This window comes from Novosphingopyxis sp. YJ-S2-01 (assembly GCF_016093175.1).
Lineage (GTDB): Bacteria > Pseudomonadota > Alphaproteobacteria > Sphingomonadales > Sphingomonadaceae > Novosphingopyxis > Novosphingopyxis iocasae.
The window spans coordinates 1,673,737-1,729,739 of the sequence record NZ_JAEDAI010000001.1; the positions used below are offsets into that span (position 1 = coordinate 1,673,737).

Below are 56,003 nucleotides of genomic sequence, written 5' to 3' on the forward strand. Positions count from 1 at the left end.
CTCGGCCGTCGAAACATAGGCGCGCACGGTGTGGACGGACCGGCGGCGATCGTCGCGCAGATAGGCGGCATATTCGCGGATGAGCGGATGGGGCATGGCAGCATCCTTACCCCGATCGTGACTGCATCGTAAGCCCTGAGCGAAGGGGCGGCATCGCTCAGGCGGGGGCGGCCTCCACTGCGACCACTTCCGCCAGAATGGCATCCAGCAGCGGGCGGCCCGCTTCGGTCAGCGCCAGATGAGATCCGGCGTGCAAGAGCAGCCCGTGGCCCGCCAGACGATCGACTGCCGCGGCGTCTATCAGCGCATCTTCCGAAAAACCGAAGCGTGATGCCATGACGTCAAGCCGCACGCCTTCCGTCAGCCTCAGCCCCATCAGCAAGGCCTCCACGGCCTGTTCGCCGCGTGAAAGCGCCGTTTCGCTGCGCAGGCCGTGGCCGTTGCGCGCCACCGCGCCGAGGAAGTTTTCCGGCTTGCGATGCCGTTCGGTGGCAAGATTCAGCCGCCGCCCGTGCGCGCCGGGGCCGATGCCGGCATAGTCGTGATAGCGCCAATAGGTGAGGTTGTGGCGGCTTTCCTGTCCGGCGCGTGCGTGGTTGCTGGTTTCATAGGCCGGCAGACCGGCGGCTGCCGTGCGTTCCTGCGTCAGCACATAGAAGTCGGCCGCCGCGTCGTCGTCCATCGGCTCAAAGGCCCCGCGCCGCACATCGGTGGCAAAGCGCGTACCCGGTTCGATGGTGAGCTGGTAGAGCGAGAGGTGACCGGTGCCCAGCGACAGCGCGCGGGCGAGCTGCGCCTCCCAGTCCTCAAGCGTCTGGCCGGGCAGGGCATAGATCAAATCGAAGCTGACGCGCCCGAACTGCGCCTGCGCCATATCCAGCGCGGCGAGCCCTTCCGCAGCCCCGTGCGCGCGGCCCAGAAACCGCAACGCCTCATCCTCGAAGCTTTGCAGGCCGAGCGAGACCCGGTTGACGCCCGCCGCCGCCAGATCGGAAAAGCGGGCCGCTTCGACCGAGCTGGGATTGGCCTCCAGCGTGATTTCGATATCCTCCGCGGCTGTCCAGTGTGTGGTCGCCTGATCGATCAGCCGCGCAACCAGCGTCGGAGGCATCAGTGACGGCGTGCCGCCACCGAAGAAGATCGAGCCGAGTTCGCGTCCCGCCAGCAGCGCGGCTTCGTGCGCCATATCGGCCAGCAGCGCTTCCCCCATGGCGTCATCATCCATGTTCGCGCGGACATGGCTGTTGAAGTCGCAATAAGGGCATTTGCTGACGCAAAAGGGCCAGTGGATGTAGAGGGCGAGAGGGGACGTCACGACGCCCCCATATCCGTTCGCCCGGCGGTTGTCGAAGCCTGACCGGTGGCGGTGCGTTCGCTTGCCGTTCAGCCAGGCTGTGCCCAGATCGGAGTTATGAAAGCTATTCTCTTCCCGCTCGCCCTGCTGCTCGGCGCCTGCTCCCCGCCTGTCGCCAGCATGCCGCAGAGCGAGGCGCCGGCGGTTATAACCGAGCGGATGCCAGGTGGCCCGCCGCCAGCGCGTGGCGAACAGTTGCTGCGTGACGTCATGCTGTCACGCCAAAACGCCGCGCGCCGCGCGGTGGACGCGCCGCCGTTGGTCTGGAATGAGGCGCTGGTCGCTTCGGCGCGAAGCTATGCGCGCGAACTGGCGGTAAGCGGTCGTTTCGAACATGCCCGGCAGAGCGGTGTGCCGCAGGGCGAAAATTTGTGGATCGGGACGCGCGGCGCCTTTTCCTATCGCGAAATGGTTGATGCGTGGATTGCCGAGCGGGCCGATTATGTGCCCGGACCGGTCCCGCAGAACAGCCGCAACGGCAAACCGGTGGGCCATTATACGCAGATGATCTGGCGCAGCACGCGCGCTGTTGGCTGCGCGGTTGCTGCGAACAGGCAGAACGAAGTGCTGGTCTGCCGCTATTCGCCCGCGGGCAATGTGGTGGGACGGCGGCCCGATATGGGGTGATCGACGTCATCGACCGTGAGTACCAAGCCTATAGAAGCATGCTTCTCGATCGAGAGGCGCCCTTCGATAAGCTCATGGCTACGGGTTCGGCGGGAATCTTTCAGAAAACCGCTGCGACCAGCTTGGCAAAGGCATCGGCGCGGTGGTCGATCTCCTGCTTTTCCGCCGGGTCCATTTGACCGAAGGTGCGCGTTTCGCCGTCGATCATGAACACCGGATCATAGCCGAAACCACGGTCTCCGCGCGGGGGCCAGACGAGCGTGCCGGGCACCGAGCCTGCGAAGACCTCCTCATGCCCATCGGGCCAGACCAGCGCGAGCGTGCTGTGGAAGCTGGCCGAACGATCGACGTCCGGGCCTTGTTCTGCAAGTTTACCCTCCACCTTGCCCATCGCCATGTACCAATCGCGGCCCGGCCCTCCCTCGAACCAGCTCTTTTCCGCCCAGTCGGCGGTGTAGACGCCGGGCGCATCGCCCAGCGCCTTCACGCATAGTCCGCTATCGTCCGCCAGCGCCACCGTGCCGGTGGCCGAAACCGCCGCACGCGCTTTAATCAGCGCATTTTCCACAAAGCTCGTGCCGGTCTCGTCCGGCTCTGGCAGGTTCAGCTGCCCGGCGGAAACCGGCGTCATGCCGTAGGGGCCAAGCAGCGCAGTAATCTCGCGCAGCTTGCCGTCATTATGCGTGGCGATGATGAGATCGCCGGGGGCGAGCTTACGATGGGCCAAGGCGGCTCTCCTTTCGGATCGATTATCCTTTGACGGCAGCCTCTTGCGCCTTGAAGATCTGATCGCATCCGAGCTTGGCAAGGCGCAGAAGACGCAGCAGGCCCTCCTCATCATAGGTCGCGCCCTCGGCCGTGGCCTGTACCTCGGCGATGCGGCCGCCCTCGATCAGCACGAAATTGGCGTCGGCATCCGCGTTCGAATCCTCGGCATAATCAAGATCGAGCACCGGCGTGCCCTGATAGATGCCGCAGCTGACCGCGGCGATCTTCGCCTCTATCGGGTCCTGCGCGATCAGGCCGCGCTTCAGCAGGCCGTCGACGGCAAGGCGCATCGCCACCCACGCGCCGGAGATCGACGCGGTGCGGGTGCCGCCATCGGCCTGGATCACATCGCAATCGAGCGTGATCTGATGCTCGCCAAGCTTTTTCATATCTACGACAGAGCGTAAGCTTCGTCCGATAAGGCGCTGAATTTCCTGCGTGCGTCCGGACTGCTTGCCCTTGGCCGCCTCGCGCATGCCGCGGGTATGCGTGGCGCGAGGCAGCATGGAATATTCGCCCGTCACCCAGCCTTCGCCCTTGCCGCGCATCCATGGCGGCAGCCGGTCTTCGACGCTGGCGGTGCACAGCACCCGCGTATCGCCGAAGCTGACGAGGCAGGAGCCTTCGGCATGTTTGGTGAAGCCGGTTTCAAAGCTGAGGGCACGCATTTCATCGGCGGCGCGGGACGAGGGGCGCATGAGAATCTCCTGATTGGGTTGGGGCGGCTTTAGGGAAGGGGCGGCGCTGTTGCTAGAGCTGTGCGTAAAGGGCGACGTTCCGGATTTGGCGTCTCAGCTTTCATCGCCTATCTTGGCCGAATGAACACGCCGCCCATTTCCGAACTGACCGACCGCACGCGCGATATCTTCCGCAGCGTCGTCGAGGCCTATCTGGAGAGTGGGCAGCCGGTGGGATCGCGCACGATCAGCCGCGCCTCCGCGCTGGGCCTGTCGCCCGCCACGATCCGCAATGTGATGCAGGATCTGGAGGAGATCGGCCTGCTTGCCGCGCCGCATACTAGCGCTGGGCGGCTTCCGACCGACCTCGGCCTGCGCCTGTTCGTCGACGGCATGATGCAGGTAGCCGAACCTTCGGACGAGGAGCGCCAGGCGATCGAATCGCAGCTGAGCGGGTCCGGTCCGATCGAACAGGCGCTGGCGTCCGCTACGGCGATGCTGTCCGGCCTTTCGAGCTGCGCGGGGATCGTGCAGGTGCCCAAGCGTGAGCCGCGCCTGAAGCAGTTCGGTTTTGCACGCCTTTCGGACACGCAGCTGATCGCGGTGCTGGTGGGCGAGGACGGCAGCGTGGAAAATCGGCTGGTCGAGCCGCCGCCGGGGGTCACCGACGCCACGCTGGCCGAGGCGTCCAACTATCTCACCAAACATTTGGCGGGCCTCACTCTGTCCGAAGCGCTGGAGCGGCTGGACGGGGATATCCGCAATCACAAGGCCGCGCTGGACCGCGCGAGCGCGGATCTGGTGCGGGAGGGACTCGCCACCTGGAGCCTCGACGGGCGGGACCGGCCGGTGCTGATCGTGCGCGGACAGGCGCGGCTGCTGGACGAAAGCAGCGCCGCCGATCTGGACCGGGTGCGCCAGTTGCTCGACGAGATCGAGAGCGAGGAAGAGATCGCCCGGCTGATCGACAGCGCGCGCGAGGCGGCGGCCACGAAGATCTTCATCGGATCGGAGAACAAGCTGTTCTCGCTCAGCGGCTCTTCCGTCATCGCCGCGCCTTATAAGGATAATGCAGGGCGGATCGTCGGAGTTGTCGGCGTTATTGGCCCCACGCGCTTGAACTACGCGCGTATCGTGCCCATGGTGGATTTCACCGCGCGGGCGCTCTCGCGCCTCGTCGATTGATCCTCGATCGAGCGTTCCCGCGCCACCTCAATTCAACCGAAAGAACCTGGAAACATGGCCGAAGACAAGCAGATGGACGAAGCTGCCGAGAAAGAACTGGAAGGCGTGCCGGAAGAGCTGCGCGAAGAAACCGCCGAAGGCTCGCCCGAGCTACAGGAGCATGACCGGCTGGCCGAGCTGGAAAATCAGCTCGCCGAGGCCAAACAGAACGTGCTGTATGCGCAGGCCGAAACGCAGAATGTGCGTCGCCGCGCCGAAAAGGACGCGGCTGACGCGCGCAATTATGCCGCAACCGGCTTCGCCCGCGACGTGCTGTCGGTGAACGACAATCTGCAACGCGCGCTCGATGCGATCCCCAAGGAAATTCGCGACGAAGAGAAGTGGAAGGGCCTGATCACCGGCATCGAAGCCACTGGACGGGAGCTGGAAAATGTGTTCGGCAAGCACGGCATCACGCGCGTGGCCGCCAAGGGCTTGCCGCTCGACCCCAATGTCCATCAGGCGATGATGGAAATTCCGAGCGACGAGGCGGAGCCGGGCACCGTGGTACAGGAAATCCAGGCCGGCTATATGATCAAGGATCGTCTGCTACGCCCGGCGCTGGTGGGCGTGGCGAAGAAGCCCGACTGAGCCAGGTGCACTTTTCGTTTCCCTCTTAACCGTAGCCCTGAGCTTGTCGAAGGGCGCTTCTCGGCATCGCGCGGTGTGTTGCTGAGAGACGCCCTTCGACAGGCTCAGGGCTTACGGTTTTGGCCAAGGGGGGTTCGATCTAAGGCGGAGGACGATTGCGGAACTCCGCTGCGGTCCGCCCGTTGCCGCCGCGTAACGAACAGGAGCGTATGTCCATGTCAGTTCTTGTCAGCCGCCTCGAAGGCCCCCTCCGCCGCCGCGCATTCATCGGCGGCGGCGTCATGACATCGGCGGCGCTGCTGCTGACCGGCTGCCAGTCCCTGCCGGGTTTCAGCCTGAACGAGGCGGTGCGCCGGCTGCTGACGATCAGTTCGCAAAATGCGTTCGCGCAGCTGCTCCAGCCGGGCGGCTTTTATGACAACGAGCTGGACCGCATCCCGCTGCCGGCCCAGTTCGGGGAGGGCGGCGCGATCCTGGGCGCGGTGCTGCGCAGCCCGGCCTTTCGCGATCGGCTGCAACGCCAGCTCAACATCGCAGCGGCGCAAGGGGCCGAGCGGGCGGCGCCGTTGGTGACGGACGCGATCCGCAATGCAAGCTTCGCCGATGCCACTGCGATCGTGCGCGGCGGCCCACGTGCGGCAACCGATTATCTGCGGGGCAATCTGGGCAATGCGCTGATCACCGCCATGGTGCCGGAGATCGGCGGCGCGTTGCGCCTCGCCCAGAACGATATTGTCGCGCAGGCGATCCGCGCGGTCAGCGGAGTAGACGTGCAGGGTATCGCCACCAGCGTCGGCCGGGCGGCGAACGATGTGATCTGGAACGCCATCGGACGCGAGGAAGCCGATATTCGCGCCAATCCGCGCGCCACGAACGATCCGCTACTGATCGGCGTCTTCGGATTAAACGGCGCGCTGTAGCGCTTCGCCCGCCGCTCCGTCGGGATCAGAAATGATAACCGGCTATCACTAGCGCGGTGTGGCTCATCTTGTCGTCGCCGGGGCGGAAGACCCACTGGTTGAAATAGTTCACATCCACATTGAACCGGTCCGTCACCGGATAGCGCAGCCCGGCCGTGGTCCAGGCCTGATCGAAGCCGCTGGTCTGCCGATCATTGCTGTTGACCTTGTAGAAGATTTCTTCGCTCAGCACAGGCTTTAGCTTGGTATTGCCCAGTTCGGGCCCGACATATTGGACCATCTGGCGCAGACGTACACCGACATCGTTGCTGCCGCTGGAAAACAGTCGCTCTTCCAGCCGGGTGCGAGAGGTTATAGCGCCGCCGGCCTTCAGCGGAAAATCGATCCAGGCGTCCTGATGCGGCCGGTTTTCGGCGATCGTGAAATCACCATCGCTATAATTCCAGAACTGGCCGTACCCGCCGCCCAGGCGCACATGCTCGGCGACATGCGTAAGCAACGTGCCGCGCAGCACATAAGCGCTGAGTCCCTTGGCATCTTCGTTCATGCGCAGACTGGTGTCGACGATAAGCTGGTTCTGCTCACGCAATGGGACGAACACGATACCGTTGAGCCACAGCTCGGCTTGATCTTCGGCGTGAACCGGGGTGGCGAAGGCAAGTGCGAAGGCGCACGGGGCGAGAGCCGAAAGGCGAGGAAGGACTGGCATAATGGTGGGAGCAGCGTTTAGGGGGAAGCTATTGAATTATCCCTAACGCCCGCGAAAGGCCGCGCCCATGAAATTCTTCGTCGACACCGCCGACACGTCCGAAATCGCCGATCTTGCCGAAACCGGTTTGCTGGACGGCGTCACCACCAATCCCTCGCTGATCAAGAAGGCGGGGCGCGATTTCAAGGAGGTGGTGACCGAAATCTGCGGCCTCGTCGACGGCCCGGTCAGCGCCGAAGTCGTCGCCCTGGATCATGACACCATGATGCGCGAGGCCGAGGTGCTGCGCAAAATCGCCGACAATGTCTGCATCAAGGTGCCGCTCACCGTCGATGGGCTGAAGACCTGCAAGAAGCTGACCGAAGACGGCACGATGGTGAACGTTACGCTCTGCTTCTCGGCCAATCAGGCGCTGCTCGCCGCCAAGGCCGGTGCCAGCTTCATCTCGCCGTTCGTGGGCCGCCATGACGACAATGGTTTCGACGGCATGCGCCTGATCGACGATATCCGCCTGATCTACGATAATTACGCGTTCGACACCGAAATCCTGGTCGCCTCCATCCGTCACCCGATCCACCTCCTCGAAAGCGCGAAGATCGGCGCGGACGTTGCCACCATGCCGCCCGCCGTCATCCGCGGCCTGTTCAAGCATGTGCTGACCGACGCCGGGATCGAGGCGTTCCTGAAGGACTGGGAGGCCACCGGCCAGTCGATTGGCTGAGGTCCTGTCCCCGCCCGGATCGCAGGTCCGGGCGGGCCAGCCAATTCCGGCCAATCATAAAACCCGTCCACGTCGCTTGCGGCGGCCTGTCCGCGCCGCTATCGTTCCCGCTCTGTTCGTGGGGAGAAGGCCGTGGATCCGATCATCACCGTTATTGCCGTCATTGCGGCGCTTATGCTGGGCGCCGCGCTCGGCTGGATGTTGGCGAAACGCGGGGGCGATGACGCCAAGGCGGCGGTCGAGCTGCTGCGGATGCAGCTGGAAAGCGTCGCGCGCGAGCGGGACGAAGCCAAGGCTGAGATGGCCGCGGTGCGCGGTGAAATGCAGGGCCTACGCGATCGAGCGGAGAATGACCGTAGCGAGCTGGCTTCGCTGAAATCGGGCCAGGAAGAGCGCAACCGCGCTTATGAAGCGCGTATCGCCGAACTGCGCGAGGTGAAGGAGCTGTCCGAAAAGGCGTTGGCTGCCGCGAATGAGGAGGCCCGCAAGGCGCTGTCTGCGCAGTTCAGCGAGATCGGCGGCAAGCTACTCGGCGAGGCGCAGAAGAACTTTCTGGAACGCGCCGATCAGCGCTTCCACCAACAGGGCGAGCGCAACGAGGAGAAAATTCGCCAGTTGCTCGCGCCGGTGGGCGAGCGCCTCAAAAGCTATGAGGAGCAGGTCGGCAAGATCGAGAAAGAGCGGACCGAGGCCTATGGCACTTTGACCGGCCTGATCGGCGAGATGAAGGAAGGCCAGCAGCGCGTGCAGAGCGAGGCGGCTAAGCTGGTGAACAGCTTGCGCAATGCGCCCAAATCGCGCGGGCGCTGGGGCGAGCAGCAGCTCAAGAACGTGCTTGAGACCTGCGGGCTCGCCGAACATACCGACTTCGTGCTGGAGCACAGCATTTCGACCGACGACGGGCGGCTGCGGCCGGATGCGGTGGTGCGCGTGCCCGGCGGCCGATCGCTCGTGATCGACGCCAAAGTGTCGCTCAATGACTATCAGGATGCCTTCGGCGCAGACGATGAGACGACGCGCGAAGCCTATATGGCGCGCCACTGCACTTCGATGAAGAACCACATCGATGGCCTCAGCCGCAAAGCCTATTGGGACCAGTTCGAAGAGGCCCCGGACTATGTCATCATGTTCGTGCCCGGCGAGCACTTCCTCGCCGCGGCGCTGGAGCACCAGCCGGACCTTTGGGATTACGCGTTCGAAAAGAGGGTTTTGCTGGCCACTCCTACGAACCTGGTTGCGATTGCGCGGACGGTCGCCAGCGTCTGGCGGCAGGAAGGACTTGCGCGCGAAGCGAAGCAGATCGGCCAGCTCGGCAAGGAAATGTACGATCGGCTGGCGACGGCTGCCGAACATCTGAAGCGTGTTGGCTCCGGCCTCAACAGCGCGGTCGGCAATTACAACAAGTTCGTCGGCAGCTTCGAGCGTAACGTTCTCTCCACAGGACGTCGTTTTCGCGAGTTAAATATAGATACTGGGCGCAAGGATATCGATCAGGTCGACGAACTTGAGGCCTTGCCAAGGTATGGCGAAGAGCGCAGTAATGACTAGTTGGACACCACGTGAAGGAGATATTTATAGACTAAAAATCCATGAAAATGACCGCAGGAAGCGGTAGATCGAGGGAATATTTGGCTTCAGTGTTTGCCCCATGACCGGGCAGATGCAGGTAAATATAACAGCAACCCCGAAGGCTGAGCCACGCACGATTGATCTGCCCCCTCTGCTGCGGTTCCATAAGGAACTACAGATGACAGAGTCGTACTACTACGACCTGCATCGAGATCGGCACCAGCGATGGAAATGGCATGCAGCACAACTGCATGGCTCTAATCTGCGGGTGTCGCGGAAATCGTGGGCCACGCGTGATGAAGCCAGGACTGCACTTCAGTGCTATCTCCAACTTCTGACACGCGCAGGTCTGCAATAGTCTCATGCAGGAGGAGGCGGTTTCGGCCGCCTCCAAATGCAGATACTCAGTAGAACGGGCTCAGCACCGCCACACGGCCATCGGGCGCGCTCAGGATCATATTGCCATTGGGGGCATAGCGGATCGCGCCGAGACGGCGGGTGAGCTGGCCTACGGGCTGCGCCTGCGCGGCGTCGAGCAGGTCCAGAAAAGCGCGCTCCTGCCCCATGACGGCGGGATCGCACGCCATGCGCGTGGTACGCGCGGGGCCGAAGCTCACCGCCATGCCGTCCACCACATAATCGGCGTTGATGCGATTACAGCCGACGCTGCCGCTGAACTGCTGCCCATCGAAGCTGATCACGGCATCCCGGCTCTCGACCGGCAGGCCGTTGACGCTGAGTAGCTGCCAGCGCGTTCCGGCCAGATCGCGCTGTCCGGCATGGGGCTGATCCACCGCCATTTCCGGGCGGCCGGCAAAGTCGCCGCCGCATCCGCGCAAGGTGCGCCCGCCTGGAAGGTCCACCATCACCGTGTCGGCATAGCGGCGGTCGCTCATCCCATCGGAACAGCGGCTGTAGGTGACATCCACCGTCATGCCGTCGGCGACATAGCGCATGCCGTTGAAACTCGGCCTTCCAGGCGGCGTAGGCACGCTGATCTGCTCACCATCCGCCCCTTGGTAGCGGATCGACTGCGCATCCATGTCGAGGCTCCAGAACGGTTCTGTGCCCATGGCGCGATACGGAAAGGTGACGCCTTGGGCACGCGCCGGGCCGCTTTGCGCATAGCCGGTATCGTTATAGTCGCCGGGCGGATATGTGCCCGCCGGATTTTGTGGATAACCGCCATATTCCCCGGAATAACGATCGCCATAGGGGTCGAGCGTTTGGCATCCGGCAAGGGCGAGCGCGGCGAGGGGGATCAGGGCAAGGGTTCGGGTCATGTCGCCAAAACGTTCCGCTATCGCAACCGTTCCGGTCTTGCGCCAGATGCGCGGACAGGCCCGCCGTTCAGGCGCGGCGAAGCTGGTTCAGCACCTCATAGGCCATCACCGCCGTCGCCACCGCGGCATTGAGGCTGTCCGCCTTGCCCATCATCGGCATGCGGACCAGGATGTCGCAGGCATCCTCATAAGCTTCCGGCAGGCCGCGCGCCTCATTGCCCGTCAGGATGAAGACGGGCGGGGCGTAAGCGGGGGCCTGATAATCGGTTTCGGTGCGCAGGCTGGTGCCGACGAGCTGGCCCGGCCCGGCGCGCAGCCAGTCGAGAAAATCGCCGCCGTTCGCGCGCGCGATCTTTTGCGTGAACAGCGCGCCCATGCTGGCGCGCACCGCCTCCACCGAAAAAGGATCGGTGCAATCGTCGAGGAGGATCAGCCCGCCCGCGCCCACCGCATCGCCCGTGCGCAGCATGGTGCCGAGATTGCCCGGATCACGCATTTCCTGCGCCACCAGCCAGATCGGCGCGGCGGCGCGGTCGAGATCGTCCAGCGCTGTCGGCAAATCGGCGAAGACGCCGAGCACGGTTTGCGGATTGGACTTGCCGGAGAGCTTTTCAAGAATATCGACCGAGGTCTCGATCACCTCGCCGCCGCGCGCGAACACTTCGCGCTCCAGCGCGGCGATCAGCGGATGCGGATCGGCCTTGTCGGAAAGCACCAGCGTTTCGGGCAGATGCCCGGCCTCGCGCGCTTCGGTAAGGATGCGCAATCCTTCGGCTAGGAAACGCCCCTCGCGCCGCCGATGCTTCTTGTCGCGCAGCGAGCGGATGAACTTGACGCGCGGGTTCGAAAACCCGGTGATGGTCTGACGCTCGGGCAAGGCTATTCGCCGAAGCCGTCCATCACCAGCCCGGCCAGCTTGTCGCACCAGAGCGCGGCGTCCGGCCCTTCGACCTTGATCGTGATCTCGCTGCCCTTGCCGGCACCCAGCATCATCAGGCCCATGATCGATCCGCCCGGCACGCTATGGCCGTCCTTGACTACCTCGGCCGAGACAGCGTCCGGCAGCCGCGCGACCAGTCCGACGAACTTGGCGCTTGCGCGCGCATGAAGCCCCTTGTCGTTGACGATGGTGACGGTGCGGCTGGCGGTTTCGCTCATTTGTCGGAATCCAGCAGTTCGGAGGCGACGGAGATATATTTTCGGCCCGCCTCACGCGCCGCGCCCACCGCCTCGACAATGCCGAGGTTGCGCCGGGCGCTGTCGAGCCGGATCAGCATCGGCAGGTTCACCCCCGCAATCACCTCCACTCGGCCTTTTTCAAGGAGAGAGATGGCAAGGTTGGACGGCGTGCCGCCGAACAGATCGGTCAGGATGATCGCGCCCTGGCCGCTGTCGACATCGGCAACGGCATTGCCGATCTCCCTGCGGCGCACTTCCATATCGTCGTTCGGGCCGATGCAGATCGTGGCGATCTGCTCCTGCCGTCCGACGACATGCTGCATGGCGACGAGAAACTCGGTCGCCAGATTGCCATGCGTCACCAGAACCATGCCGATCATTCGGCGGTGCCCTTTTTTTGCGCTGTGCGACTCATGCCGGGGCCATTCCTCAAATTTTCCAGACTGTCCACCGGGCGCGAGCCGAGATCGCGATGTTCGATATTCGGCGAGTAGCCTTCTTCGCGCAGCATTTCGGCAAAGGTGGCGGCGAAGCAGACCGAGCGGTGCCGCCCGCCGGTGCAGCCGAAACCGATGTTCACATAGGCTTTGGCTTCCGCCTGATAGCGGGGGAGCAGAAACAGTACGAGATCGCGGATCTTGGCAAAAGCGCTGTCGAAATCGCTATCGGCGCGCACATAATCGCACACCGCATCATCCAGCCCGGTGAGCGGGCGGAGATCGTCCACCCAGTGCGGATTGCGCAAGAATCGCAGATCGAAAATCAGATCCGCATTGTGCGGTACGCCGCGCGAGAAGCCGAAGCTGGTCACGGTGATAGTGGTGGCGCGCGCATGGCCGGTGTCGAACCGTTCGCGCACCTGTGCCTTGAGATCGCTGACCGAAAGCTTGGAGGTATCGATCACCATATCCGCCCAGCGGCGCAGCGGGGCCATGATGGAGCGTTCCTGCGCGATGCCGTCGGCGGCAGGCCGGTCTTGCGCCAGCGGATGCGGGCGGCGCGTTTCGGAAAAGCGGCGTTCCAGTTCCCAGCCCTGGCAGTCGAGAAACAGCGTGGAGATGTCATCGCCGCGCTTGGAATGCAGTTTCTTCACCTGCTGGATCAGCTCTTCCGGAGTGAAGCCGCGCGTCCGGCTGTCGAAACCCAAAGCGAGCGGGGCATCGCCGCTCGGCAGCTTCAAAAGCTGGCCGACCAGCCGGATCGGCAGATTGTCGATGGTTTCCCAGCCGAGATCTTCCAGCTGGTTGAGCACGGTCGATTTGCCCGCGCCGGACAGACCGGTGACCAGCAATATCGTCTTGGGGGCGGCAGGATCGCTCATGAATAGCCCCGTTCTTTAGACCCGGCGTCGGCCCCGTCAACCATAGCCCCCTTGGCCATGCGCAGCGCCATCTCCGCCTTGATCGGCGCGCTCGCCTCTAGCGCGGCGAGGCGCATTGAGGGGATGGAGATACCCAACCAGCGGCGATGTTCGGGCCCTGGGAGGCGCTCTGGCACCGCATCGCACTGCACGGCGAGGCGAAGGGGTGCGGCGGCGACATGCGGCACGGCCACGATGTCGAGCCCGCGCACTTCCATGCGGCCTGCGAATTCGGCTGCACCGGACAAGGTGATCGTGTCGCCATGGCGCGCCAGCCGCACCTGATCGTCGGCGATCAGCAGCGCGCCGCGATCGATGAGGCGTAGCGCCAGATCGGATTTGCCACAGCCCGGACGGCCCAGCAGCAGCACGCCTTCTGCGCCGATTGCCACCGCAGTGCCGTGCACCACCTCGCTCGACGAATTGCCCTCCATCATTCGGTCACTCCCGCGCGCGGTAGGCGGATTTCAAAACAGGCCCCTTCGCGATCGTCGATCCGGTCGACTGCGCGGATGCTGCCCTGATGGCCGTCGATGATGGTGCGCGCGATGGCCAGACCGAGGCCGCTATGCTTGCCGAAGCTCTCGCTCGCCGGACGGCGGCTGTGGAAGCGTTCAAACACCGCCTCGCGCTGGTCGGGGGGCACGCCCGGGCCTTCGTCCATCACGCGCACCAGCACCTCGCTTGCCGTTTTACTGACCAGAATTTCCACCTCGCCGCCATCTGGAGAGAAGGAAATGGCGTTGTCGATCAGATTTTCGAACACGCGCTCCAGCCGCACATCCTCCCCCATCACGCAGGCGATATCGTCGACCGGGGGCACGAAGCGCAGATAGACGGTGTCGCCGCCATTGGCCCGCTCCCGGCGGGAGGCGAGCAGCTGTTCGATCATCGCGGCGATGTCGACCCGCTCGAACTTGGCGCGCGAAAGCTGCGAATCCACACGGCTCGCTTCGCTGATGTCGCTGATCAGCCGGTCCAGCCTGCGCACGTCGCTGGAGGCAATGTCGAACAGCTTCGCGCGCAGTTCCTCATCCTCCACCATCTGCAGCGATTCCAGCGCGCTGCGCAGCGAGGCGAGGGGGTTCTTCACCTCATGCGCGACGTCCGCGGCAAAGGCCTCCGTCGCATCGATCCGTTCGCGCAGCGCATTCGACATGTCGGACATCGCGCGCGCCAGCATGCCGATCTCGTCCCGGCGGGAAGGCAGGCGCGGGATCGAAACTTCTCGCGCGAAGCCCAGCCGCACCTTCACCGCGTTGCGGGCCAGAAGGCGCAGCGGCTTTACGATGGTGCGCGCCAGAAATAGGGACAGCCAGACCGAGACGAGTAGCACGACGACTGAAAAGATCGCGATCGTCAGCCGCTCTTCCCGAATGATGCCGCGAATATCGGCGGCGCGGGTGGTGAGAAGCAGCTTGCCGCTGCCGAAGTTGCGCCCGGCGCTTAGTACATAGGCGCCGTCCGGGCCCTGCCGCGCCATACTGTGGATGCCTTCGCCCGCATTCAATTCTGGCCAATTCGCAGCGTTATCGGGCTTAGGATCCACATAATCGGGCGGCGCTTCGGTGCCCACCATCGTGTCGGTAATCCGGTCGATCTCATGCGCAAAGGCGCGGCGGAAGGGAATGGAATTGATTTGTTCGACATCGTAATTGGGCGGGGCGATCGTGAAGGTGTCTGCCGTCTTCGCGCCGCCGGGGCCATAGAGCCGGATGCGCCCGTCCAGCGCCAGTGCGCTGTCGATCAGATATGCCTCGCGCCTGCTCTGCGACAGCAGGGGAAGCGCGTGGGCGATGGCGTTCGCTTCGCGCTGCAGCGCTTCGGTGCGGATCTCGACCAGGCGCGATCGATAGTTGTCGAGAAAAAATAGTCCGCCCGCCAGGAGCACGACCGCGAAGATATTGACGGCGAGGATGCGCGTGGTGAGCGACATCCGCCGGGACCAGCCGAGCGCAAGGCCTTCCGGCTCATTCGGTTGAGAAGCGATAACCCGCTCCGTATAACGTATCGATCGCCTCAAACGTGGAATCGACCTCGCGGAACTTGCGGCGCAGGCGTTTGATGTGGCTGTCGATCGTACGATCGTCGACATAGACGTCGTCCTGATAGGCGGCGTCCATCAGCTGGCTGCGCGTCTTAACGAGGCCCGGCCGCAAAGCCAGCGCCTGCAGGATGAGGAATTCCGTGACGGTCAAGCTGACGGCCTTTCCGTTCCAGCGCACCTCATGCCGCGCCTCGTCCATCGACAGGGGCCCGCGTTCCATTGGCGCGGCGGCCTGTTCGTCCTCGGGCGCTTCGGAGGCGCGCTTCATATAATCGACGCGGCGCAGGATCGCCTTTATCCGGGCAAGGAGAAGGCGCTGGCTGAATGGCTTGGTGATATAATCGTCCGCGCCCATGGCAAGGCCCAGCGCCTCGTCCAGCTCGTCATCCTTGCTGGTAAGGAAGATCACCGGGAATTCGTGCTTTTCACGGATCCGGCGCAGCAGCTCCAGACCGTCCATGCCCGGCATCTTCACGTCGAGCACGGCAAGATCTGGCGGATTATCGGTCAGCGCGGCGAGGGCGGCCTGCGAATCGGAATAGAGCCTGGTGGTGTACCCTTCGGCCTGCATCGCGATGGAGACGGAGGTTAGAATGTTCTTGTCGTCATCGACAAGGGCGATGGTGCCGGCCATGTGTCCGCTGGTCCTTATTGCCTGCCGAAGCTTCGCTTTTGCGCGTTAAAACAGGGCGGCGCGGCCCGCAAGTCCGGCCTTTCCGCTATGTGCCCGGCGACCCCTCCGGCTAACGCGCTGAAGGGTGCGGTGCAGCAATGCATACGAATGCAAAGCCGCGATTGACGCGCTGGATCGGCTGATCTACCGGCATGTCATCTGAGAACATCACCACCGCATTCGTCGACGCCTCTTAATAGAAGGCAAGTCGGGTGCAGGCGGACTTTGCCCGTTTCATCCGTTTTGAAAGAATGCGTGCCCCATGTCCCAGTCCCCCAACCAGCAGCCCAACGTTTCGCTTTCCGAACAGGGCTTTTCCGTCTCCGCTTATTGTCACTGGAACTTGCAGCGCGCGGCGCTGGTCGAAGCGGCAGTCGCTGGCGGGGAAGGGCGCTTGGCGAAGGACGGTCCGCTGGTCGTGGAAACCGGCAAGCACACCGGCCGCTCGGCCAAGGACAAGTTCATCGTCCGCGACGCAGAGACCGAAGATAATATCTGGTGGGATAACAACGCCGCGATGAGCCCGGAGCATTTCGCCGCGCTGAAAGAAGACTTCCTGAGCGCGCTCGGCGAAAAGAAAACGCTCTATTGCCAGGATCTGTTCGGCGGATCGCAGCCCGAGCACCGCGTCGCCGTGCGCGTGATCAACGAGCTGGCCTGGCACAATCTGTTCATCCGCACGATGCTGTGCCGTCCGACCGAGGAGGAGCTGGCGGGCTTCACCCCGGAATATACCGTCATCGATCTGCCCAGCTTCAAGGCCGATCCGGATCGCCACGGCACGCGTAGCGAGACGGTGATCGCGGTGAACTTTACCGAGAAGCTGATCCTGATCGGCGGCACGCGTTATGCGGGCGAAATGAAGAAGAGCGTCTTCGGCCTTCTGAACTATCTGCTGCCGGTAAAGGGCGTGATGCCGATGCATTGCAGCGCCAATATCGGCCCGGACGGCCATAGCGCGGTCTTTTTCGGCCTGTCCGGCACCGGCAAGACCACGCTGTCCGCCGATGCCAGCCGCACTTTGATTGGCGATGATGAGCATGGCTGGTCCGACAGCGCCGTCTTCAACTTCGAAGGCGGCTGTTATGCCAAGATGATCCGCCTGAGCGAGGAAGCGGAGCCGGAAATCTATTCGACCACGCGCCGCTTCGGCACCGTGCTGGAAAATGTCGTGATGGACGACGAAACCCGCACGCTGGATCTCGACGATGCGAGCCTGGCGGAGAACAGCCGCGGCGCCTATCCGATCGATTTTATCCCGAACACCAGCGAGAACAATCTCGGTCCCGTGCCCGCGACGGTGATCATGCTGACGGCCGATGCATTCGGCGTGCTGCCCCCGATCGCGCGGCTGACGCCTGATCAGGCGATGTATCACTTCCTTTCGGGCTACACCGCCAAGGTGGCGGGCACCGAAATCGGCGTGACCGAGCCGGAAGCGACCTTCTCCACCTGCTTCGGCGCACCGTTCATGCCGCGCCACCCCAGCGTCTATGGCAATCTGCTAAAGGAGCGGATCGCCAAGGGCGGGGTGCAATGCTGGTTGCTCAACACCGGCTGGACCGGTGGGAAATACGGCACGGGTAAGCGCATGCCGATCAAGGAGACCCGCGCGCTCCTGAACGCTGCGCTGGACGGTTCGCTCAATGACGCCGAATTCCGCACCGATCCCAATTTCGGTTTCGACGTACCGGTATCGGTGCCGGGCGTGGATGATGCGATCCTCGATCCGCGCGAAACCTGGGACGACAAGGCTGCCTATGACGATCAAGCGGCCAAGCTGGTGAAGCTGTTCATCGACAATTTTGCGCCGTTCGAAAGCCATGTCGATCAAGGTGTGAAGGAAGCGGCACCCACCGCCGCCTGACAAGTTTGGAGAGGACCGCCGCGGACCGGGGCCAACCCCGGCCGCGGCACCGTTCCCTTCTTAACCCAACCTCCGCTACATTCCGCTGCATTGCAGCATGACGCCTTAGCCATTAGCTAGGGCCGCCATGCTCGATATACCGCTCCCCGATTTCTTCGATGGGCTGCCGTTGGTTTGGCGGCATTTGATCGATGTTGCGATTTCCGCGCTGGTGGCGCTCGGCATCCACTTCAGCGTCTTCGCGCTGCTTCGCCGGCTGACGCACAAGTCCGAAAACCGGTCCGACAATATTGTGCTGCGCTATTTGCGCCTGCCCACGCGCTGGCTGTTCGTCGCGATTGCGGTGGGCATCGCGCGGCGCGGCTGGGGGCTCAGCGATCCCACCGTCGATCTGTGGCACATGATCGAAGGGATGGCGCTGCCGCTGCTGATCGGCTGGCTTCTGATCGCCATCTTGCGCGCCTTGCGGGAGGTGTTGGAACTGCATGCCGACATCACGGTCGAGAACAATCTCAACGCGCGCCGCCGCCGTACCCGCACAGGGATATTGGTGCGCATCGGCATTTTCCTCATCATCCTCGTTACCGTGGCGATGATGCTGCTGAGCCTGCCGAGTGTGCGCAGCATCGGCGTCAGCCTGCTTGCGTCGGCGGGCCTCGCAGGTCTTGCGGTCGGCGCGGCCGCGCAACCTGCGCTCAAGAACCTGATCGCAGGCATCCAGATGGCCTTTACCGAGCCGATCCGTATCGAGGATGCCGTGGTCGTCGCGGGCGAGTGGGGTTGGATTGAGGAGATCAGGCTCACCTACATCGTGGTGAAGGTGTGGGACGACCGGCGCCTGATCGTGCCGGTGTCGAAGTTTCTGGAGGAGCCATTCCAGAACTGGACGCGGACCGGTGCCGGGCTGTTCGGCGCGATCTTTCTCTACCTCGATCCGGCGGCGGATATCGACCGGCTGCGCGCCTATTTCGAAAGCTTCATCGAGGATGAGCCGCTCTATGACGGGCGCGGCAATGTGCTGCAGGTGACCGATATGAAGGCGGACGCAATCGAGCTGCGCATCCTGGCCACGGCCAGTTCTTCACCGCGCACTTTCGATCTGCGCTGCGCGATCCGGGAGAAGATGCTCGCCTTCATCCGCGACGAAATGCCCGAGGCGTTCCCCCGGACCCGAGCATTGCTCGGGAGCGACGAAACGCCCCGGGTGTCGATGAGCCCGGCGGAGGGAGGCATGCCGGGCTCATAAAACGTCAGGCCAAGGAAAGGCCGACGTCGACATTGTTGCGCGTCGCGTTCGAATAGGGGCAGATCTGGTGCGCCGCGTCGATGAGCTTCTGTGCGTCCTCGCGCTCCAGCCCGGGTAGCGCCACTTCCAGATCGGCGGTGATGCCGAAGCCGCCTTCCGAGCGCGGGCCGATACCCACCTGCGCGGTCACCGAAACGTCAGCTGGCACCTTCAGCTTCAACTGCTGTCCGGCGACCTTGAGTGCGCCGATGAAGCAGGCGGCGTAACCGGCCGCGAATAGCTGCTCCGGATTGGTGCCGTCGCCGCCCGCGCCGCCCAGTTCCTTGGGGCTCGAAAGGTTCACCGCCAGCTTGCCATCCTGCGATTTCGCCGTGCCGTCACGGCCGCCGGTTGCGGTGGCCTGCGTGCGATATTTGACGTCGATGCTCATCATACGCTCCTTTTTTTATCGCGATAATATTTAGGGTGGCCAGAAACCTCTGTCCAGAACTATTTGTCGCGATAAGGGTTGCGCGCTAACAGAGAGCAAAGGAGGCGCTTCATGCCCGGACCATTACCGCTCGATCAGCAGCTCTGTTTCTCGCTTTATGCCACCTCGATGGCGATCAATCGCATTTACAAGCCGATGCTGGACAAGCTCGGCATCACCTATCCGCAGTTCCTTGTTCTACAGGCGCTGGCGGAGGAGGAGGATGGGCGCTCCATCGGCGCGATCGCAGAGCGGCTGGCGCTGGAGCCGAGCACTATTACCCCGCTGGCCAAGCGCCTGGAAGCCGCAGGACTGGTCAGCCGCACCCGCGATCCCAAAGATGAACGCCAAGTGCGCGTGCGGCTTACCGATCTAGGGCGTGAGCGGTGGGCGGAGACCGGGTGCCTCGCCCCCATGATCTACGAACGAGCGGGCATGTCCACGGACCGTCTCGTTGCGCTGAACGCGGAGGTAAAGGCGCTGCGCGATGCGCTGACTGGCAACGGGACCGCCTGAGGCGACCGGCGGTCTAGCGCTTGTCAGCGGCGGCGGCTTTTCATAGGCCCGCCGCGTCCGCACGCTGTTCGTGCGGTGGAGATGTTCGATGACACCAGCCGCAATCGCATTCCTGTCCGTCAGCATGTCGACCGATGCCTTTGCCGCCGCTGTGGGCCGTGGCGCTTCGCACCGGCCGCCCTTGCTTTCCGCCATCAGATCCGGCGCGGTGTTCGGGGTGATAGAGGCGATCACGCCGGTCATCGGCTGGGCGCTGGGAATGGTCGCAGCGGGCTTCGTCGCTTCGGTCGACCACTGGATCGCTTTTGCGCTGCTCGCCGGCGTGGGCGGCCTGATGATATTTCACGCGGTACGCGGCGACGATGACGATGGGGAGGTGCTGCCGGCAAAGGCCGGGCCGCTGGCGCTCATCGCCACCGCGGTCGGCACCAGTATCGATGCGGCCGCGGTGGGCGTGAGCCTGGCCTTCATCGGCGCGAACATCTGGGTGATCGCCGCGGCCATCGGTTTCAGCACCTTCGTCTTCACCACTATCGGCATGCTGATCGGCGCCAGGGTGGGCGCTCGTTTCGGCCGGTTCGCGGAAATCGGCGGCGGCATCGTGCTGATCGCGATCGGATCGATCATCCTCGTCGAACATCTCGGCCTGATCGGTTGAGGCGTCAGCCGCCCGCGAGCGGTTTTTCCAGCACCGCGAATTCCAGCGGTGGGTCGGTTTCTACCGGAAAGGGTTCGCGCGCGCCGGTTTGGCGATAGCCGCACCGTTCGTACCAGGCGATCAGCTCGGGCCGGACGGTGATGACCCACATCTTCATCGTCCGCGCCCCAAAAAGGCGGGCCGCCTCCGCTTCGGCATGAGCCAGAATGCGGTGGCCGATGCCGCCCGCCTGCAACTGCGGGTCAACCGTCAGCATCCCCAGATAGGCACCGTCCGCGCCGCGGCGTGAGATCAGCACCGTGCCGATCAGTGCCGCGCCGTCCCACGCCGTCAGCAGGCGATTGTTCGGATCGGCGATGATGTCTGCCAGCTCCGCCTCACTGGTGCGTGGGGTTTCAATTAGGTCCGCCTCATGCGTCCAGCCCGCGCGGGCCGCATCGCCGCGATAGGCCCGTTCGATCAGCCGATGGACTTCCGCCAGATCGGTGGGCTCGGCGGGGCGGAAGGCGTGGGCGGAATCGTGCATAGCCGCCCCATGCGCGAACTGTGCGGGCTCGCCAAGTCTTGAGCGGTTCAGGCGGCCTGTTCCGTTCGGCTGGCACGCTGCGGTACGAAGAGAATCAGCGCCACGATTGCGGCGATCAGCACGCCGGAGGCGGCCGCGCGGCTCAGCGCCAGCCCGCCATGCGAAACCGGCTTGTCGAGAAAATCGCCGACCACGGCGCCCAGCGGACGGGTGAGGATGAACGCGCTCCAGAACAGGATCGCCTTGTCGATCCGCGTCCAGAAATGCGCCGCGGCGACCAGCACCAGCAGTCCGCCGAAGATCGCGGCCGCGCCCAGATAGCCGAGCGATCCGTCCGCCACCCAGTCGCCCAGCGCAGTGCCCAGCGTTTGCGAGAAGGTGATGGTGATCCAGTAATAGAGCTCGGCGCGCGGCGTGTGCACCGATTCCACATCGATCCGCCCCAGTGTCTTGTACCAGACCGCCAGCGAACCAAGCACGCAGGCGAGGAGCAGCAGCGATCCGCCCGGATAGCCTATGCCGAGTGAGCGCGTGGCGAAATCCGCCATGTTCGTGCCCGCCGTGGTGGAGGCGATGATCGTCGCCCAGTAAAGGAAGGGATGGAAGGCGCGCGCCTTGATCTGGAACCAGACGAGGATCGCCAGCGTCACGGCAAAGATGCCGGTGCCCACCAGATAGCCGTTCAGGCCCGATTGCCCGGCGCTGGCCGTGGTTTCGCCCAGCCAGCTCATGCTGACCGTATCGCCCATCGTTTCGCCGAAGGTGGTGGCCAGGATCTTGATGATCCAGAACCCCAATGTGATGGCCGGCACCTTTGCCAATGCCTCGCGGGTTTCGCGGTTGGTCGAATTCATTGATCGGCTCCCATGGCGCGTCTATTCCTGGGGTACCAATGATGCGCGCACCGCAAATCGCCATAAGCAGCCGCTTATGCGGGTCTTTCTGGACCCTCGTTGACGCCGGGCGCGTCGCCGCTCCTCGTCAGCTCTCGGCGGCATGCGCGCTCGGCTGAGTGCACTGACCGGCTCCGGCCTCTTGCTCGCATTGCAGGCGGCGGCAGCGATCTATTTCATTACCGATGCCGTGCTCGATAGCATGACGGGAGAGGCCGGGGAGGCGGCGTGGCTGGCCTGGACGGAAATCCTCGTAGCCGTCGCGCTGGCGATCGGCATCGGGCTCAGCGCGCTCAACATCCGCCGCACCTTGCGGAAATCGCGGCGGTTGTCCGATGCGCTCGTGCTCGCCCGCGGCTCTTTTGCCGAATTGCTCGATGAGCGTTTCGCGCATTGGGGCTTGTCCGCGGCCGAGGCGGAAGTGGCGCTGTTCTCGCTGAAGGGCTGTTCGATTGGCGAAATCGCGTCCCTGCGAGGATCGGCGCCGGGCACCGTCCGCTCCCAGCTCAGCAAGGTTTACGCCAAGGCGGGCGTCGCGGACCGCGCGGGCCTCGCGACGTCCTTTATCGAAGAGCTGATCGACGGCGCCGAAGCGGAGCGCGCCCGCTAGTCCAGCCGGATGCTGGTATCGAGGCCGAGCTCGGCGCGCATGGCGGTGACGCCGCGGCCCGTGACGAGCAGATCGAGCAGCTGCTCCGCGCTCTGTCCGATTTCCAGCCGGTCGATCTCGATGAAGCCGGGGCGGCTGGAGCGGCGCTGGCGCATGACATAGCGCCCGCCCTGCGTGCGATAGAGCTTTACCGATCCGACATCGTGATAGTTGACGGAGAGCAGCTTCTCCCCGGTGAAGACGAGATCGAGGCCGCCGGGATTGTCGACGATATGGTCCCGGACTTTCCCGGGCGTGGTAACGGTGTTCATAAATGTTCCTGATGCGTTGGTCCGATGGAGCGCCGCGCCGGTTCAGCGGCGGCTTGCGCTCCGTTCGGGATCGGCCGCCTCGGGGCAGGGCCGATGAGGGTTCGTGCGAAGATCGGGCGGCCGTTCGGGTGAACGGGCCGCAATGTGCATCAGGCGAAGGGCGGGGCCCTACTGGGCGGCGGCAGCGCCGCGACTGGCGAGAGCGCTTGGCGCTGCTTTCGGGGGGCGGCCGATTTGTCGGCCGAGGCCGGCAGGGCGGGGGTGCGCGACAGGCTACCGCGAACGATCGCGGCGCTGTTGCCGCCCGCCACCGGATCGGGCGCGCGCTCGACCGTGTGGACCATCGCCACGTCGCTGGCGCGCGTGGGGCCGAGCGACACGTCGATCGTAAAAGCGTTGAAGGCCGAACCGCTGTCCCGGTCCGTCACCGATCCTTCGGGGATCAGCGAATGCGCAAAGATGCTCATGATGAGCACCAGCGCCGCCGCACGCAGCGACATCGCAGGACCGAAGGGATTGCGGGCGGACATGAGCGAAAATATAGCGGCGCGAGGCGCAAAAGTGAAGGCGGCCCCCAAAAACGAAACCCGCCCCCGCACGGTAGCGGGGGCGGGCGCTCCTCTCCAGAAGATGGGGCCTGGAAAAGAGAAGGGCGTTCGCGTCAGGCGGCGAACTGGTTCATGGTGTTGTCCTTGCCGCCCGCCTTCAGGGCCGCTTCGCCGGCGAAATACTCCTTGTGATCATCGCCGATGTCCGAACCGGACATGTTCTGATGCTTCACGCAGGCTATGCCCTGACGGATTTCCTCGCGCTGGACGTTGAGGACATAACCCAGCATCGCTTCCTCACCGAAGTAGCGCTTGGACAGATTGTCCGTGGACAGCGCCGCGGTGTGATAGGTCGGCAAGGTGATGAGGTGGTGGAAAATTCCCGCCTCGCGCGCCGCGTCCTTCTGGAAGGTGCGGATGCGCTCGTCGGCTTCGGCGGCAAGATCGCTGCCGTCATAATCCACGCTCATCAGCTTGGTGCGATCGTAATCGCTCATATCCTTGCCGTCCGCTTCCCAGGCATCATAGACCTGCTGGCGGAAGTTCAGCGTCCAGTTGAAGCTGGGGGAGTTGTTGTAGACCAGCTTGGCATTGGGAATGACCTCGCGGATTCGGTTCACCATCCCGCCGATCTGGCCGATATGCGGCTTCTCGGTCTCGATCCAGAGCAGGTCCGCGCCGTTTTGCAGCGAGGTGATGCAGTCGAGGACGCAGCGGTCCTCGCCGGTGCCCGAGCGGAACTGGAACAGGTTGGACGGCAGGCGCTTGGGCTTCACCAGCTTGCCTTCGCGGGCGATCAGGACGTCGCCATGGCCGACATTGGCGGGATCGACCTCCTCGACATCGAGATAGCTGTTGTACTGATCGGCCAGATCGCCCTTTTCCTTGGTGAAGGCGATCTGCTTGGTTAGCCCGGCGCCGAGCGAGTCGGTGCGCGCAACGATGACGCCGTCGTCGACGCCCAGCTCCAGGAAGGCGTAGCGGACCGCGCGGATCTTCGCGAGGAAGTCCTCATGCGGCACGGTGACCTTGCCGTCCTGATGGCCGCACTGCTTTTCGTCGGACACCTGGTTTTCGATCTGGATCGCGCAGGCCCCGGCCTCGATCATCTTCTTGGCGAGCAGATAGGTCGCCTCGGCATTGCCGAAGCCGGCATCGATATCGGCGATGATCGGCACGACATGCGTCTGGAAGTTGTCGATCTTGTTCTGCAGATCGCGCTGCTTCACGTCGTCGCCAGCTGCATTGGCGGCGTCGAGATCGCGGAACAGAAGGCCCAGCTCGCGCGCATCGGCCTGCTTCAGGAAGGTGTAGAGCTCCTCGATCAGCATGGGGACCGAGGTCTTCTCATGCATCGACTGATCGGGCAGGGGGCCGAACTCGCTGCGCAGCGCGGCGACCATCCAGCCGGACAGATAGAGATATTTGCCCTTGGTGCTGCCGAAATGCTTCTTGATCGAGATGAGCTGCTGCTGCCCGATGAAGCCGTGCCATGCGCCCAGCGACTGGGTGTAGTTCGCGGGGTCCGCATCATAGGCGTCCATATCGGCGCGCATGATCCCGGCGGTGTACTTGGCGATGTCGAGGCCGGTCAGAAACCGGTTCTGCAGGCGCATGCGGGCGACGGCGGCAGCTTCGATATCGCCCCAGGGCGCACCGTTGCGTTCGATCAGCGTGCTCGCCTCGTCGATCTGCTTGTTATAGGTCATGTTGTAACTCCCATCTTGAATTGGTCTACAAGGTCTTCACAGACTTCCCATCCGGGGGACTCGCGCAAACGCCGGTAAACCGATGCCCTTTCTTTGCCGGAAGGCCGGGCGCGCAGTCAAAAGAATGTTGTAAAAATCGTGTGAACAGGTATGGAATGGGCGGACAAGCCTTGTAAACCCGTAAAGAATTTACTTGTATGGCCGAAGAGCCGTCGCTTCCCGATCGCAAGATTTTCGCCGGGCCGCGCTTGCGCCGGCTTCGCGGGCGGCTGGGCCTGGCGCAAAAGCGAATGGCCGAGGAGCTGGGCATCTCGGCGAGCTATCTCAATCTGATCGAGCGCAACCAGCGCCCGCTGACCGCGCCGTTCCTGCTGAAGCTCACCAGCACTTACAATGCCGATCTGCGCGAACTGATCGCCGAGCAGGACGAGCAGATCGAGCGGGAGGTGGCCGAAGCGCTGGCATCGCCCGCGCTGGCCGGGCTCGATATCGGCAAGGCGGAACTGCAGGAATTCGTCGCCGCGCAGCCCGGCATCGCGCAGGCGTTCATCCGTCTGCACCGCGCCAAGGATGCCGGTCCGGGAGACGGGCCCGCCCCGCGCGACGGCGCCACGCCGCTGCGCGCGGTGTCCGAATTTATCGAGGGCTCGCGCAATCATTTTGCCGAGCTGGAGGAGCAGTGCGAGGCGTTGGCCGACGAATTGCGGCTCGGCGGCCCGCATTTCCTCAGCAGCGTGTCGGACCGTTTGCGCGTGAAATATGGTTTCACCGTGCGCATCCTGCCGGCGGAGGTGATGCCCCAGCTGCTTCGGCGCTTCGATATCCACAATCGCCAGGTGCAATTGTCTGAGGTGCTGGACAATGCCAGCCGCTCCTTTCAGGCTGCCTATCAGCTTGCCGCGTTCGAGCTGAAACCGGCAATCGACGCGATTGTGGCGCGCGCGGACATGCCGTCCAAACCGGCGCAGCGCCTGTTGCTGCAGAACCTCACCAATTATGCGGCGGGCGCCATGATGATGCCCTATCGGCGCTTCCACGAGGCGGCCGAGGCGACGGGCTACGACATCGCCTTGCTGGAGGCGCGCTTCGGCGCCGGCTTCGAGCAGGTGGCGCACCGCCTGACGACCTTGCAGCGGCCCGGCGCGCGCGGCGTGCCCTTCTTCCTGATCCGCGTCGACCGGGCGGGCAATATTTCGAAGCGCTTTTCCGCGGGCGGTCACTCCTTCGCGCGCACCGGCGGCAGCTGTCCGCTATGGAACCTGCACCGCGCGTTCGAACGGCATGGCGAGATGCTGACGCAGCTGGTTGAGCTGGAAGATGGCACGCGGTTCCTGACGGTGGCGCGCACGGTGACCGCCTATCGCCAGCCCTTTGGCCAGAGCTCCCCGGAATATGCCGTCGCCTTGGGCTGCGAGACGCGCCACGCCCACGGCCTGACCTATGCAGGGGGGCTCGATCTGGACGGAGCGGCCATGCCTATCGGCCTTGGCTGCCGCGACTGCACGCGGATCGGTTGCCGCCAGCGCGCCGTGCCGCCTGCGCATCGACGGATGATCGTGGACGAAACTCAGCGCGGCTGGAACGCCTTTCAGTTTCCGGAAAGCTGAGGGGCGGCCAGGGGAAACGCCCGGCGCGACAAGATTGGCAGGCCGCTACTTTCCCACACGCTCGTCGCCCCGGCCCCCGAGCCGGGGCCCAGCTTTTTGATGTGAACGCGCGGTTTGAAGCTGGACCCCGGATCAAGTCCGGGGTGACGAAAGACAAGTGCGAGGGGCTGTGCTGGCCCGCCCCCCTCAGCTCTCGATCAGCTTTTGCGGCGTTTCCAGCACCAGCACGCCGCCATCGACATGCAGCACACGGGCGGTTTCTCCCACGGCGAGATCGGGGCCGCGGGCGGGCCAGACGCTGTCGCCCACCTTTACACGACCGCCATTGGCGCTCACCGGCTGGACGACGGTGACGGAGGTGCCGACCAGGCGGGCGGAGCGATTGTTGAGATCGGGGTCGCTGCTCGCCACCGGATTGCGCTTGTAGATTTGGTTGCCGATCATGATCGAGGCGAGAAGGAACAGCGCGAACAGGCCGATCTGATAGACCGGGCCGAAATCGTACATCCAGGTGGCAACGCCCGTCAGCACCGCGGCGGCGCCGACGAACAGCAGATAGATGCCCGGGACCAGCATTTCGGCGACGACCAGCAAGACGCCGCCGATCATCCAGAGCAGATAGGGATCGATATCGTCCATCGGATCAGCGGCCGCGTTTATCGTCGGCGGTGTTCAGGTCATTGCCGTCGCGGGTACGCTCTGCCGCGAACGGGCTGGCGACGATCTGCGATGGCTTTTCCTTTGCCGTCGCCGCGTCGGCATGGCCGCCCAATGCTTCGCGAGCCAGCTCCCCGATGCCGCCGATCGTGCCGATCAGCTGCGTCGCTTCCACGGGGAACAAGATGGTCTTGGCGTTGGTCGAGGTGGCGAAACCGGAAATGGCCTTCACATAATCCTGCGCCACGAAATAGTTGAGCGCCTGCGGGTTGCCGTCGCGGATCGCCTGGGAGACGACCTGCGTCGCCTTCGCCTCGGCCTCCGCCTCGCGCTCGCGCGCTTCGGAATCGCGATAGGCGGCCTCGCGCCGGCCCTCGGCGGCCAGGATCTTGGATTCCTTTTCGCCCTCGGCCCGCAAAATGGCCGAAGCCCGGTCGCCCTCCGCGTCCAAGATCTGCGCGCGCTTGATCCGCTCCGCCTTCATCTGGCGGGCCATCGCCTCGACGATGTCGCTGGGCGGGCGGATGTCCTTGATCTCGACGCGCGTGATCTTGATGCCCCAGGGCGTGGTGGCATCGTCGACGACATGCAGCAGCCGCGCATTGATTTCGTCCCGCTTGGACAGCGTCTCGTCCAGATCCATCGATCCCATCACCGTGCGCAGGTTCGTGGTCGTGAGGTTCAGGATCGCATTGTAGAGATCGTGCACCTCATAGGCCGCCTTGGGCGCATCGAGCACCTGGAAGAACACCACGCCGTCGCACTGGATCATGGCGTTGTCCTTGGTGATGATCTCCTGGCCCGGAATGTCGAGCACCTGTTCCATCATGTTCACCTTGCGCCCAACGCCGTAGAAAAAGGGCGGCACGAAGACGAGGCCGGGGGTGGCGGTGGTGGTGTAGCGGCCGAAATGTTCGATCGTGTAATGAAAGCCCTGATGGACGATCTTAACCCCCATCAAGCCATAGACCAGAACCAGAAGCGCGATGGCGCCGACGAGATAGATCACGAACAAAACCTCCCTTTGCGATGGCGTTGATTTTGCGGCATTGGAGGGGGAAGGGGAAGGATTATTCGACGAAGGACGCCCGTTCGATGACCGCTGTAGTGAAGCCGGATCTTGTTCATGTGCGTTCGGCGCTGTTCGTGCCGGGCGGGCGCGAAGGGGCGCTGTCAAAGGCGGCCTCGCTCCCGGCGGACATGATCGTGGTCGATCTGGAAGACGCCGTGGCGCCCGATGCCAAGCGCGATGCGCGGGCCGTGGCGGCAGAGGCCATCCGCGGCGGCTTTGGCGGCGGTAAGCAGGTGGCGCTGCGCATCAATGCGGCGGACACCGAATGGCATCATGGCGATCTCGATCTGCTCGACGGGTTGTCGGTCGATTATGTCGTGCTGCCCAAGGTGAACGACGGCGCGGCGATCGATGCGCTGAACGGGCGGATCGCCGTGCCGCTGATCCCGATGATCGAAACGGCGGCGGCGATCTATGCCGCGCGCGAGATTGCGGCGATGGAGCCGGTCGCCGCGATGCTGGCGGGCACCAACGATCTGGCGCTCGATCTCGGCGTGCGCGCGGGGCCGAACCGGGAGGGGCTGGAACTCGCCTTGCAGCAGATCGTGCTGGCCGGCGCGGCGGCGCGCAAGCCGGTGTTCGACGGCGTGTGCAATGTGCTGGACGATGCCGATCTGCTGGAGCGCCAATGCCGCCAGGGCCGCGCTTATGGCTTTACCGGTAAGACCCTGATTCACCCGGCGCAGGTGGAGACCGCGAACCGCCTGTTCGCGCCCGATGAGGCGGAGCTGGAGCGCGCCCGCGCTCTGATCGACGCAGCCGATGGCGGCGCCGTGCGTTTCCGCGGGGAGATGATCGAGGATCTGCATGTGATCGAGGCCAAGAAGCTGCTGAAGCGCGCCGGCGGCGAGCCGTAGCTTTATGATCCGGCGCGTTTGGCCTCTCCTCTGTCTCGCGATCGCCGCCCCGCTTTGTGCGGAAACGACGGCGGTCGAGCCCGCGCCGATCACGGCGGCGGAGCTGCGCACGCATGTCGCGGTGCTTGCCGGCGACGATTATGGCGGCCGCGCGCCCGATAGCGAGGGCGGGCGCAAGACGGTTCACTATATCGCCACGCAATGGAACGAGGCTGGGTTGCAGCCGGGCGCGGACGCGGCGGACGGCGGGCTAAGCTGGTATCAGCCGGTATCAATGGTGACGCGCAGGCCGCTGTCGGGTAGCGCGCGATTCTTCACACTGGACGGCAAGCCGGTGCCGATCGCCGATCGCTCGGTGCTGCTATCAGGCCGTGCCGACAGCGGTAGGCTGGACGGTGCGCGCTTGGTGTTCACCGGCTATGGCATTGCCGAGGGCGCGCCGCCGCCCGACCTCACAGGGCGCATCGCGCTGATGCTGGCGGGGCATGCGCGGGGCGAGACGCGCACCCTCGCCGAACGCGCCGCCACGCTGGCGCGGGCAGGGGCCGAGGGCGTGCTGCTGATCTTCGATGAGGACGACAGGGTTTCCTCCTTGCGCGGCACCTGGTTCCGCAAGGCGAGCGAGCTGGCCGAGGACGATGCCCGCGCGCCCCGCTTTTATGGCGGCATCGGCGATGAGGCGGCGCGCAAGCTGTTCGCGGCGAGCGGGGACACGCTGGTCGAGGCGCGGCTGCGCGCAGACCAAAATCCGGAGCTGATCGAACCGCTCGCGCTCACCGCCGATCTGACGGCGCGCAGCCAGAACGAGCGTCTGTCGAGCTATAATGTCATCGGCAAGCTGCCCGGCCGCGATCCAAAGGCGGGGGCGGTGATGCTGCTCGGCCATTGGGATCATCTGGGCGTCTGCCGCCCCGAAGGCGCGCCGCACCGCATCTGCAACGGCGCGGTCGACAATGCGAGCGGCATTGCCGTGCTGATCGAGGTGGCAGAGCGCCTCGCCAAGGCGCCCCCGCTGGACCGCGACGTCTATTTCGTGGCGACGACGGGCGAGGAGATCGGCCTGCTCGGCGCCAAGGCCTTTGCCGAGCATCCGCCGGTGCCGCTGGATCGCATCGTCGCCGCGTTCAATCTCGACACCGTCGCGGTGGCGCCCGCGGGTGAGCCGGTGGCCATCATCGGACGGGGCAAGACGCCGATCGCCGCGGACGTGGGTAAGGTTGCGCGCGCCATCGGGCGGCAGGTGGACGCGGATGACGACGCCAATGCCTATATCAAGCGCCAGGACGGCTGGATGCTGCTGCAAAAGGGCGTGCCGACGGTGATGGCCAACGGCGCCTTTTCGGACAGCACCCGGCTGCAGGCGTTCCTCGGCGGTGCTTACCACACGCCGGACGACCGGCTGACCGACGACACGGATCTGTCCGGCGCGGCGGAGGATGCCGACCTGCACGTCGCGCTGGCCCGATATTTCGCGGATGAGAGCAGCTATCCGGGGCCGGGCTAGCGTCCGACAAACGTCACCCCCTTCCTAACGTAACGTACCGCCGTTACATGGGCTGCCACGACTCGTTCCGGCAGGCAGCTTCTCCCATGACCAACATCCCCCTCGGCCTCACATTTGACGACGTGCTGCTGCAGCCCGCGGCTTCCGATCTGGTGCCCAGCCAGGCAGACACGCGCACCCGTGTCACCAGCGGGATCGAGCTCAATATCCCGGTGCTTAGCGCCGCGATGGATACCGTGACCGAGGCGAGCATGGCCATCGTCATGGCGCAGATGGGCGGCCTGGGCGTGCTCCACCGCAATCTCTCGATCGAAGAACAGTGCGCCGCCGTGCGGCAGGTGAAGCGGTTTGAGAGCGGCATGGTGGTGAACCCCATCACCATCCACCCGGAGGCCACGCTGGCGCAGGCGCAGGCAATCATGGCGGAAAACCGCATCTCCGGCATTCCCGTAGTGGAAAAGGACGGCAAGCTCGCCGGTATCCTGACCAATCGCGACGTGCGCTTCGCCGAAAACCCGCAGCAGCGCGTGGCCGAGCTGATGACCAGCGAGAACCTCGCCGTCGTGCCCGCGGGCGTGACGCAGGCCGAGGCCCGCCGTCAGCTCCACCAGCGCCGTATCGAAAAGCTGCTGGTGGTGGACGAAGACTATCGCTGCGTTGGTCTTATCACGGTGAAGGACATCGAAAAGGCGGTGATGAACCCGGAAGCCACCAAGGATTCCGGCGGCCGCCTGCGCGTCGCCGCGGCCACCACGGTGGGCGAAAAGGGCCTGGAACGCACCCGCGCGCTGGTGGAGGCGGGCTGCGACGTGGTGATCGTCGATACTGCGCACGGCCATTCGAAGATGGTGGGCGAGGCGGTGTCCGCTATCAAGGCCATGTCGAACGAGGTGCAACTGATCGCCGGAAACGTCGCAACGGCGGAAGCCACGCGCGCGCTGATCGATGCAGGCGCGGACGGCGTGAAGGTGGGCATCGGCCCCGGCTCCATCTGCACCACCCGCGTGGTCGCGGGCGTCGGCGTGCCGCAGCTCACCGCGGTGATGCAGTCCGCCGAAGAGGCGCACAAGCATGGCGTGCCGATCATCGCCGACGGCGGCCTGCGCACGTCGGGAGACGTCGCCAAGGCGCTGGCCGCGGGCGCATCCTGCGTCATGGTCGGCTCGCTGCTTGCGGGCACCGAGGAAGCGCCGGGCGAGACGTTCCTGTATCAGGGGCGCAGCTACAAGAGCTATCGCGGCATGGGCTCGGTCGGCGCGATGGCGCGCGGCTCGGCCGACCGCTATTTCCAGCAGGACATCAAGGACCAGATGAAGCTGGTGCCCGAAGGCATCGAAGGACAGGTGCCGTACAAGGGCAGCGCGCGCGATGTGGTCCACCAGCTCGTCGGCGGCGTGAAGGCGGCGATGGGCTACACCGGCAGTCGCACGATCGAGGATCTGCGGAGCGCCCAGATGGTGCGCATCACCAACGCCGGCCTACAGGAAAGCCACGTCCACGACGTCGCGATCACGCGCGAAGCCCCGAACTACCCGACGCGGTAACGGTGCTGCCATCCTTCCCCCTGAATGGGAAAGATGGGTTGATTGGGCGGCAGGCTGAGCCTACCGGCCCGTTCGTCCTGAGCTTGTCGAAGGACCGTCGTTCTTCTCTACCTACGATTCACTGAAGAGCGGGACTTCGACAAGCTCAGTCCGAATGGCGTATTTGCGGAAGACAGCTCCGAGCCGCAGCCCCTGTGCAGGTAAGGGTTCATTCCGTCTATCGACCGCACTTGCGGAGAGGCGCGATAGGCTCCTGCCTGCGTAGGAGCGACGAAGTTTCTACGGCGTAGCTTCGGTAGGCAGTTCAGTAGTCGCGCCTATTATCAGTCATTCATAATCGAATGTGCCATGTCCGTTTGCAATCGCTCGGCGTGGTCGCGGTTTTCTCAAGTGGAAGAGCCGAAAATGAAGGTTTTTGCTCTTGGCCTATATCAGCATGTTTGCCTTGCCTTACCCGCCGAACGAAGTCGGTAGAACCGCACTTTCCAGCAGTTCCTTGGTTCGTCCAACTGGATCGATCACCTCAGGACCGAAAGGCACGTCCGGTTGGACGCCGACATTGTCCAACGGCTCTTCCGGGAGCCGTTGGCTTCTCGAAGTCGGCCAGCGCAGCAAGTAGTTCGCGTTTGACGGCAACGGTGCTTCGACGACGTTGGAGTAGTCGATCACACCCGCGGTCGGTCCACCGAACAGCGTGACCTTCCTGCTGAACCGCGAATCGATCGCGAACTGGTCGCCCGACGATCCGGCACCGGCGGCCAGGATTCCGACCCGCCGCGGCAAAGGCATTACTTCCGGGTAGGTTTCGATCGAGACCCCTCCCGTGTCAGACGCAACCCAGTCTTCCGAAGACGCGCGCATCCGCCTGAGCAAGTCGTTCGCGAATTCGACGGACGAGGGCGGCAAATCCAGTGTTTCCAACTGCCGCTTGATGCCGTCCCTGTTGCGCGCCGTGTTCCGGAATTCCACGCCAACACTATAAATTGGCCGGGTGTAGAGATAGCTCATCAGCCTGTCGTAAGAACTGTCACCGCCTCCGCGATTGTTCCGCAGATCGACGATCAGGTTCGGGGTGGAGCGGATAAGTTCGTCATTCTCGAGAAGAAGCGTCTCAATCAGGACACGATGCTCGCTGGCGAAATCGGGAAGGCGAAGCCACAGGGTTTCGGGAGAGAGCTGCCGGAGAAAGAAGCTGTCCGCAGGGACGATCCGATCCCTGTCGATCGCCACGTCTGGATAATCACGGATCAAGGTTATATCGATCTCGACGAAACGGATGGCGGTATCTGTGATGACGACATCGACTTTCCGTTCGGTGCGGTCGCCCATCCACCATATCGCTTCTCGGTCGTTGTCCAACCGCGCCTTTATATCGCCGGGAGCCCAATTTGACGACTGCGAGGAAAGGACAACGGCGTCGAAAGTGCCTGCGACGAGCTCGGAGGGTACGATCGCCAGTTCGTAAGAGCGGTTCGGTGTCGACCAGATGCCTGCAATCGATGCCGGGTCTTTTCGGTAAGCTCTGCGGGCATCCTCTTCGGTAGCCGTGCGCGACATTCCCGGTTCGAGGCTAGCTCGATCCGCTACCGCTGAGGGAAAACCCGAAGGCGGACCGGACAGGCCCAGATGGCCATCCTCGAACCAACCTAGCAAATTGCGGATTTCGATGACCGCAGTATCGGGATCGGCTGCAATCGCAGCGCGTGCACTCTTCTTGGCCCGCTCGTATGCATCGCGCTTTTCGCCCTCGGTTTTCGTCGGAAAACCCGCATAGTCGGTCTCGACGATATCGATGACGAAATCAAAATCACGCAGCGACGCTGAAGCGTTTTCCTGTGCAATCGCACGGACAGAAAAGAGCAAGAAAGCGACGAGCGCGAAGCGGAAGAGCACATTTTGAAGTCGCAGGGCCATTGAACGTTGCTCGCCGAATTGTAATCCGGAAGTGTCAGCTTACCGGTAGGCGCGCAATCTCTTTCTTGATTCGGACTTACGCCGGTTGCTGCGCTCGCCGTCTTTCTGGTGCGCCGAGCCAATGAGGGCTTACGAACCCAAAACTCGCCAGTCCGATTCACCACCTAAATTCAGCCATATCTGCCTGCTTCCGTGTACCGCCAGGCTGACAACGACGGTCAACCAACGCAGCGACGATTCAATGCCGCGCAAGTCTTGGATTGCCGCGTCGCCTTCGGCTCCTCGCAATGACGGGTAACCGGGGGCGTGGTTGGGGATTGCTCAAACCCCTGTCCTACATTCATCGAAATCCGTATATCGGGCGCATGCATTCTGATTGGTCCCGACATAGCCGTTTCGCGCGGTCCGCCCTGTTCATCTCCGCTGCTCGCGGGGTGAACGAACTTCCGCTCCTGGACAGTGTGAACTGTGTGAAGCTGGTGCGGTTCGCATGACGCCGGCAGCGCGGGTGCAGTCGGCGATCGAGCTGCTCGATCAGGTGATCGTCGCGGCGCGCGATGGCGGGCCGGCGGCGGATGTGATCGCCAAGGGGTTCTTCAAGGCGCGGCGGTACGCGGGGTCCAAGGATCGGCGCGCGGTGCGCGATCTGGCGTGGAACGCGATCCGCCGCTGGGGCGATCGGCCGGCGGACGGGCGCGCGGCGATGGTGGGGCTGGCCGCCGAACAGCCCGACCTGGCGCCGCTGTTCGACGGATCGCCGCACGGCCCCGCGCCGATCGGCCCGGGCGAAAAGCGCGCCGGGGGCCGCACCATCCCCGCCTGGCTGGTCGATCGCTTCGCGGCGCCGGTGCGCGGCGATCTCGATGCGCTGATGGAGCGCGCGCCGCTGGACCTGCGCGCCAACAGCCTGAAGGCGAGCCGCGATGTACTGCTGGAGGAGCTGCCGGGTGCAGAGCCGCTCGCCGCCGCGCCCCATGCGTTGCGCGTGCCCGAAGGCACCGACATCGTCGGCACCGATGCCTATGCACAAGGCCGCGTCGAGGTGCAGGACCTCGGCAGCCAGCTGATCTGTCAGGCCAGCGGCGCGAAGCCTGGCATGACGGCGCTCGATCTGTGCGCGGGCGCGGGCGGCAAGACGCTGGCGCTAGCCGCGATGATGGAGAACGAAGGCCGCCTGATCGCCGCCGATACGGACCGCCGCCGCCTGGGCCAGCTGCCCGAGCGGGCGGAACGGGCCGGGGTGACGATCGCCGAGCCGCTGCTGCTCGATCCGAACCGGGAGGCGGAGGCTCTGGCAGACCTCAAAGGGCGGTGCGATCTGGTGATGGTGGACGCGCCCTGTTCGGGCACCGGCACCTGGCGGCGCAATCCGGAGACGCGCTGGCGGCTGACGACCAAGCGGCTGGAAGCGCTCACCAGCTTGCAGGCGCGGCTGCTCGATCTCGCCGCAGACATGGTCGCGCCCGGTGGGCGGCTGGTCTACGCCGTCTGCTCGCTGCTGGATGAGGAAGGCGAGGGGCAGGCCGCGCGTTTCCTGGCCGATTGGCCCGGCTGGCGGTCCGTTCGCTATAACGGGGCCGGGCGCGCGCACGGGGCTGCGACGCTGCTCGATCCCGCGCATGACGGCAGCGACGGGTTTACCTTCGCCATGTTCGGCCCGACATGATAGCATCCCCGCCTTCCAACCCGCCCACCCAACCGAACAGCATCTGGGACACCATCATGCGCTTCTCACCCGCCGCCATCGCCCTCTCGCTCGGCCTTGCCATGGTCTCCAGCGCGGGGCTCACCAAGCCTGAGCTGCCCGAGATCGATCCGCGCGCCATCGCGCTGGGCGAGCAGGCGGCCGCGGCCGGCGCTGCGGGGGACTATGACGGCGCTATCGGGCTGTACGAGACGGCGCTGACGGTCGATCCGGCCTACAAGGCGGCGTTCGTGGGGCTGGCCGATATCGCAAGGGTGCAGGGGCTGGATGGCAAGGCGATCCGGCTCTACCGCGAGGCGCTGCAGCGCGATCCGAACGATCAGGCGGCGCTGGCGGGCGAGGGGCAGGCTTTGGCCGAACGCGGCGCGCTGGAGCGCGCGCGCGAGGATCTGGCGCGGCTGCGGCTGCTCTGCCAGGCGGACTGCGGGGCGGCGGACCGCCTGTCGATGGCGATTGAGGATGCTGCGCGCACGCCCGTTCGCTCGGCCGAGGCGGTGACGCCCGCGACGACGGTGGAAGAGGCGCAGCGCCGGGCCGAAGAGCAGCCCTGAGCGTGCCCGGTCAGAAATCGTAGACCAGGCTGGCGCGGCTTAGCGTGTTGAGATCGACCGCGCCGACAGGCGGCTGGGTCTGATAGTCGAGCGTATAGGAGAAGCGCGCCTTCAGCGGCCCCAGGATGCTGGTGTCGAGTGCGGTGGTGGAAGCAAAGGTGCTGTTGTCGGCGGCCACGAAGGTCTCGGCATGCTGGGTGAGCGTCACGCCAGTGGCGATGCGCCAGCGCCCGTCCAGCGCGGCGAGGCCGGTAAGCACCCGCTCGTTCGGTGCGGTGCGATAGTCGGTATAGCGATAGGCCGGGCCGCCCTTCAGCGCGATGCGCAGGCCGGGGTCATCGACGACGGTCCAGCCCAGGCCGCCTGAGATCGCGAAGCGCTGCGCGATGCCCTGCACCCGGTCCCGGTCATACTGGGCTTGGCCGAAGGCGAAGGCGTTGTCTTCGAACCGGTACTGGCTCTCCAAGGCGGCGGTGATCCGCTCCCGCGTCACCACATCGTTGCTCTTCTGATAGTCGATCTGGCTGCGAAAAGCGTGCGTCCAGTCCGCGCCAAGCCGCTTCAGCTGCAGCCCGGCGTTGAGGCCCAGATCGTTGCTGCCGCCGGTGGAGCGGCTGAAGCCGAGCTGGCCCTGTCCCTCCCAGCGCTCCAGAAAGGTGGCGTTCTTGAGGTCCGCGATCTTGCGTTCGGCAACCTTGTCCTTCCAGCCGCGCACCAGCGCGTCGATCTCCGCCGCCTCGTCCGGCCGCGCGCGCTTGGCGTACTTCGCCACGGTATCGACCTCGCCCGCATTGCCGCTGTCGATCGCGGCCTCCAGCATGCCGCGCAGTGGCTCGCTGATCTGCGCGGCCGCAGGGCCTGCCAGCAGCAGCGCGGCCGGAATGGCGGCGGCAAGGATGGTCGTCTTGAGCATGATCGGTACGAGGTGGCCGGGTCAGATGAGCGGGCCGAACTCTTCCACGATGTCGCGATAGAGCTTTCGTTTGAACGGCACGATCAGCTGCGGCAGCTCTTCGGGATCGGCCCAGCGCCAGGCGCGAAACTCGGCGTGGCGGGTGGTAATGTCGATGTCTTCATCCTCGCCCTCGAAGCGCATAAGGAACCAGCGCTGTCGCTGTCCGCAATATTTGCCGCCCCAAATCTTGCCGAGAAGCTCGGGCGGCAGATCGTAGAACAGCTCTTCTTTAGAACTGGCGACGATGGTAACCTTGTCGGCCGGGACGCCCGTTTCCTCCTCAAGCTCACGCAATGCGGCGGCTTCGGCGTCCTCGCCTTTGTCGATCCCCCCCTGCGGCATCTGCCAGGCATCGCTGTCCGGGTTGTCGATCCGTTGGCCGACGAACACCTTGCCCGCCTTGTTGGCGAGCATGATGCCGGCGCAGGGCCGATAGGGAAGGGTGGTGGTCTCGCTCATTACTTGGCTCCAACCTCTTCGAGCGTTTCGTTCATGAGCACGAACATCTGATCGATGTCCTGCTGACTGGAAGGGATCATCTTGCGGATGCAGATGAAGCCGTGGATGTTGCCGTCCGCCGTCATCTCGCGAACCGACACGCGGGAATCGCGCAGCTTGGCGGCATAGGCCTCGCCCTGATCGCGCAGCGGATCGAGCCCGGCGGTGACGACCACCGTCGGCGGGGTGCCGGCAAGATCCTGATGCAGCACGTCATTACGCTCGTTTCCAGCCTCTGCGGCATAGTGCTTGCCGAACCACTCCATCGTCTCGGCGGTCAGCAGGAATCCTTCCGAGCATTCGCGGAAGCTTTCATATTCGCCCTGCGAATCGACCAGTGGATAGATCGGGAACTGGGCCACAACCGGCACATCCGCGGGCTCCTTCTGAAGCGCGCGGGCGGTGACGATGGCAAGGTTGCCACCGGCGCTATCACCGCACGGCACCAGGCCGGTCGGCGTGAACGGCAGCGCGACCGGGTTCGAAGCGACCCAGCGCGCGGCTGCCTCGCAATCATCGGGCGCGGCGGGGAAGGGGTGCTCCGGCGCCAAGCGATAATCGACGGCCACCACCGGCAGATCGAGCGCTTTGGCAAGCGAGGTGCAAAAGGGATGGTGCGTATCGAGATTGCCGATAACGAAGCCACCGCCATGAAGGAACAGGATCACCGGGCTGTCGCCGCGATCTGCGCGGGCATCGTAATAGCGCAGCGGGATACGCCCGGCCGGGCCATCGCAATGCATATCGGTGATGACGGCGAGATCGACCGGCTCCAGATCGCCGAGCGGCGTCATCATGTTGAACGCCATGCGGGCCTCTGCGGGCGTGCCCTCATGAGCAGCTTTTCCGCCCATCTGCTCGAGCATCTCGAGGAATTTGCGCACATCGTCGCGGACATGGAGATCGGCCATGGAGCATCCTTCACTTTCGGTATGGGCCTTCACTGGCGGGGCATCGCTGCGCTGTCAAAATCAAATCGGCGAACCGATGGCTTGCCGGGGCACAGATTTTCTAATTTGCGCGATAGGGCTGCCTGTCCTACTTCGGCCCCCTACACGGAATAACGATATTGAATGAAAGGCCGCTCATGGCGACGGCAGTGGAAAAGACAAAACCGGCAGCGACGGCGGAACGCGTCGTCGTTCGCTTCGCGGGCGATAGCGGCGACGGTATGCAATTGACGGGCGGGCAGTTCACGCTGTCTTCCGCCATGGCCGGCAACGACTTTGCGACTTTCCCGGATTTCCCCGCCGAGATCCGCGCGCCGCAGGGCACGCTCTTCGGTGTTTCCGCCTTCCAGATCAATTTCGGATCGGCGGCCATCGAGACGGCGGGCGATCGTCCGGACGTATTGGTCGCCATGAACCCGGCCGCGCTCAAGACCAATGTCGGCAGCTTGCGCGAAGGCGGCCTGATCATCGCCGACACCGGCGAGTTCGGGAAGCGCAATCTCGACAAAGCGAAATATGAGGCGAACCCGCTCGAGGACGACAGCCTTGCGCCTTACGATGTTCTTGCGTTCGATATCAGCGCGCTGACGCTGGAAGCGGTGAAGCCCTTCGGGCTCGGCAATAAAGAGGCACTGCGCTGCAAGAATATGTGGACGCTGGGCCTGGCGCTCTGGATGTTCGACCGGGACCGCAAGCCGATCGTCGACTGGCTGAACGCCAAGTTCGCGAAGAAGCCCGACATCGCGGAGGCGAATATTGCCGCGCTCAACGCCGGCCATGCTTATGGCGAAACGGCGGAGATCAGCGGTCCGCTGAAGCAGCATCATGTCGATCCTGCGCCCGCCGAGCCCGGTCTTTATCGGACCGTCAACGGCGCGGAAGCGGTGGCACTTGGCTTGGTTGCGGGCGCGCAACTCGCCAGCCTGCCGATGTTCTTCGGCGGCTATCCGATCACTCCGGCCTCCGCGGTTCTTCACCACCTCTCGCGCCTCAAGGAATATGGCGTCACCACCTTCCAGGCCGAAGACGAGATCGCGGCGATCTGTTCGGCGATCGGCGCGAGCTATGCCGGGCAGCTTGGGGTTACCAGCTCGTCAGGTCCCGGCATCGCGCTGAAGGGCGAGGCGATGGGTCTGGCCATCATGACCGAATTGCCGCTCGTCATCGTGAACTCCCAGCGCGGCGGCCCGTCCACGGGCCTGCCCACCAAGACTGAGCAGTCCGATCTCTATCAGGCCGTGTTCGGCCGTAACGGCGATGCGCCGATGCCCGTCATCGCCGCCCGCTCGCCCGCTGATCTGTTCGATTGCGCGATCGAATCCGTGCGCATCGCGGTGGAATATATGACGCCGGTGATGCTCCTGACCGACGGCTATATCGCCAATGCCGCCGAGCCCTGGAAGGTGCCGGATATGGACGGCTACTCGCCATTCGAGGTGAAGTTTTTGGAAGAAGCACCCGAAGACGGTTTTCAGCCTTATGCGCGCGACGAGAAGCTGGCGCGTCCTTGGGTGAAGCCGGGAACGCCGGGCCTGATGCACCGCATTGGCGGCATCGAGAAGGCGGCCGGCAGCGGCCATATCGATTACAGCCCGGAAAACCATGCACAGATGACGGCGATCCGTGCGGCCAAAGTGAACGGCGTCGCCGGTTCGATCCCCGATCAGGAAGTCACGCTGGGCGAGGCGGGCGGCAAGCTCGCCATCGTCGGCTGGGGCTCCACCTTCGGGCCGATCCATCAGGCGGTGCGCCGCATGCGCCGCGAAGGCCATGACGTGTCCCACATCCATATGCGCTATATCTGGCCGATGCCCGCCAATCTGGGCGATCTCTTGCGCAGTTATGACAAGGTGATCGTGCCGGAGATGAACACTGGCCAGCTGAAGACGCTCCTGCGCGATCAATATCTGATCGATGCGGAACCGCTTAACAAGGTAACCGGCCAGCCCTTCACGATCGCCGAGATCGAGATGGCGATCGAGGATGCGCTCTGATGCCAGGCCCTAGGCCCGAAGACGATCCGAAGCCCAAACCCGTATTGCCGCTGCTGTTGATGCTGGCGGTTGTGATCTTCCTGCTGTGGAAGATCTATTACTCCTGAACGAGATGTTTCCATGAACGAGATGACTTCGATCACGACCACGCTGAAGGACTGGGAGACCGACCAGGAGGTCCGCTGGTGCCCGGGGTGCGGCGACTATGCGATCCTGAAGGCGGTGCAGCGCACCATGCCGCAGCTCGGTGCCGATCCGGCCAAGACCGTGTTCGTTTCCGGCATCGGCTGTTCGAGCCGCTTTCCCTATTATATGGAAACCTACGGCTTCCATACCATCCACGGCCGCGCGCCTGCGGTGGCGACGGGCGTGAAGCTTGCCAATCCGGAACTCGACGTCTGGATCATCACCGGTGACGGTGACGGTCTGTCGATCGGCGGCAATCACATGATGCACCTGCTGCGCCGCAATCTCGACTGCCAGATCATGCTGTTCAACAACGAGATTTACGGGCTCACCAAAGGCCAGTATTCGCCGACCAGCCGTGAAGGCACGACCACGCCGTCGACGCCTTTCGGATCGGTCGACCATCCCGCCGAACCGTGCAGCTTCGCGCTGGGTTCGGGCGCGCGGTTCATCGCGCGTGGCTATGATGTGTCGAAGGATTTGCCAGAGGTTCTGAAGGCTGCGCACCGGCACAAGGGCGCGGCGTTCATCGAGATTTTCCAGAACTGCATCGTCTACAACAAGGACGTGTTTGCGGACTTCACCGAAAAGAAGAATGCGGCAACCGGCCAGCTCTGGCTGACCGATGGCGAGCCGATGCTGTTCGACAAGGGGACCAAGGGCCTGAAGCTGAACGAGCAGTCGTTGAAGCTGGAAGTGGTCGAAGTGACGGACGGCGACTGGCAGGCTGCTGGCGTGCGCGTGCACGACGTGACCAACCGCATGATGGCGCAGATGCTGGTGGAAATGCCCTTCGGCCCGTTCCCCAAGGCGCTCGGCGTGCTGTATGATGATCCGCGGGAGACGTTCGAAAGCGCGGTGGTCGAGCAGATCGAGGAGGCGAGCAAGGGCAAGACGCCCGATCTGCAGCGGCTGGTCAGCAAGGGCCAGACCTGGACGGTGACGGACCCCGGCCCCGACCTCTAAGGTCGGGCGCCTTCCGTGGATAATTTCACCCATTCGCTGACCGGCTGGGCGCTGGGGCAGGCTGGCCTCAAGCGCAAGACCGGTCTCGGCATCGCTGCGCTGATCGTCAGCGCCAACCTGCCGGATATCGATATCCTATCGCAGCCGCTGTTTGGGCTGCCCTACATTCAGTATCATCGCGGTTTTACCCACGGCATCGGCGGCTATCTGCTGTTGCCGTTTCTCCTTGCGCTGCTGCTCTGGCAGCTCGACCGATGGCAGAGCGGGCGCGGAGACCGCGATGTCGATGCGCGCTGGTGGCAGCAATGGGATCGTCGGCCACTTGGGCGCGATACGGTGCGCTTCGGCTGGCTCGTCGCACTCTGCTATATCGGCGGGATCAGCCATCCGCTGCTCGATTTCATGAACACCTACGGCATTCAGCTGCTCGCCCCGTTCGGCGATCGCTGGTTTCATGGCGACACGCTGTTCATTATCGACGTCTGGATATGGTCGATCCTCGGCTTTTCGATCTGGCTCTCGCGCAAGTGGGAGCGTGCAATGCGACCCGAATGGCGCCGCCCCGCGCTGATTGGTCTTATCGCCGTGATTGCTTATGCCGGCTTCAACGGAGCGCTGTCTTTCAAGGCGGAGCAGGCCACGAAGACCCTCGCCGAGGGCCTCTATAATATAGAGCCCGATTTCGTGATGGCACAGGAAGAGCCCGTGAAATTTTGGCGCCGGGAAATCATCTGGCGTCGTGGCACTACACTTGGCCGGGCATCCTATGATGCATGGTCCAATCGCATGCAGGCGGTGGGCCGGCCAATCGATACGCATATGGACGATCCTGCGGTGGCCCGTGCCGCCCGGCAGGATGATCGCTTGGCAGCCTTGCTCTATTGGTCGCTCGCCCCGGTCGCGACGATCAAGCGCAGCGGGAACCGCATATTGGTAACGGTGAACGATGCGCGTTTTGCAGGCGAACGCTCCGGCGGCCAGTTCAGCCGCACGGTGGAAATTCCGGCGGAATAAGTCTTGGCCGCGGCTCACTCCGTGCAAAAACTTGGACTTTTTCAAAAACTTGGAACGACGTCTGGGTGCACCCGTTCATCGGGCAGCAATTAATGGAAACCGGAGAAACCACTCATGACCCGCACCATCGCTTATGCGCTTTCGCTGTCTGCCGCGGTCACCCTGGCCGCTTGTTCAGATGCGGAGCCGGAGCCCACCGAAGGCATTCTCGACGACGGCACCACCCCGGCGATGACCGAAGAAGCGGTCGTTACGCCGGTTGCAGTGGAGCTTAATCCCACCCAGCAGGCTGCACGCGACAAGGTCGACATGGCCGCGCTGGAAAAGGAAACCTCGCAATATATGAAGGAAGACCGGGACCGCATGGCCGCTTCCGGCAACAGCGGTTCGGGCGAGGCCATGAGCGGCAGTTCGATGAACAATTCGAGCGACAAGATGGCAGGTGGCTCATCCAATAGCGGCTCCAATATGAGCGGTTCTTCGAACAGCGGTTCGAATATGAGCGGCGGCAATATGGGCAGCTACAATGCCAGCAGCAATTTCTCCGATCTCGATCGCAATAACGACGGCAAGCTCTCTGTCGCCGAATATGCAGTTTGGGCAGTTGGTGCCGATCCGCGATCGAAGAAGGCCAGCGCGAACGATCAGAACCGGCCCTATGTCGATGCCGATGCGTTGAATTCCGCTGCCGATGGTTTCTATTATTATGATCAGAACGGCGACACCTATTTGCAGGAGAACGAGTTCCAGTCCGCCAAGGCAGGATCGGTCGGTTCCGCAGCCGCCCCCAATGGCTGATCGAAACCACGACATGAAATGACGGGAGGCGGCGCCGCGATCGGCGTCGCCTTTTTCTGTACGGGAGACTGCCATGTCCGATCCGGTAATTCTCTGGCTGCGCCGCGATTTGCGCCTGTCCGATCAGCCTGCGCTCCGTGCCGCGGCGAAGGCGGGGCCGGTGATTCCTGTCTATGTGCTCGATGACGAACGCGTGGGCGATCATGCCATGGGCGGGGCAAGCCGCTGGTGGTTGCATCATAGCCTTGCCTCGCTGGACGCGGACTTGCGCGACAAGGGCAGCCGGTTGATCCTGAGGCAGGGCGACTGCGTTTCCGCGCTCACTGCAATTGCTGCGCAGCATGGCGCACGGCAGATTCACGCGCTGCGCCATTACGAACCATGGTGGCTAGAGGCCGAGAGCGAGCTGGAAGCGCAGCTTGATGACGACTGCGAACTGTGCCTGCACGACGGCAATTATCTGAAACCGCCGGGCAGCGTCACCACCAATTCAGGCGGCCCGTACAAGATCTACACCCCATTCTGGAAGGCGCTGCGGGAGGAAATGCCGCCCGAGGACGCCATTCGCGCGCCGCAGTCGATCGATGCACCGAATGAATGGCCGGACAGCGATGATCTGAATGACTGGAAGCTTCTGCCGACCAATCCGGACTGGGCGTCCGACTTCCAGGACATGTGGACGCCGGGGGAGGCTGCCGGCCGAACACGCGTGAACAGCTTCCGCGACCAGTCCGCAGATTATGACGACCGCCGCAATTTGCCCTCCGAGGACGGGAGCTCTCGGCTTAGCCCGCACCTTCATTTTGGCGAGGTTTCGCCAAGCTATGTCTGGCACCGCATTCAGGACGCCGACGGCGATGCAACCGTGTACCTGAAGGAACTCGCCTGGCGGGACTATGCGCAGAATGTGATCATGCAGTTCCCCGATTATGGCCGTGAGGGCTATCGCGACCGTTTCGACGAACTGGAATGGCGCGATTTCCGCTCCTCAACGGTCCGCGACGAGTTTGACCGCTGGTGCCATGGACGCACTGGTTATCCGATCGTCGATGCCGGCATGCGGCAGCTGTGGAAGCATGGATGGCTGCACAACCGGGTGCGGATGATTTGCGCCAGCTTTCTGATCAAGCATCTGCTGATTGACTGGCGCGAGGGCGAGAAATGGTACTGGGACTGTCTGGTCGATGCCGATTACGGCAATAACGCGGTCAACTGGCAGTGGATCGCAGGTACCGGCGTAGACAGCAATATGTTCCCGCGCATCATGGCCCCGCTTACGCAATCCGAGAAGTTCGATGCCGCGTCCTATATCCGCGATTACGTGCCCGAGCTATCCGATGTCCCCGACGATGCGATCCATGATCCCGAAGAGGCAGGCTGCAGGCCGAAGGATTATCCGCAGAAGATCATCGGTCATAAGGAGGCCCGCGAACGGGCCCTGGCAGCTTATGAGAAGATCAAAAACTAGCTCGATTTGACCGGCCGGTGTGTCAGCGCTAACAACCGCAGCGTCAATCCAACGGAGCAGGTCCAGTGAACAAGCGCTTCTGATCATCCGAAGCTTTTCGCCCCATGCGGGCACAGAACCGGCAAGCGTCCACGCGCTTGTCCGGTGTTCACAGGATCATTTTCCATGCAAAGATTGAAGGGCAAGATCTGCCTCGTAACCGGTGCCGCGCGCGGTATTGGAGAAGCCATTGTGCGCGCTTTCCATGATGAGGGCACGCGCGTCATCGTGACCGATATCGATGAGGGCGCGGCGCGATCGCTTGCCGCCGAGCTCGATACAGAGTCCTTTCGCCTCGACGTAGCGGAGGAAGCCGATTGGGATGCGATGGCGCAGGTGCTGCCGGTGCTCGACGTTCTGGTGAACAATGCAGGGATCACCGGCTTCGAATCCGGCCCTGCCGCGCACGATCCCGAGCATGCCACCCTTGCCGACTGGCGGGCGGTGCATGCCGTCAACAGCGACGGCACGTTTCTCGGTTGCCGCTATGCAATCCGCGCCATGCGCGGCAGCGGTAAGGGATCGATCATCAACATCTCCTCGCGCTCCGGCCTGGTCGGCATTCCGGGCGCCGCTGCCTATGCCGCGTCCAAGGCGGCGGTGCGCAATCATACGAAGACCGTGGCGCTTTATTGTGCGCAGCAACAGCTGGCGATCCGCTGCAATTCGATCCATCCGGCAGCTATCCTCACTCCGATGTGGGAGCCGATGCTGGGAGATGGACCCGAGCGCGAGGAGCGAATGGCCGCGCTCGTCGCCGATACGCCGTTGAAGCGCTTTGGCAAGCCGGAAGAGGTTGCCGCGCTGGCGGTAATGCTGGCCTCGGACGAGGCGGCCTATATGACGGGCGCGGAGCTGACCCTCGACGGCGGGCTGCTGGCGGGCTCCGCAGCTACGCCCGGATAGCGCTCGGCTGATTGCCATCCTGCGCGGCTTGCGGCATGGGCGATGGGATGAATGCTCCGGCGTCCAACAGGGCCAGGCACTTGACCCGGCAGCGCATCGCGCTCGGCGGCGGGGTGCTGTCGCGCCTTCTCGCGCCGAGCATGCACCGGGTGCTGGACCGGCTCGACATTGGCCTTGCCGAGGGCGGGATCGAGGCGACCTTGCCGGACGGCGAATTTCGCATTCTCGGCTGCCGCAAGCCAGGCCCGGTAGCGCAAGTGGATCTGGCCGATTGGCGCGCGCTGCTGCATCTGATCGCGGGCGGATCGGCGGGCTGGTATCGGGCTTGGGATCTCGGCCAATGGTCGAGCCCCGATCCGGTGGTGCTGTTCGATCTGTTCATGCGCAACCGGTTGCCGCTCGGTCAGTCGGCGCGCTCGCGCGGGCCGTGGCGGTTGCTTGGCAAGCTGCGCCACTGGCTGCGCGATAACAGTCCGGCGAAGGCGCGCCGGAACATCGAATATCACTATGATCTCGGCAATGATTTCTACGAGCTGTGGCTCGACGAGACGATGAGCTATTCTAGCGCATTGTTCGCCGATGCCCGTGCCGAGGGCGATGGCGAGCCGTTGGAGAGCGCGCAGCGGCGCAAGATCGACGCGCTGCTCGATCGGCTGGCGCTGGAGGACGGATCGCGGCTGCTGGAAATCGGTTGCGGCTGGGGCGGACTGGCGGCACGCGCCTGCGAGCGTTTTGCCATCGACTATCGCGGCATCACGCTTTCGGTCGAGCAGCAACGCGCCGCAGAGGCGCGCACTGCGACATGCCCCGAGGCATCGCGGCTGGCCTTCACGCTCACCGATTATCGCGATGTGCTGAAAGAAGAGGGCGCAGCCCGGTTCGATGCCATCGCCAGTGTGGAGATGGTGGAGGCGGTGGGGCAGAAATACTGGCCCGCTTATCTGGATAGTATCGCCGCAAATCTGAAGCCCGGCGGCCGGGCAGGGCTGCAATATATCCGCATCGCAGACGATATCTTCGAATCCTACGCATCCAGCGCGGATTTCATTCAGACCTATATTTTCCCCGGCGGCATGCTCCTGTCCGAAAGCCGCTTCCGCGCACTGGCCGAGGAACGCGGACTGCGCTGGACCGACCAGCGCGACATGGGACTGGACTATGCCCGCACGCTGAAACTGTGGCGCGAACGGTTCGATGCGGCGGTGGACGCTGGGCAACTTCCGCCAGGCTTCGACGATCGCTTCGTGCGGCTGTGGCGCTACTATCTGATGTACTGCGAAGGTGGATTCCGCGGCGGCGGGATCGATGTCGCACAGGTCACGCTGATCAAGGAACGGCCATGAAACGATTTCTTCCCCTCGCCATGGCGCTTGCCGCAGCCGCCTGTTCGCCCGCGCCGGCTCCGGCACCAACCAAAGCTGCCGCAGCGACGACGCAGATGTCGCCGGACGAACTGGTCGAACTGCGCAAGGCAAGCGCACAGGTCTTGTTCTGGAACCAAGATACCCGCTCCGCCAATTTCCGGCGCATGGATGCGCTGTTCCCCGGCACCACCGCCAAGGCATCGTCAACGCCCCGGGCATTGCCCAAGGGCGCGCCGCTGCCGTTCGACGAGGCGGCGATCGATGCCTTCATGAAAGACCAGAATGTCGCCGGGCTGATGATGATCCAGAACGGCAAGGTGCGGCTGGAACGCTACGGCCTTGGCATGACGCCGGAGGATCGCTGGACCAGCTTTTCGGTCGCCAAGAGCTTTACGTCCACACTGGTGGGCGCAGCGATCGCGGACGGCAAGATCGGTTCGCTGTCCGATCCCGTCTCGCGCTACATCCCGGAGCTGAAGGGCAGCGGTTATGACGGCGTTACCGTCGAGCAGCTCCTGACGATGACGTCCGGCGTGGCGTGGAACGAGGACTATACCGATCCTACCAGCGACGTGGTGCGCTTGTTCAGCGATCCGGTGCCCGCAGGGGTCGATCCGACGGTCGCCTATATGCGTCAGCTAAAGCGCGAATATGAGCCTGGGCAGAAGTGGGAATATAAAACCGGCGAGACGAACCTGATCGGCGTGCTTGTACGGCGTGCGACCGGTGAGCGGCTGAGCGATTACGCAAAGCGCAAGATCGTTGATCCGGCGGGCTTTGCTGGAGACCTGTTCTGGCAGATCGATACCGGCGGCGGCAATACCGGCGGATGCTGCATCATGCTGCGCTTGTCCGACTATGCGCGCATGGGTCTTTTCGCGCTGGAGGGCGGCAAGGGGCAGGTGCCTGCGAACTGGTTTGCTCAGGCAGGGACGAGCCATGCCGATATCGGTGTGCCCGGCTTCGGCTATGGCTATCAGTGGTGGACCTATCCGGGCGGTGCTTATGGCGCGCAAGGCATATTCGGGCAGGGCATAACGATCATGCCCAAGCAGCGCATCGTGTTCGCGGTGGTTTCCAACTGGCCGGTCGCCTCCTCGCGCAAGCTCACGACCGAGCGGCTGCAGTTTTTCCAGAAGCTCGCCGAAGCCGCGCAATAGCGCCTTCGCACCCGGAAGGAGTTTTCACCATGCATCTTAAGCTGATTTTCGCGTCGCTGCTGCTCGCCGGGCAGTCCGTGGCCGTTTCGGCACAGTCGGAAGCCGCCGCGCCAGAGACAGCGGCACCTGCGCAGACAGTGCTGTTCGTTGGCAACAGCTTTACCTACGGCGCGCTCTCGCCGGTCTGGCATTACCGCGCTGACACGGTGACCGATCTGAACGGGGAGGGCGTTGGCGGGGTGCCGGCGCTGTTCAAGCTGTTCACCGAAGAGCTGGGCCTGAATTACGACGTTTATCTGGAAACATCGCCGGGCAAGTCGCTCGAATGGCACTGGCAGAACAAGGCACCGCTGCTGGACCGGGCGTGGGACCATGTGGCGCTGCAGGATTACAGCACGCTCAATCCGGACAAGCCGGCGGACCCTGCAAACCTCATCACCTATTCCAAAAAGTTCAGTGCGATGTTTGAGGCGCGCAACCCGAAGGTCGATATCGGGCTGACGTCCACTTGGTCGCGTCCCGATCTTACTTATCGTCCGGACAAGGCCTGGACGGGCCGCTCGATCTATCAGATGGCGCTGGATATACGCCGTGGCTACGACGCAGCCAAAGCCGCGAACGAGGCGGTCGACCGGGTCAACCCGGTGGGCGAGGCGTTCAACTGCGCAATCGCTGCGGGTGTGGCCGATGCCAACCCCTATGACGGCACCTCCTTCGGCCAGGTCGATCTGTGGACGTTCGATCATTATCACGGCAGCGCCTATGGCTATTATCTGGAGGCGCTGGTGCTGCTCGGTTCGATCACCGGCAAAGACCCACGCCTGCTCGGCGGCGAGGAAGAAGCCGCAAGCGAGCTCGGCCTGTCACCTGAAATTGCCGTGAAGCTACAGGCCATCGCAGCGCGGACGCTGAACGGCACGCCGTGCGACGCGCCGTTCGAGCAGCCGAGCTGAAGGGCTTTCCCGCTCAGCCCTCGGCCATCAGCATGAAGCTGCCTGAGACACCATCTGCCTGAGCCGACGGGGCGATCCAGATGCGGAACAGCCCCGGTTCCACCGTGGGGCCCAGCTGCTGTCCGACAAACTCCAGATCGGCACGGCTGAGCTCGAAATTCACCGTCTTGCTCTCGCCCGGAGCCAGCTTCACCTTTTTGAACGCCTTCAGCTCGCGCACCGGCTGCGTGATGCTGGCCGCGGCATCGTGGATGTAGAGCTGGACCACCTCTTCGGCAGCGCGCTTGCCACTGTTGGTGACGGTCGCCTCCATGGCGATCTTGCCATTCCAGGACATCCGGTCGGAACTCAGTTTCAGGTTCGAATAAGCGATATCACCGTAGGTGAGGCCGTGCCCGAAGGGGAATAGCGCCTTGTTGGGATATTTCCGGTAATGCGCCTTATAGGGCTGCAGCTCGCCTTCCGGATTGGGTCTGCCGGTGGTCTTGTGCGCATAATAATAAGGTTCCTGACCGGTCGCGAACGGAAAGCTGACCGGCAGGCGCGCCGAGGGGCTTTCATCCCCGAAGAGGATATCGGCGGTGGCGGGGCCGCTCTCGCTTCCTAGGAACCAGGTGACCAGGATCGCGCGCGCATCGCGCACCGGCCCGTCGAGCACCATGGCGCGCCCGTTCTTCAGGATCACCACCACGGGCTTGCCCGTCGCCGCCACCGCATCGGCTAGAGCCAGCTGCGCATCGGGCACCGTGATGCTGACGCGCGATTGCGCCTCGCCCGACATGTTCGTGCTCTCACCAATGGCGAGGAGCACGACGTCGGCGGCATTGGCTGCGGCAACGGCGGCAGGGATGCCGCCTTCGATCGGCTCATCGACTTTGCAACCCTCGGTGACGCTTACCATCGACGAATCGTTCACCGCCGCGCGCACGCCGGTGGCGAGATCGACGGCATCGGCATCGGTGCCATAGACGTTCCACGGGCCGACGAGGTCATGTTGGCCGCTGGCGAAAGGCCCGATGATCGCGATGCGCTGCCCGCTTTTGGGCAGCGGCAGCAGGTCGCCATCATTCTTAAGCATGACGATCGAGCGTCGTCCGGCCTCGCGAGCAAGCGAAAGCATCTCTTTGGTACGAATGCGCGTTGTTTCGCGGCGCGGATCGATGCGGCGATAGGGATCGTCGAACAGGCCGAGCTTGTGCTTCACCGCAAGAACGCGCCGCACGGATTCGTCTACCATCGCCATCGGTACCTCGCCTTCTTCGACCAGCGAGGGCAGGTGATCGATGTAGAAACTGCTCTGCATACTCATGTCGCAGCCCGCGAGGAAGGCTAGCTTCGTCGCATCGCGTGCATCGGCGGCAAAGCCGTGGGCGATCAGTTCTTCGTCGCCGGTATAATCGGACACCACGAAGCCGGGGAACTTCCATTCGCCGCGGAGGACGTCGGTGAGCAGCCAGCGATTGGCGGTGGCCGGCACTCCGGACAGTTCGTTGAACGAAGCCATCACGCTCAGCGCCCCGGCATCGAAGGCGGCTTCGAACGGCGGGAAATAGACATCGCGCAGCGTGCGTTCGGACACGTCGACCGTGTTGTAATCGAGCCCCGCTTCGGCCGCGCCGTAAGCGGCGAAATGCTTGGCGCAGGCCAGGAGATTGCGATCGCCGGTCAGGTCGTTGCCCTGGAAACCGCGTACGCGGGCCGCCGCCATCAGCTCGCCCAGCAGCACATCCTCGCCCGATCCCTCGACGCCGCGGCCCCAGCGCGCGTCGCGTGCGATGTCGACCATCGGCGCAAAGGTCCAGTCGATGCCCGCGGCGGAGGCCTCGATCGCCGCTGCGCGCGCGGTGCGCCGCGCAAGTTCCGGCTCGAAGCTGGCGGATTCGCCCAGCGGCACGGGAAATACGGTGCGGAAACCGTGGATGACATCGGATGCGAAGATCAGCGGAACCTTGAGGCGGGAGCTTTCCATCACCGCCTTTTGCATCTGGCGCGCCATCTCCGCGCCATTGCCGTTGAACACGCCGGTGAGGCGGCCCGCCCGCGCCTGTTCGACCTGCGCCTCGAAATTGCTGCTGGCGCCCGCCGGGTTCAGCGTGGTCGCCGCGCCGCCGGACCAGGCCGCGGCCAGCAGGGTGAGCTGACCCGCTTTCTCCTCCAGCGTCATCTGCCCGATCAGCCGCTCGATCGAGGCGGGAAGGGTAAGCGAGGGACCCGCCGACTGCGTCAGCGCACGCACGGGGCTTGCCAGCCAGGCCGTTGTTGCAGCCGCGCCCATCATCAACGCGCGCCGCGAAATCTGCAGATCGTTCATCCCGTCATATCCTCCCATGAGTGCGTCCGTCGCTAGCAGCTAGCCTGGCGCAGCGCATCTATTGATCATGCCAGGCATTTGATGTAACCGGTTACATGAAGTCAAGAGAGACTCGGCAGCAGAGGCCGGGCCGCCGGACAAAATGGTTCGGCACAGGAGAGGTGAAGGGGCGATGTCCAGTCCGACGATCCGCGATGTTGCGCGCGAGGCTGCCGTTTCGGTTGCCTCCGTTTCGCGTGTCATCAACGGACACAGCAACGTCCGTCCCGAAATGCGTGCAAAGGTGGAAGCGGCAGCGCTCGCTTTGGGCTTCACGCCCCATGCCGGTGCCCGCAACCTCAGCCTGTCGCGAACCGGCAGCATCGGCGTGGTTCTCCCGGATCTGCATGGTGAGTTCTTTTCGGAACTCGTGCGCGGAATGGACGGTGCGGCATCGACGCGCGAATTTCAACTGCTGCTGTCCAATGTCCATTCCGAACCGAGCCCTGCGGTCGCTGCGCTGCGAACCATGCGCGGGCGCGTCGATGGCCTGGTCGTGATGGCACCGCATATCGACCCGGAACTGCTGTTTGCGCAGCTGCCGTCATCGCTGCCGGTGCTTCTCCTGAACTGCGGCACGGACGAGCATGACCATGCCGAGCTGCGCATCGACAATCACGCCGGCGCGGTGGCGATGACGGAACATCTGATCGCGACCGGCCGCCGCCGAATCGCGCACCTCGCAGGCCCGCAGGACAACAGCGAAGCGCGTGAGCGACGCCGCGGTTATGAAGATGTGATGCGCGCCCATGATCTGGAGCCGCACGTCATGGCCGGCGACTTTCTGGAGACTTCGGGCACGCGCGCCGCCGAGCAGATTCTGGCGACCGAGCAGCGGCCCGATGCGCTGTTCGCCGCCAATGACGGCATGGCGATCGGCGCGCTGGTGGCTCTGCGGCGCGGCGGCCTGACCGTGCCCGGCGATATCGCCGTGACCGGCTTTGACGATATTCCGTTGACGCGGCTCGTGTCGCCATCGGTCACCACCATGAGTGTCGACATCGCTGCGCTCGGCGCGCGCGCGATCGAACGGCTCTGCGCCATCATCGATGGCGGCGAGGATCAGCGCGTGGAGATGGCATCGCCCCGGCTTGTCATACGCGAAACGTGCTCAGGAGCGACCGGATCCGCTCCATCAACCACCCAACATGTCCGGAACAGGGAAAAGTGAGCAAAATGACCAGCCTGACAAAAGCCACGCCTGCGCTGCGCGGTCGGATAACCCGTCTTGCAGCGCTTCTGGCCACCGCATCGGCCACCATCGCCATAGCGGCGCCAGCCTATGCGCAGGAGACTGCCTCGCTGCGCGGCACGATCACGTCCACGCCGGACAATCCGCCGGTGCAGGTGACGGCGATCGACGTGAATACCGGCTATCGACGCACGTCGGAGATCGATGCCAATGGCGGCTATAATTTCGCGTCGCTGCGTCCGGCCTTTTATCAGCTGGAAATCACGCTCGCCAACGGCACGCGCAAGACCGATACGTTTCAGCTTACCGTCGCGCAGAATGCCGGTCTCGACATCGATCTGACGACAGCTGCCACAGCAACGGCGGAGCCTGTCCGCCCGCTCGACGGAGCGCCTACCGCGGAAGTTTCGGCTGCTCAAGACGCCGCCACCGGCGGCAATGAAATCGTGGTGACGGCCAACCGTATCGTTTCGCTTCAGGGCGGTGAGGTCGGCACCGATATCAGCCAGCGGCTTATCGAGCAGCTGCCGCAGAACAACCGTAACTTCCTTGCTTTCGCGGACCTCGCACCGGGTGTGCAGTTCATCGAAGGTGCCACCTCCGGCCAGTCGCGCATCCAGGGCGGGGCGCAGGACAGCCGCACGGTCAACGTCTTCATCGACGGTGTGAGCCAGAAGGATTTCGTCCTCAAAAACGGCATCACCGGCCAGGATAGCTCGGAAGGCAACCCGTTCCCGCAGCTCGCGGTCGGCGAATATCGCGTCATCAGCTCCAACTATCAGGCCGAATTCGATCAGGTCAGTTCCGTCGCGATCACCGCGGTGACGAAATCAGGCACCAACGAGTTCCACGGCGAAGGCTTCTTCGATTACACCGACCAGAACTTGCGTCAGAAATTTCCCACGGAAATCTTCAACAAGCAGGACAAGGTCAAGACGAAGACGATGCAGTTCGGCGGCGCGCTGGGCGGTCCCATCGTCAAGGATCTGATGCATTTCTTCGTCAGCTATGAAGGCAAGCGCATCCAGCGTCCGATCGACGTGTTCCCGGGCGGCGGCATCCAGCCTTCGGCACTGCCGCAGCAATATCAGGACGGTTTCGGCCTGTTCAATTCCGAGTTCAACGAGAACCTCTATTTCGGCAAGATCGATTTGGTCCCGACCAATAACGACCTGTTCGAGGTGACCGCAAAATATCGCGACGAGACCGGCCGCAGCGGCGGCGGCGGCGTTGCCGTTCAGGAAACGCAGACACTCACCGAAGTGGACGAGTTGCGCCTGCTCGGTCGCTGGCAACATACGGCGGACAACTGGATCAACGATCTGCGCGTCAGCTATGCGGACGTCTCCTGGTCACCGCAGCCGCAGAACTTTGAAATCGGGCAGGTTTTTCGCGCAACCATTCAGGGCACTTCGGCCACCGGAGCCACCACGTTCAACCAGTTCGATCTGCTGCGTATCGGCGGCGGCACGAACTTTCAGGACAAGGGGCAGAAGGGCACCACGGTCCAGAACGATTTCACCTATACCGGCCTCGACAACCACACCTTCAAGGTGGGGTTCAAGACGGCCTGGGTGACATTGAACACGCTGCAGCAGAACTTCTTCAACCCGCTTTATACCTATGACGTCAATCTGTTCAGCCAGACCGGCTTCAACGATCAGATCCCTTACCGCGTTCAGTTCGGTGCGGCGTCGGGGCCGGGCAATTCGGTCGTGGAATCGGACAACTTCCAGCTGGGCCTCTATGCTCAGGACGAATGGCAGGTAACGTCCCGCCTTACACTGTTTCTCGGCCTGCGCTGGGATTATGAGCGGACGCCGGCGTTCCTGGATTTCGTGACGCCGCAGGAAAATATCAATGCCGTGTCGGCAGCGAATTATCCAAACCTTCAGAACGCCAATTACGACATCAACGATTATATTACCGATGGCACGCAGCGCAAAGCGTTCACGGGTGCATTCCAGCCGCGTCTGGGCTTCGACTGGCAGTTCGACGACGCCGGGCGCTTCACGCTGTTCGGCGGCTATGGTCGATCTTATGATCGCAACCAGTTCGATTTCCTTCAGCAGGAAATCAGCGTCGGCTCATTCCAGGTGCGCACGTTCAACTTTCAGGGCAACAACTCCATCCCGAACGCGAACTGCAATCCCAGCCCCACCTGTATCCCCTTCAAACCGATCTACCTGACGCCGGAAGGTCGCCAGCAGCTTGCCAACAGCTCGCCGGGCGGTGGCCGCGAACTGCGTTTCATCAACAATGATCTGAAGGTGCCCTATGCCGATCAGTTCAGTCTGGGCGTGCGCGGGCGGTTCCAGGGCTTCAATCTGGAAGTCGGTTACAACCATGTCGAGAGCAAGGACGGCTTTGCCTATCTGCTCGGCAACCGGCGAACGGACGGTTCGTTCTTCTTCGACAACCCAGCCAGCACGACCGATACGCCATCTTCCCCCTTCGGCTTCACACCTCCTGGCTATGGTTCGATCCTGCTTGGCACCAATGGTCTGGAGACCACGTCGGACTCCGGCTATGTGAAGTTCACCAAGCGCTACACGCTGGTCTCGCCGTGGAGCCTGGACGCGACCTACACCTATACCGATGCCACCGAAAACCGTTCGTTCGGCGAGACCTTCTCGCTCGATTATCCGTCGATTGCGGATTATCCGGTGCTGCGTTCGTCCGGCGTACCGCGGCATCGCATCGTGATGGCGGGCAGTGTGGACGTGCCGATCGGCGTGACGCTT

At 63.8% G+C, this 56,003-nt stretch carries 54 protein-coding genes (2 of these 54 only partly in view); 28 read left to right on the forward strand and 26 right to left on the reverse strand.

The features are described 5' to 3' along the window. Positions 1-96, reverse strand: the beginning of a protein-coding gene (locus I6A82_RS08210; RefSeq protein WP_198094468.1) for a tyrosine recombinase XerC. The gene continues 783 nt to the left of window position 1, outside the view; 96 of the gene's 879 nt are visible here — the first part of the coding sequence; it begins with the start codon at positions 94-96; its stop codon lies off the left edge, out of view. A 61-nt stretch (positions 97-157) separates the two neighbouring features. Continuing rightward, complete coding sequence (gene hemW, locus I6A82_RS08215) at positions 158-1,315, reverse strand: radical SAM family heme chaperone HemW (protein ID WP_198094469.1); 1,158 nt, start codon at positions 1,313-1,315, stop codon at positions 158-160. Between the two features lie 96 nt (positions 1,316-1,411). Between hemW and I6A82_RS08220 the strand changes: the two genes are divergently transcribed. Beyond that, complete coding sequence (locus I6A82_RS08220; RefSeq protein WP_198094470.1) at positions 1,412-1,981, forward strand: CAP domain-containing protein; 570 nt, start codon at positions 1,412-1,414, stop codon at positions 1,979-1,981. 100 nt (positions 1,982-2,081) lie between these two features. Here the strand turns inward: I6A82_RS08220 and rdgB are convergent, their stop codons facing one another. Further along, positions 2,082-2,708, reverse strand: coding sequence for an RdgB/HAM1 family non-canonical purine NTP pyrophosphatase (rdgB, locus tag I6A82_RS08225; protein WP_232343363.1), 627 nt, complete (start codon positions 2,706-2,708; stop codon positions 2,082-2,084). A 22-nt stretch (positions 2,709-2,730) separates the two neighbouring features. After that, positions 2,731-3,447 carry a ribonuclease PH gene (gene rph, locus I6A82_RS08230; protein ID WP_187335878.1) on the reverse strand — a complete coding sequence of 239 codons (717 nt, stop codon included), beginning with the start codon at positions 3,445-3,447 and terminating at the stop codon, positions 2,731-2,733. A 120-nt stretch (positions 3,448-3,567) separates the two neighbouring features. On the opposite strand from rph, the gene hrcA reads away from it, so the two are divergent. The 3 genes from hrcA (at position 3,568) to I6A82_RS08245 (ending at position 6,161) form a co-directional block, all read left to right on the forward strand. Next, entirely contained in the window at positions 3,568-4,611 is a 1,044-nt protein-coding gene (gene hrcA, locus I6A82_RS08235) for a heat-inducible transcriptional repressor HrcA (protein ID WP_187335879.1), read from the forward strand. Between the two features lie 54 nt (positions 4,612-4,665). Continuing rightward, on the forward strand, positions 4,666-5,241 hold the full coding sequence (grpE, locus tag I6A82_RS08240) for a nucleotide exchange factor GrpE (protein ID WP_198094471.1): 576 nt from the start codon (positions 4,666-4,668) through the stop codon (positions 5,239-5,241). A gap of 215 nt (positions 5,242-5,456) precedes the next feature. After that, entirely contained in the window at positions 5,457-6,161 is a 705-nt protein-coding gene (locus tag I6A82_RS08245) for a DUF4197 domain-containing protein (RefSeq protein WP_198094472.1), read from the forward strand. Between the two features lie 25 nt (positions 6,162-6,186). Here the strand turns inward: I6A82_RS08245 and I6A82_RS08250 are convergent, their stop codons facing one another. Further along, entirely contained in the window at positions 6,187-6,870 is a 684-nt protein-coding gene (locus I6A82_RS08250) for a DUF2490 domain-containing protein (protein ID WP_198094473.1), read from the reverse strand. Between the two features lie 67 nt (positions 6,871-6,937). On the opposite strand from I6A82_RS08250, the gene fsa reads away from it, so the two are divergent. Both fsa and rmuC read left to right on the forward strand, forming a co-directional pair. After that, entirely contained in the window at positions 6,938-7,591 is a 654-nt protein-coding gene (fsa, locus tag I6A82_RS08255) for a fructose-6-phosphate aldolase (protein WP_187335882.1), read from the forward strand. Positions 7,592-7,789: 198 nt separating this feature from the next. Beyond that, on the forward strand, positions 7,790-9,139 hold the full coding sequence (gene rmuC, locus I6A82_RS08260) for a DNA recombination protein RmuC (protein WP_232343588.1): 1,350 nt from the start codon (positions 7,790-7,792) through the stop codon (positions 9,137-9,139). Between the two features lie 425 nt (positions 9,140-9,564). Here rmuC and I6A82_RS08265 read toward each other — a convergent pair whose 3' ends face one another. From I6A82_RS08265 to I6A82_RS08300, 8 genes are all read right to left on the reverse strand, one after another. After that, positions 9,565-10,443 (reverse strand): META domain-containing protein, encoded by an 879-nt coding sequence (locus I6A82_RS08265; protein ID WP_198094474.1) that lies wholly within the window; start codon positions 10,441-10,443, stop codon positions 9,565-9,567. A gap of 67 nt (positions 10,444-10,510) precedes the next feature. Further along, entirely contained in the window at positions 10,511-11,320 is an 810-nt protein-coding gene (locus tag I6A82_RS08270) for a TrmH family RNA methyltransferase (RefSeq protein ID WP_198094475.1), read from the reverse strand. A 2-nt stretch (positions 11,321-11,322) separates the two neighbouring features. Continuing rightward, positions 11,323-11,601 (reverse strand): HPr family phosphocarrier protein, encoded by a 279-nt coding sequence (locus I6A82_RS08275; protein ID WP_198094476.1) that lies wholly within the window; start codon positions 11,599-11,601, stop codon positions 11,323-11,325. Further along, positions 11,598-12,002 carry a PTS sugar transporter subunit IIA gene (locus I6A82_RS08280; RefSeq protein ID WP_187335886.1) on the reverse strand — a complete coding sequence of 135 codons (405 nt, stop codon included), beginning with the start codon at positions 12,000-12,002 and terminating at the stop codon, positions 11,598-11,600. Before I6A82_RS08280 ends, I6A82_RS08275 begins: the two co-directional genes overlap by 4 nt. Further along, positions 11,999-12,943 (reverse strand): RNase adapter RapZ, encoded by a 945-nt coding sequence (gene rapZ, locus I6A82_RS08285; protein WP_198094477.1) that lies wholly within the window; start codon positions 12,941-12,943, stop codon positions 11,999-12,001. The genes I6A82_RS08280 and rapZ overlap by 4 nt, the downstream gene beginning before the upstream one ends. Then, a complete protein-coding gene (locus tag I6A82_RS08290; RefSeq protein ID WP_232343364.1) occupies positions 12,940-13,419 on the reverse strand; it encodes an HPr kinase/phosphorylase in 480 nt (159 codons plus the stop codon). The genes rapZ and I6A82_RS08290 overlap by 4 nt, the downstream gene beginning before the upstream one ends. Beyond that, positions 13,416-14,918, reverse strand: a complete 1,503-nt coding sequence (locus I6A82_RS08295) for a sensor histidine kinase (RefSeq protein ID WP_198094478.1) — start codon at positions 14,916-14,918, stop codon at positions 13,416-13,418. Before I6A82_RS08295 ends, I6A82_RS08290 begins: the two co-directional genes overlap by 4 nt. 34 nt (positions 14,919-14,952) lie before the next feature. Continuing rightward, positions 14,953-15,663 (reverse strand): response regulator transcription factor, encoded by a 711-nt coding sequence (locus I6A82_RS08300; RefSeq protein WP_187335889.1) that lies wholly within the window; start codon positions 15,661-15,663, stop codon positions 14,953-14,955. A 301-nt stretch (positions 15,664-15,964) separates the two neighbouring features. On the opposite strand from I6A82_RS08300, the gene I6A82_RS08305 reads away from it, so the two are divergent. Together I6A82_RS08305 and I6A82_RS08310 are read left to right on the forward strand one after the other, a co-directional pair. Then, positions 15,965-17,569, forward strand: coding sequence for a phosphoenolpyruvate carboxykinase (locus tag I6A82_RS08305; RefSeq protein WP_198094479.1), 1,605 nt, complete (start codon positions 15,965-15,967; stop codon positions 17,567-17,569). 127 nt (positions 17,570-17,696) lie between these two features. Next, positions 17,697-18,815: a mechanosensitive ion channel family protein gene (locus I6A82_RS08310; protein ID WP_198094480.1), complete on the forward strand. Its 1,119-nt coding sequence runs from the start codon at positions 17,697-17,699 to the stop codon at positions 18,813-18,815. Between the two features lie 4 nt (positions 18,816-18,819). Here the strand turns inward: I6A82_RS08310 and I6A82_RS08315 are convergent, their stop codons facing one another. Then, a complete protein-coding gene (locus I6A82_RS08315; protein ID WP_198094481.1) occupies positions 18,820-19,245 on the reverse strand; it encodes an organic hydroperoxide resistance protein in 426 nt (141 codons plus the stop codon). 111 nt (positions 19,246-19,356) lie between these two features. On the opposite strand from I6A82_RS08315, the gene I6A82_RS08320 reads away from it, so the two are divergent. Together I6A82_RS08320 and I6A82_RS08325 are read left to right on the forward strand one after the other, a co-directional pair. After that, positions 19,357-19,800, forward strand: a complete 444-nt coding sequence (locus I6A82_RS08320) for a MarR family winged helix-turn-helix transcriptional regulator (protein ID WP_187335893.1) — start codon at positions 19,357-19,359, stop codon at positions 19,798-19,800. An 88-nt stretch (positions 19,801-19,888) separates the two neighbouring features. Beyond that, the gene (locus I6A82_RS08325) at positions 19,889-20,458 is read left to right on the forward strand and encodes a manganese efflux pump MntP (RefSeq protein WP_198094482.1); all 570 of its coding nucleotides are present in this window, start codon (positions 19,889-19,891) and stop codon (positions 20,456-20,458) included. Positions 20,459-20,462: 4 nt separating this feature from the next. On the opposite strand, the gene I6A82_RS08330 is transcribed toward I6A82_RS08325, so the two are convergent. Further along, positions 20,463-20,984: a GNAT family N-acetyltransferase gene (locus tag I6A82_RS08330; RefSeq protein WP_198094483.1), complete on the reverse strand. Its 522-nt coding sequence runs from the start codon at positions 20,982-20,984 to the stop codon at positions 20,463-20,465. A gap of 47 nt (positions 20,985-21,031) precedes the next feature. Beyond that, positions 21,032-21,838: a COG4705 family protein gene (locus tag I6A82_RS08335; RefSeq protein ID WP_198094484.1), complete on the reverse strand. Its 807-nt coding sequence runs from the start codon at positions 21,836-21,838 to the stop codon at positions 21,032-21,034. A gap of 142 nt (positions 21,839-21,980) precedes the next feature. Between I6A82_RS08335 and I6A82_RS08340 the strand changes: the two genes are divergently transcribed. Next, positions 21,981-22,487 (forward strand): helix-turn-helix transcriptional regulator, encoded by a 507-nt coding sequence (locus tag I6A82_RS08340; RefSeq protein ID WP_187335897.1) that lies wholly within the window; start codon positions 21,981-21,983, stop codon positions 22,485-22,487. Here the strand turns inward: I6A82_RS08340 and I6A82_RS08345 are convergent. From I6A82_RS08345 to I6A82_RS08355, 3 genes are all read right to left on the reverse strand, one after another. After that, on the reverse strand, positions 22,484-22,798 hold the full coding sequence (locus I6A82_RS08345) for a hypothetical protein (protein ID WP_198094485.1): 315 nt from the start codon (positions 22,796-22,798) through the stop codon (positions 22,484-22,486). The genes I6A82_RS08340 and I6A82_RS08345 overlap by 4 nt on opposite strands. Before the next feature lie 149 nt (positions 22,799-22,947). Then, positions 22,948-23,328, reverse strand: a complete 381-nt coding sequence (locus I6A82_RS08350; protein ID WP_198094486.1) for a hypothetical protein — start codon at positions 23,326-23,328, stop codon at positions 22,948-22,950. Between the two features lie 131 nt (positions 23,329-23,459). Continuing rightward, positions 23,460-25,055, reverse strand: a complete 1,596-nt coding sequence (locus tag I6A82_RS08355) for an isocitrate lyase (RefSeq protein ID WP_198094487.1) — start codon at positions 25,053-25,055, stop codon at positions 23,460-23,462. A gap of 197 nt (positions 25,056-25,252) precedes the next feature. Here I6A82_RS08355 and I6A82_RS08360 point away from each other — a divergent pair, with 197 nt between their 5' ends. Then, positions 25,253-26,662 (forward strand): helix-turn-helix domain-containing protein, encoded by a 1,410-nt coding sequence (locus I6A82_RS08360; RefSeq protein WP_198094488.1) that lies wholly within the window; start codon positions 25,253-25,255, stop codon positions 26,660-26,662. Positions 26,663-26,848: 186 nt separating this feature from the next. Here I6A82_RS08360 and I6A82_RS08365 read toward each other — a convergent pair whose 3' ends face one another. Together I6A82_RS08365 and I6A82_RS08370 are read right to left on the reverse strand one after the other, a co-directional pair. Next, a complete protein-coding gene (locus I6A82_RS08365) occupies positions 26,849-27,301 on the reverse strand; it encodes an NfeD family protein (protein ID WP_198094489.1) in 453 nt (150 codons plus the stop codon). 4 nt (positions 27,302-27,305) lie between these two features. After that, on the reverse strand, positions 27,306-28,277 hold the full coding sequence (locus I6A82_RS08370) for an SPFH domain-containing protein (protein WP_198095551.1): 972 nt from the start codon (positions 28,275-28,277) through the stop codon (positions 27,306-27,308). 137 nt (positions 28,278-28,414) lie between these two features. Here I6A82_RS08370 and I6A82_RS08375 point away from each other — a divergent pair, with 137 nt between their 5' ends. The 3 genes from I6A82_RS08375 to guaB all read left to right on the forward strand — a co-directional run bounded on the left by I6A82_RS08375 (position 28,415) and on the right by guaB (position 32,296). Beyond that, positions 28,415-29,248, forward strand: a complete 834-nt coding sequence (locus tag I6A82_RS08375) for an HpcH/HpaI aldolase/citrate lyase family protein (protein WP_198094490.1) — start codon at positions 28,415-28,417, stop codon at positions 29,246-29,248. A gap of 4 nt (positions 29,249-29,252) precedes the next feature. Continuing rightward, positions 29,253-30,752 (forward strand): M20/M25/M40 family metallo-hydrolase, encoded by a 1,500-nt coding sequence (locus I6A82_RS08380; protein WP_198094491.1) that lies wholly within the window; start codon positions 29,253-29,255, stop codon positions 30,750-30,752. Between the two features lie 86 nt (positions 30,753-30,838). Continuing rightward, positions 30,839-32,296 carry an IMP dehydrogenase gene (gene guaB / locus I6A82_RS08385; protein WP_187335905.1) on the forward strand — a complete coding sequence of 486 codons (1,458 nt, stop codon included), beginning with the start codon at positions 30,839-30,841 and terminating at the stop codon, positions 32,294-32,296. Between the two features lie 450 nt (positions 32,297-32,746). On the opposite strand, the gene I6A82_RS08390 is transcribed toward guaB, so the two are convergent. Next, positions 32,747-34,210, reverse strand: a complete 1,464-nt coding sequence (locus I6A82_RS08390; RefSeq protein ID WP_198094492.1) for a S41 family peptidase — start codon at positions 34,208-34,210, stop codon at positions 32,747-32,749. 490 nt (positions 34,211-34,700) lie between these two features. Here I6A82_RS08390 and I6A82_RS08395 point away from each other — a divergent pair, with 490 nt between their 5' ends. Further along, positions 34,701-35,876, forward strand: coding sequence for an RsmB/NOP family class I SAM-dependent RNA methyltransferase (locus I6A82_RS08395; protein WP_198094493.1), 1,176 nt, complete (start codon positions 34,701-34,703; stop codon positions 35,874-35,876). Further along, positions 35,873-36,466, forward strand: coding sequence for a tetratricopeptide repeat protein (locus I6A82_RS08400; RefSeq protein WP_232343366.1), 594 nt, complete (start codon positions 35,873-35,875; stop codon positions 36,464-36,466). Before I6A82_RS08395 ends, I6A82_RS08400 begins: the two co-directional genes overlap by 4 nt. A gap of 10 nt (positions 36,467-36,476) precedes the next feature. Here I6A82_RS08400 and I6A82_RS08405 read toward each other — a convergent pair whose 3' ends face one another. The 3 genes from I6A82_RS08405 to I6A82_RS08415 are packed head-to-tail and all read right to left on the reverse strand — an operon-like array spanning position 36,477 to position 38,830. After that, a complete protein-coding gene (locus I6A82_RS08405) occupies positions 36,477-37,379 on the reverse strand; it encodes a DUF481 domain-containing protein (protein ID WP_198094494.1) in 903 nt (300 codons plus the stop codon). 21 nt (positions 37,380-37,400) lie between these two features. Next, positions 37,401-37,880 (reverse strand): RNA pyrophosphohydrolase, encoded by a 480-nt coding sequence (locus tag I6A82_RS08410; RefSeq protein WP_187335910.1) that lies wholly within the window; start codon positions 37,878-37,880, stop codon positions 37,401-37,403. Beyond that, the gene (locus tag I6A82_RS08415) at positions 37,880-38,830 is read right to left on the reverse strand and encodes an alpha/beta hydrolase (RefSeq protein ID WP_198094495.1); all 951 of its coding nucleotides are present in this window, start codon (positions 38,828-38,830) and stop codon (positions 37,880-37,882) included. Before I6A82_RS08415 ends, I6A82_RS08410 begins: the two co-directional genes overlap by 1 nt. A gap of 176 nt (positions 38,831-39,006) precedes the next feature. Between I6A82_RS08415 and I6A82_RS08420 the strand changes: the two genes are divergently transcribed. The 9 genes from I6A82_RS08420 to I6A82_RS08460 all read left to right on the forward strand — a co-directional run bounded on the left by I6A82_RS08420 (position 39,007) and on the right by I6A82_RS08460 (position 49,717). Continuing rightward, positions 39,007-40,863, forward strand: coding sequence for a 2-oxoacid:acceptor oxidoreductase subunit alpha (locus tag I6A82_RS08420; protein WP_198094496.1), 1,857 nt, complete (start codon positions 39,007-39,009; stop codon positions 40,861-40,863). 120 nt (positions 40,864-40,983) lie between these two features. Then, complete coding sequence (locus tag I6A82_RS08425; protein ID WP_198094497.1) at positions 40,984-42,015, forward strand: 2-oxoacid:ferredoxin oxidoreductase subunit beta; 1,032 nt, start codon at positions 40,984-40,986, stop codon at positions 42,013-42,015. Between the two features lie 15 nt (positions 42,016-42,030). Then, the gene (locus tag I6A82_RS08430) at positions 42,031-43,029 is read left to right on the forward strand and encodes a metal-dependent hydrolase (protein ID WP_198094498.1); all 999 of its coding nucleotides are present in this window, start codon (positions 42,031-42,033) and stop codon (positions 43,027-43,029) included. Between the two features lie 114 nt (positions 43,030-43,143). Further along, positions 43,144-43,827: a hypothetical protein gene (locus I6A82_RS08435; RefSeq protein ID WP_198094499.1), complete on the forward strand. Its 684-nt coding sequence runs from the start codon at positions 43,144-43,146 to the stop codon at positions 43,825-43,827. 73 nt (positions 43,828-43,900) lie between these two features. Further along, on the forward strand, positions 43,901-45,295 hold the full coding sequence (locus I6A82_RS08440) for a cryptochrome/photolyase family protein (RefSeq protein ID WP_198094500.1): 1,395 nt from the start codon (positions 43,901-43,903) through the stop codon (positions 45,293-45,295). Positions 45,296-45,460: 165 nt separating this feature from the next. Continuing rightward, the gene (locus tag I6A82_RS08445) at positions 45,461-46,240 is read left to right on the forward strand and encodes an SDR family oxidoreductase (RefSeq protein ID WP_198094501.1); all 780 of its coding nucleotides are present in this window, start codon (positions 45,461-45,463) and stop codon (positions 46,238-46,240) included. A gap of 47 nt (positions 46,241-46,287) precedes the next feature. Next, positions 46,288-47,583 carry an SAM-dependent methyltransferase gene (locus tag I6A82_RS08450; RefSeq protein ID WP_198095553.1) on the forward strand — a complete coding sequence of 432 codons (1,296 nt, stop codon included), beginning with the start codon at positions 46,288-46,290 and terminating at the stop codon, positions 47,581-47,583. Further along, positions 47,580-48,764, forward strand: coding sequence for a serine hydrolase domain-containing protein (locus tag I6A82_RS08455; protein ID WP_198094502.1), 1,185 nt, complete (start codon positions 47,580-47,582; stop codon positions 48,762-48,764). The genes I6A82_RS08450 and I6A82_RS08455 overlap by 4 nt, the downstream gene beginning before the upstream one ends. 29 nt (positions 48,765-48,793) lie before the next feature. Beyond that, entirely contained in the window at positions 48,794-49,717 is a 924-nt protein-coding gene (locus tag I6A82_RS08460) for a PEP-CTERM sorting domain-containing protein (RefSeq protein ID WP_232343368.1), read from the forward strand. Positions 49,718-49,730: 13 nt separating this feature from the next. Here I6A82_RS08460 and I6A82_RS08465 read toward each other — a convergent pair whose 3' ends face one another. After that, entirely contained in the window at positions 49,731-52,028 is a 2,298-nt protein-coding gene (locus I6A82_RS08465; protein WP_198094503.1) for a glycoside hydrolase family 3 N-terminal domain-containing protein, read from the reverse strand. Between the two features lie 172 nt (positions 52,029-52,200). On the opposite strand from I6A82_RS08465, the gene I6A82_RS08470 reads away from it, so the two are divergent. Further along, positions 52,201-53,238, forward strand: a complete 1,038-nt coding sequence (locus I6A82_RS08470) for a LacI family DNA-binding transcriptional regulator (RefSeq protein ID WP_198094504.1) — start codon at positions 52,201-52,203, stop codon at positions 53,236-53,238. A gap of 5 nt (positions 53,239-53,243) precedes the next feature. Further along, positions 53,244-56,003, forward strand: the 5' portion of a protein-coding gene (locus I6A82_RS08475; RefSeq protein WP_198094505.1) for a TonB-dependent receptor. 363 nt of this gene lie beyond the right edge of the window; only the first 2,760 of its 3,123 coding nucleotides appear in the window; the start codon lies at positions 53,244-53,246; its stop codon lies beyond the right edge, outside the window.

Excerpts from the sequence above, each read along its gene's own strand:
- I6A82_RS08405 (WP_198094494.1), bottom strand. The coding sequence starts at position 37,379 with ATGCTCAAGACGACCATCCTTGCCGCCGCCATTCCGGCCGCGCTGCTG.
- rph (WP_187335878.1), bottom strand. The coding sequence starts at position 3,447 with ATGCGCCCCTCGTCCCGCGCCGCCGATGAAATGCGTGCCCTCAGCTTT.
- I6A82_RS08425 (WP_198094497.1), top strand. The coding sequence starts at position 40,984 with ATGAACGAGATGACTTCGATCACGACCACGCTGAAGGACTGGGAGACC.
- I6A82_RS08350 (WP_198094486.1), bottom strand. The coding sequence starts at position 23,328 with ATGTCCGCCCGCAATCCCTTCGGTCCTGCGATGTCGCTGCGTGCGGCG.
- I6A82_RS08365 (WP_198094489.1), bottom strand. The coding sequence starts at position 27,301 with ATGGACGATATCGATCCCTATCTGCTCTGGATGATCGGCGGCGTCTTG.
- I6A82_RS08325 (WP_198094482.1), top strand. The coding sequence starts at position 19,889 with ATGACACCAGCCGCAATCGCATTCCTGTCCGTCAGCATGTCGACCGAT.
- I6A82_RS08415 (WP_198094495.1), bottom strand. The coding sequence starts at position 38,830 with ATGGCCGATCTCCATGTCCGCGACGATGTGCGCAAATTCCTCGAGATG.
- guaB (WP_187335905.1), top strand. The coding sequence starts at position 30,839 with ATGACCAACATCCCCCTCGGCCTCACATTTGACGACGTGCTGCTGCAG.
- I6A82_RS08275 (WP_198094476.1), bottom strand. The coding sequence starts at position 11,601 with ATGAGCGAAACCGCCAGCCGCACCGTCACCATCGTCAACGACAAGGGG.
- I6A82_RS08320 (WP_187335893.1), top strand. The coding sequence starts at position 19,357 with ATGCCCGGACCATTACCGCTCGATCAGCAGCTCTGTTTCTCGCTTTAT.
- I6A82_RS08265 (WP_198094474.1), bottom strand. The coding sequence starts at position 10,443 with ATGACCCGAACCCTTGCCCTGATCCCCCTCGCCGCGCTCGCCCTTGCC.
- hrcA (WP_187335879.1), top strand. The coding sequence starts at position 3,568 with ATGAACACGCCGCCCATTTCCGAACTGACCGACCGCACGCGCGATATC.
- I6A82_RS08250 (WP_198094473.1), bottom strand. The coding sequence starts at position 6,870 with ATGCCAGTCCTTCCTCGCCTTTCGGCTCTCGCCCCGTGCGCCTTCGCA.
- I6A82_RS08400 (WP_232343366.1), top strand. The coding sequence starts at position 35,873 with ATGATAGCATCCCCGCCTTCCAACCCGCCCACCCAACCGAACAGCATC.
- I6A82_RS08355 (WP_198094487.1), bottom strand. The coding sequence starts at position 25,055 with ATGACCTATAACAAGCAGATCGACGAGGCGAGCACGCTGATCGAACGC.
- I6A82_RS08280 (WP_187335886.1), bottom strand. The coding sequence starts at position 12,002 with ATGATCGGCATGGTTCTGGTGACGCATGGCAATCTGGCGACCGAGTTT.
- I6A82_RS08465 (WP_198094503.1), bottom strand. The coding sequence starts at position 52,028 with ATGAACGATCTGCAGATTTCGCGGCGCGCGTTGATGATGGGCGCGGCT.
- I6A82_RS08440 (WP_198094500.1), top strand. The coding sequence starts at position 43,901 with ATGTCCGATCCGGTAATTCTCTGGCTGCGCCGCGATTTGCGCCTGTCC.
- I6A82_RS08470 (WP_198094504.1), top strand. The coding sequence starts at position 52,201 with ATGTCCAGTCCGACGATCCGCGATGTTGCGCGCGAGGCTGCCGTTTCG.
- grpE (WP_198094471.1), top strand. The coding sequence starts at position 4,666 with ATGGCCGAAGACAAGCAGATGGACGAAGCTGCCGAGAAAGAACTGGAA.
- I6A82_RS08335 (WP_198094484.1), bottom strand. The coding sequence starts at position 21,838 with ATGAATTCGACCAACCGCGAAACCCGCGAGGCATTGGCAAAGGTGCCG.
- I6A82_RS08220 (WP_198094470.1), top strand. The coding sequence starts at position 1,412 with ATGAAAGCTATTCTCTTCCCGCTCGCCCTGCTGCTCGGCGCCTGCTCC.
- I6A82_RS08380 (WP_198094491.1), top strand. The coding sequence starts at position 29,253 with ATGATCCGGCGCGTTTGGCCTCTCCTCTGTCTCGCGATCGCCGCCCCG.
- I6A82_RS08300 (WP_187335889.1), bottom strand. The coding sequence starts at position 15,663 with ATGGCCGGCACCATCGCCCTTGTCGATGACGACAAGAACATTCTAACC.
- I6A82_RS08460 (WP_232343368.1), top strand. The coding sequence starts at position 48,794 with ATGCATCTTAAGCTGATTTTCGCGTCGCTGCTGCTCGCCGGGCAGTCC.
- I6A82_RS08360 (WP_198094488.1), top strand. The coding sequence starts at position 25,253 with ATGGCCGAAGAGCCGTCGCTTCCCGATCGCAAGATTTTCGCCGGGCCG.
- I6A82_RS08315 (WP_198094481.1), bottom strand. The coding sequence starts at position 19,245 with ATGAGCATCGACGTCAAATATCGCACGCAGGCCACCGCAACCGGCGGC.
- I6A82_RS08290 (WP_232343364.1), bottom strand. The coding sequence starts at position 13,419 with ATGATGGAGGGCAATTCGTCGAGCGAGGTGGTGCACGGCACTGCGGTG.
- rapZ (WP_198094477.1), bottom strand. The coding sequence starts at position 12,943 with ATGAGCGATCCTGCCGCCCCCAAGACGATATTGCTGGTCACCGGTCTG.
- I6A82_RS08310 (WP_198094480.1), top strand. The coding sequence starts at position 17,697 with ATGCTCGATATACCGCTCCCCGATTTCTTCGATGGGCTGCCGTTGGTT.
- I6A82_RS08445 (WP_198094501.1), top strand. The coding sequence starts at position 45,461 with ATGCAAAGATTGAAGGGCAAGATCTGCCTCGTAACCGGTGCCGCGCGC.
- I6A82_RS08245 (WP_198094472.1), top strand. The coding sequence starts at position 5,457 with ATGTCAGTTCTTGTCAGCCGCCTCGAAGGCCCCCTCCGCCGCCGCGCA.
- I6A82_RS08330 (WP_198094483.1), bottom strand. The coding sequence starts at position 20,984 with ATGCACGATTCCGCCCACGCCTTCCGCCCCGCCGAGCCCACCGATCTG.
- fsa (WP_187335882.1), top strand. The coding sequence starts at position 6,938 with ATGAAATTCTTCGTCGACACCGCCGACACGTCCGAAATCGCCGATCTT.
- I6A82_RS08435 (WP_198094499.1), top strand. The coding sequence starts at position 43,144 with ATGACCCGCACCATCGCTTATGCGCTTTCGCTGTCTGCCGCGGTCACC.
- I6A82_RS08345 (WP_198094485.1), bottom strand. The coding sequence starts at position 22,798 with ATGAACACCGTTACCACGCCCGGGAAAGTCCGGGACCATATCGTCGAC.
- I6A82_RS08395 (WP_198094493.1), top strand. The coding sequence starts at position 34,701 with ATGACGCCGGCAGCGCGGGTGCAGTCGGCGATCGAGCTGCTCGATCAG.
- I6A82_RS08450 (WP_198095553.1), top strand. The coding sequence starts at position 46,288 with ATGAATGCTCCGGCGTCCAACAGGGCCAGGCACTTGACCCGGCAGCGC.
- I6A82_RS08305 (WP_198094479.1), top strand. The coding sequence starts at position 15,965 with ATGTCCCAGTCCCCCAACCAGCAGCCCAACGTTTCGCTTTCCGAACAG.
- I6A82_RS08340 (WP_187335897.1), top strand. The coding sequence starts at position 21,981 with ATGCGCGCTCGGCTGAGTGCACTGACCGGCTCCGGCCTCTTGCTCGCA.
- I6A82_RS08295 (WP_198094478.1), bottom strand. The coding sequence starts at position 14,918 with ATGTCGCTCACCACGCGCATCCTCGCCGTCAATATCTTCGCGGTCGTG.
- I6A82_RS08420 (WP_198094496.1), top strand. The coding sequence starts at position 39,007 with ATGGCGACGGCAGTGGAAAAGACAAAACCGGCAGCGACGGCGGAACGC.
- I6A82_RS08370 (WP_198095551.1), bottom strand. The coding sequence starts at position 28,277 with ATGGGGGTTAAGATCGTCCATCAGGGCTTTCATTACACGATCGAACAT.
- I6A82_RS08455 (WP_198094502.1), top strand. The coding sequence starts at position 47,580 with ATGAAACGATTTCTTCCCCTCGCCATGGCGCTTGCCGCAGCCGCCTGT.
- I6A82_RS08375 (WP_198094490.1), top strand. The coding sequence starts at position 28,415 with ATGACCGCTGTAGTGAAGCCGGATCTTGTTCATGTGCGTTCGGCGCTG.
- rmuC (WP_232343588.1), top strand. The coding sequence starts at position 7,790 with ATGTTGGCGAAACGCGGGGGCGATGACGCCAAGGCGGCGGTCGAGCTG.
- I6A82_RS08410 (WP_187335910.1), bottom strand. The coding sequence starts at position 37,880 with ATGAGCGAGACCACCACCCTTCCCTATCGGCCCTGCGCCGGCATCATG.
- I6A82_RS08390 (WP_198094492.1), bottom strand. The coding sequence starts at position 34,210 with ATGGCCCTGCGACTTCAAAATGTGCTCTTCCGCTTCGCGCTCGTCGCT.